The sequence below is a fragment of the Achromobacter insuavis genome, assembly GCF_902859645.1.
Lineage (GTDB): Bacteria > Pseudomonadota > Gammaproteobacteria > Burkholderiales > Burkholderiaceae_B > Achromobacter > Achromobacter insuavis.
Genome location: NZ_CADIJR010000026.1, coordinates 1 through 56,689 on the forward strand (window position 1 = coordinate 1; position 56,689 = coordinate 56,689).

General features: G+C 68.4%; 51 protein-coding genes and 2 tRNA genes (1 of these 53 cut by a window edge). 27 read left to right on the forward strand and 26 right to left on the reverse strand.

Features of this window, described 5'->3' with window-relative positions; genetic code table 11:
• The 9 genes from H0523_RS14960 to H0523_RS15000 all read left to right on the forward strand — a co-directional run.
• Positions 1-923: FAD-dependent oxidoreductase (locus H0523_RS14960; protein ID WP_180180085.1), on the forward strand; the 923-nt coding region annotated here is incomplete at its 5' end.
• A gap of 272 nt (positions 924-1,195) precedes the next feature.
• Positions 1,196-3,421: a glycoside hydrolase family 31 protein gene (locus tag H0523_RS14965; protein ID WP_054433523.1), complete on the forward strand. Its 2,226-nt coding sequence runs from the start codon at positions 1,196-1,198 to the stop codon at positions 3,419-3,421.
• Between the two features lie 173 nt (positions 3,422-3,594).
• Positions 3,595-4,683: a methionine ABC transporter ATP-binding protein gene (locus tag H0523_RS14970; RefSeq protein WP_054433524.1), complete on the forward strand. Its 1,089-nt coding sequence runs from the start codon at positions 3,595-3,597 to the stop codon at positions 4,681-4,683.
• Positions 4,640-5,293, forward strand: a complete 654-nt coding sequence (locus tag H0523_RS14975) for a methionine ABC transporter permease (protein WP_006388812.1) — start codon at positions 4,640-4,642, stop codon at positions 5,291-5,293. Before H0523_RS14970 ends, H0523_RS14975 begins: the two co-directional genes overlap by 44 nt.
• Before the next feature lie 53 nt (positions 5,294-5,346).
• Positions 5,347-6,144, forward strand: a complete 798-nt coding sequence (locus H0523_RS14980; RefSeq protein ID WP_006392982.1) for a MetQ/NlpA family ABC transporter substrate-binding protein — start codon at positions 5,347-5,349, stop codon at positions 6,142-6,144.
• Positions 6,145-6,361: 217 nt separating this feature from the next.
• Positions 6,362-6,437 (forward strand) — tRNA-Lys (locus tag H0523_RS14985).
• Between the two features lie 233 nt (positions 6,438-6,670).
• On the forward strand, positions 6,671-7,177 hold the full coding sequence (locus H0523_RS14990; RefSeq protein WP_054433576.1) for a sigma-70 family RNA polymerase sigma factor: 507 nt from the start codon (positions 6,671-6,673) through the stop codon (positions 7,175-7,177).
• A complete protein-coding gene (locus H0523_RS14995; protein ID WP_054433525.1) occupies positions 7,174-8,163 on the forward strand; it encodes a FecR family protein in 990 nt (329 codons plus the stop codon). The genes H0523_RS14990 and H0523_RS14995 overlap by 4 nt, the downstream gene beginning before the upstream one ends.
• Positions 8,164-8,266: 103 nt before the next feature.
• Positions 8,267-10,657: a TonB-dependent siderophore receptor gene (locus tag H0523_RS15000; RefSeq protein WP_054433526.1), complete on the forward strand. Its 2,391-nt coding sequence runs from the start codon at positions 8,267-8,269 to the stop codon at positions 10,655-10,657.
• Between the two features lie 10 nt (positions 10,658-10,667).
• Here H0523_RS15000 and H0523_RS15005 read toward each other — a convergent pair whose 3' ends face one another.
• The 6 genes from H0523_RS15005 to H0523_RS15030 all read right to left on the reverse strand — a co-directional run bounded on the left by H0523_RS15005 (position 10,668) and on the right by H0523_RS15030 (position 15,592).
• Positions 10,668-11,099, reverse strand: coding sequence for a RidA family protein (locus H0523_RS15005; RefSeq protein ID WP_054433527.1), 432 nt, complete (start codon positions 11,097-11,099; stop codon positions 10,668-10,670).
• A 119-nt stretch (positions 11,100-11,218) separates the two neighbouring features.
• Entirely contained in the window at positions 11,219-11,506 is a 288-nt protein-coding gene (locus tag H0523_RS15010) for a hypothetical protein (RefSeq protein WP_054433528.1), read from the reverse strand.
• A 106-nt stretch (positions 11,507-11,612) separates the two neighbouring features.
• The gene (locus H0523_RS15015; RefSeq protein ID WP_054433529.1) at positions 11,613-13,229 is read right to left on the reverse strand and encodes a methyl-accepting chemotaxis protein; all 1,617 of its coding nucleotides are present in this window, start codon (positions 13,227-13,229) and stop codon (positions 11,613-11,615) included.
• Positions 13,230-13,413: 184 nt separating this feature from the next.
• Entirely contained in the window at positions 13,414-14,325 is a 912-nt protein-coding gene (locus tag H0523_RS15020) for a LysR family transcriptional regulator (protein ID WP_054433530.1), read from the reverse strand.
• 410 nt (positions 14,326-14,735) lie between these two features.
• Positions 14,736-15,155: a hypothetical protein gene (locus H0523_RS15025; RefSeq protein ID WP_054433531.1), complete on the reverse strand. Its 420-nt coding sequence runs from the start codon at positions 15,153-15,155 to the stop codon at positions 14,736-14,738.
• On the reverse strand, positions 15,152-15,592 hold the full coding sequence (locus H0523_RS15030; RefSeq protein WP_054433532.1) for a Fur family transcriptional regulator: 441 nt from the start codon (positions 15,590-15,592) through the stop codon (positions 15,152-15,154). The genes H0523_RS15025 and H0523_RS15030 overlap by 4 nt, the downstream gene beginning before the upstream one ends.
• A gap of 107 nt (positions 15,593-15,699) precedes the next feature.
• On the opposite strand from H0523_RS15030, the gene H0523_RS15035 reads away from it, so the two are divergent.
• From H0523_RS15035 to H0523_RS15045, 3 genes are all read left to right on the forward strand, one after another.
• A complete protein-coding gene (locus tag H0523_RS15035) occupies positions 15,700-16,479 on the forward strand; it encodes a helix-turn-helix domain-containing protein (RefSeq protein ID WP_006392995.1) in 780 nt (259 codons plus the stop codon).
• Between the two features lie 210 nt (positions 16,480-16,689).
• On the forward strand, positions 16,690-16,848 hold the full coding sequence (locus H0523_RS15040; protein WP_156333492.1) for a hypothetical protein: 159 nt from the start codon (positions 16,690-16,692) through the stop codon (positions 16,846-16,848).
• Positions 16,845-17,708 (forward strand): alpha/beta hydrolase, encoded by an 864-nt coding sequence (locus tag H0523_RS15045; protein WP_054433533.1) that lies wholly within the window; start codon positions 16,845-16,847, stop codon positions 17,706-17,708. Before H0523_RS15040 ends, H0523_RS15045 begins: the two co-directional genes overlap by 4 nt.
• Positions 17,709-17,721: 13 nt before the next feature.
• On the opposite strand, the gene H0523_RS15050 is transcribed toward H0523_RS15045, so the two are convergent.
• Positions 17,722-18,195: a YkgJ family cysteine cluster protein gene (locus tag H0523_RS15050; RefSeq protein WP_054433534.1), complete on the reverse strand. Its 474-nt coding sequence runs from the start codon at positions 18,193-18,195 to the stop codon at positions 17,722-17,724.
• Positions 18,196-18,411: 216 nt separating this feature from the next.
• Here H0523_RS15050 and H0523_RS15055 point away from each other — a divergent pair, with 216 nt between their 5' ends.
• On the forward strand, positions 18,412-19,047 hold the full coding sequence (locus H0523_RS15055) for a DNA-3-methyladenine glycosylase I (protein WP_054433535.1): 636 nt from the start codon (positions 18,412-18,414) through the stop codon (positions 19,045-19,047).
• Between the two features lie 4 nt (positions 19,048-19,051).
• Here H0523_RS15055 and H0523_RS15060 read toward each other — a convergent pair whose 3' ends face one another.
• Positions 19,052-20,977, reverse strand: a complete 1,926-nt coding sequence (locus H0523_RS15060; protein WP_054433536.1) for an LTA synthase family protein — start codon at positions 20,975-20,977, stop codon at positions 19,052-19,054.
• Positions 20,978-21,273: 296 nt separating this feature from the next.
• Here H0523_RS15060 and H0523_RS15065 point away from each other — a divergent pair, with 296 nt between their 5' ends.
• Positions 21,274-23,346 carry an AsmA family protein gene (locus tag H0523_RS15065; protein ID WP_054433537.1) on the forward strand — a complete coding sequence of 691 codons (2,073 nt, stop codon included), beginning with the start codon at positions 21,274-21,276 and terminating at the stop codon, positions 23,344-23,346.
• Between the two features lie 6 nt (positions 23,347-23,352).
• Here the strand turns inward: H0523_RS15065 and H0523_RS15070 are convergent, their stop codons facing one another.
• Both H0523_RS15070 and H0523_RS15075 read right to left on the reverse strand, forming a co-directional pair.
• Positions 23,353-24,948 carry a sensor domain-containing diguanylate cyclase gene (locus H0523_RS15070; protein ID WP_054433538.1) on the reverse strand — a complete coding sequence of 532 codons (1,596 nt, stop codon included), beginning with the start codon at positions 24,946-24,948 and terminating at the stop codon, positions 23,353-23,355.
• Positions 24,949-24,959: 11 nt separating this feature from the next.
• Entirely contained in the window at positions 24,960-25,601 is a 642-nt protein-coding gene (locus H0523_RS15075) for a TetR/AcrR family transcriptional regulator (protein ID WP_054433539.1), read from the reverse strand.
• Between the two features lie 115 nt (positions 25,602-25,716).
• Here H0523_RS15075 and H0523_RS15080 point away from each other — a divergent pair, with 115 nt between their 5' ends.
• From H0523_RS15080 to H0523_RS15100, 5 genes are all read left to right on the forward strand, one after another.
• Positions 25,717-26,463 (forward strand): SDR family NAD(P)-dependent oxidoreductase, encoded by a 747-nt coding sequence (locus tag H0523_RS15080; protein WP_054433540.1) that lies wholly within the window; start codon positions 25,717-25,719, stop codon positions 26,461-26,463.
• 265 nt (positions 26,464-26,728) lie between these two features.
• A tRNA-Lys gene (locus H0523_RS15085) sits at positions 26,729-26,804 on the forward strand.
• A 363-nt stretch (positions 26,805-27,167) separates the two neighbouring features.
• A complete protein-coding gene (locus H0523_RS15090; protein WP_104021621.1) occupies positions 27,168-27,665 on the forward strand; it encodes a sigma-70 family RNA polymerase sigma factor in 498 nt (165 codons plus the stop codon).
• Positions 27,666-27,672: 7 nt separating this feature from the next.
• Entirely contained in the window at positions 27,673-28,668 is a 996-nt protein-coding gene (locus tag H0523_RS15095; RefSeq protein ID WP_054433542.1) for a DUF4880 domain-containing protein, read from the forward strand.
• 85 nt (positions 28,669-28,753) lie between these two features.
• Positions 28,754-31,240 carry a TonB-dependent siderophore receptor gene (locus tag H0523_RS15100; protein WP_231689936.1) on the forward strand — a complete coding sequence of 829 codons (2,487 nt, stop codon included), beginning with the start codon at positions 28,754-28,756 and terminating at the stop codon, positions 31,238-31,240.
• 44 nt (positions 31,241-31,284) lie between these two features.
• Here H0523_RS15100 and H0523_RS15105 read toward each other — a convergent pair whose 3' ends face one another.
• Complete coding sequence (locus H0523_RS15105) at positions 31,285-31,908, reverse strand: FMN-dependent NADH-azoreductase (RefSeq protein WP_054433544.1); 624 nt, start codon at positions 31,906-31,908, stop codon at positions 31,285-31,287.
• A 301-nt stretch (positions 31,909-32,209) separates the two neighbouring features.
• Between H0523_RS15105 and H0523_RS15110 the strand changes: the two genes are divergently transcribed.
• The 3 genes from H0523_RS15110 to H0523_RS15120 all read left to right on the forward strand — a co-directional run bounded on the left by H0523_RS15110 (position 32,210) and on the right by H0523_RS15120 (position 34,130).
• Entirely contained in the window at positions 32,210-32,869 is a 660-nt protein-coding gene (locus tag H0523_RS15110) for an HAD family hydrolase (RefSeq protein ID WP_054433545.1), read from the forward strand.
• Positions 32,870-33,035: 166 nt separating this feature from the next.
• Complete coding sequence (locus H0523_RS15115; RefSeq protein WP_054433546.1) at positions 33,036-33,683, forward strand: YiaD family glycine zipper/OmpA-like lipoprotein; 648 nt, start codon at positions 33,036-33,038, stop codon at positions 33,681-33,683.
• 120 nt (positions 33,684-33,803) lie between these two features.
• Complete coding sequence (locus tag H0523_RS15120) at positions 33,804-34,130, forward strand: 4a-hydroxytetrahydrobiopterin dehydratase (RefSeq protein ID WP_054433547.1); 327 nt, start codon at positions 33,804-33,806, stop codon at positions 34,128-34,130.
• 5 nt (positions 34,131-34,135) lie between these two features.
• On the opposite strand, the gene H0523_RS15125 is transcribed toward H0523_RS15120, so the two are convergent.
• The 6 genes from H0523_RS15125 to H0523_RS15150 all read right to left on the reverse strand — a co-directional run bounded on the left by H0523_RS15125 (position 34,136) and on the right by H0523_RS15150 (position 39,147).
• Positions 34,136-34,591, reverse strand: coding sequence for a MarR family winged helix-turn-helix transcriptional regulator (locus tag H0523_RS15125; RefSeq protein ID WP_054433548.1), 456 nt, complete (start codon positions 34,589-34,591; stop codon positions 34,136-34,138).
• Complete coding sequence (locus H0523_RS15130; protein ID WP_054433549.1) at positions 34,588-34,809, reverse strand: hypothetical protein; 222 nt, start codon at positions 34,807-34,809, stop codon at positions 34,588-34,590. The genes H0523_RS15125 and H0523_RS15130 overlap by 4 nt, the downstream gene beginning before the upstream one ends.
• Positions 34,806-36,440 carry an FAD-dependent monooxygenase gene (locus H0523_RS15135; RefSeq protein ID WP_054433550.1) on the reverse strand — a complete coding sequence of 545 codons (1,635 nt, stop codon included), beginning with the start codon at positions 36,438-36,440 and terminating at the stop codon, positions 34,806-34,808. The genes H0523_RS15130 and H0523_RS15135 overlap by 4 nt, the downstream gene beginning before the upstream one ends.
• 124 nt (positions 36,441-36,564) lie before the next feature.
• The gene (locus H0523_RS15140; RefSeq protein ID WP_054433551.1) at positions 36,565-37,263 is read right to left on the reverse strand and encodes a DUF6776 family protein; all 699 of its coding nucleotides are present in this window, start codon (positions 37,261-37,263) and stop codon (positions 36,565-36,567) included.
• A 157-nt stretch (positions 37,264-37,420) separates the two neighbouring features.
• Positions 37,421-38,107 carry an N-acetylmuramate alpha-1-phosphate uridylyltransferase MurU gene (murU, locus tag H0523_RS15145; protein WP_054433552.1) on the reverse strand — a complete coding sequence of 229 codons (687 nt, stop codon included), beginning with the start codon at positions 38,105-38,107 and terminating at the stop codon, positions 37,421-37,423.
• A complete protein-coding gene (locus tag H0523_RS15150; RefSeq protein WP_054433553.1) occupies positions 38,107-39,147 on the reverse strand; it encodes an aminoglycoside phosphotransferase family protein in 1,041 nt (346 codons plus the stop codon). The genes murU and H0523_RS15150 overlap by 1 nt, the downstream gene beginning before the upstream one ends.
• Positions 39,148-39,315: 168 nt before the next feature.
• Here H0523_RS15150 and H0523_RS15155 point away from each other — a divergent pair, with 168 nt between their 5' ends.
• Genes H0523_RS15155 through rsmA form a run of 3 tightly spaced genes read left to right on the forward strand, consistent with a single transcriptional unit; the run spans position 39,316 to position 44,090 of the window.
• Positions 39,316-41,709, forward strand: coding sequence for an LPS-assembly protein LptD (locus H0523_RS15155; protein ID WP_054433554.1), 2,394 nt, complete (start codon positions 39,316-39,318; stop codon positions 41,707-41,709).
• Complete coding sequence (locus H0523_RS15160) at positions 41,706-43,280, forward strand: peptidylprolyl isomerase (RefSeq protein ID WP_054433555.1); 1,575 nt, start codon at positions 41,706-41,708, stop codon at positions 43,278-43,280. The genes H0523_RS15155 and H0523_RS15160 overlap by 4 nt, the downstream gene beginning before the upstream one ends.
• Before the next feature lie 18 nt (positions 43,281-43,298).
• Positions 43,299-44,090 carry a 16S rRNA (adenine(1518)-N(6)/adenine(1519)-N(6))-dimethyltransferase RsmA gene (rsmA, locus tag H0523_RS15165; protein WP_054433556.1) on the forward strand — a complete coding sequence of 264 codons (792 nt, stop codon included), beginning with the start codon at positions 43,299-43,301 and terminating at the stop codon, positions 44,088-44,090.
• Positions 44,091-44,157: 67 nt separating this feature from the next.
• Here rsmA and H0523_RS15170 read toward each other — a convergent pair whose 3' ends face one another.
• Complete coding sequence (locus H0523_RS15170) at positions 44,158-45,300, reverse strand: glycerate kinase (RefSeq protein ID WP_054433557.1); 1,143 nt, start codon at positions 45,298-45,300, stop codon at positions 44,158-44,160.
• Positions 45,301-45,405: 105 nt separating this feature from the next.
• Between H0523_RS15170 and pyk the strand changes: the two genes are divergently transcribed.
• Entirely contained in the window at positions 45,406-46,848 is a 1,443-nt protein-coding gene (pyk, locus tag H0523_RS15175; protein ID WP_054433558.1) for a pyruvate kinase, read from the forward strand.
• A gap of 46 nt (positions 46,849-46,894) precedes the next feature.
• On the opposite strand, the gene H0523_RS15180 is transcribed toward pyk, so the two are convergent.
• On the reverse strand, positions 46,895-48,124 hold the full coding sequence (locus H0523_RS15180) for a spore maturation protein (RefSeq protein ID WP_054433559.1): 1,230 nt from the start codon (positions 48,122-48,124) through the stop codon (positions 46,895-46,897).
• Between the two features lie 148 nt (positions 48,125-48,272).
• Here H0523_RS15180 and H0523_RS15185 point away from each other — a divergent pair, with 148 nt between their 5' ends.
• The gene (locus tag H0523_RS15185) at positions 48,273-50,516 is read left to right on the forward strand and encodes an acyl-CoA dehydrogenase (RefSeq protein WP_054433560.1); all 2,244 of its coding nucleotides are present in this window, start codon (positions 48,273-48,275) and stop codon (positions 50,514-50,516) included.
• Here the strand turns inward: H0523_RS15185 and def are convergent.
• The 7 genes from def to glyS all read right to left on the reverse strand — a co-directional run.
• Entirely contained in the window at positions 50,504-51,037 is a 534-nt protein-coding gene (def, locus tag H0523_RS15190) for a peptide deformylase (protein ID WP_054433561.1), read from the reverse strand. The genes H0523_RS15185 and def overlap by 13 nt on opposite strands.
• A gap of 18 nt (positions 51,038-51,055) precedes the next feature.
• Positions 51,056-51,451 carry a lactoylglutathione lyase gene (gene gloA / locus H0523_RS15195; RefSeq protein WP_006388855.1) on the reverse strand — a complete coding sequence of 132 codons (396 nt, stop codon included), beginning with the start codon at positions 51,449-51,451 and terminating at the stop codon, positions 51,056-51,058.
• 11 nt (positions 51,452-51,462) lie between these two features.
• Positions 51,463-52,605 carry a 2-aminoethylphosphonate--pyruvate transaminase gene (locus tag H0523_RS15200; protein ID WP_054433562.1) on the reverse strand — a complete coding sequence of 381 codons (1,143 nt, stop codon included), beginning with the start codon at positions 52,603-52,605 and terminating at the stop codon, positions 51,463-51,465.
• Positions 52,606-52,689: 84 nt separating this feature from the next.
• Positions 52,690-53,673 carry a M48 family metallopeptidase gene (locus tag H0523_RS15205; RefSeq protein WP_156333493.1) on the reverse strand — a complete coding sequence of 328 codons (984 nt, stop codon included), beginning with the start codon at positions 53,671-53,673 and terminating at the stop codon, positions 52,690-52,692.
• Positions 53,660-54,388: a lysophospholipid acyltransferase family protein gene (locus tag H0523_RS15210; RefSeq protein ID WP_054433563.1), complete on the reverse strand. Its 729-nt coding sequence runs from the start codon at positions 54,386-54,388 to the stop codon at positions 53,660-53,662. Before H0523_RS15210 ends, H0523_RS15205 begins: the two co-directional genes overlap by 14 nt.
• Positions 54,388-54,927, reverse strand: a complete 540-nt coding sequence (gene gmhB, locus H0523_RS15215) for a D-glycero-beta-D-manno-heptose 1,7-bisphosphate 7-phosphatase (protein WP_054433564.1) — start codon at positions 54,925-54,927, stop codon at positions 54,388-54,390. The genes H0523_RS15210 and gmhB overlap by 1 nt, the downstream gene beginning before the upstream one ends.
• A protein-coding gene (glyS, locus tag H0523_RS15220; protein WP_054433565.1) for a glycine--tRNA ligase subunit beta crosses the window boundary here: on the reverse strand, positions 54,924-56,689 show its 3' portion. 373 nt of this gene lie beyond the right edge of the window; 1,766 of the gene's 2,139 nt are visible here — the last part of the coding sequence; its start codon lies off the right edge, out of view; its stop codon occupies positions 54,924-54,926. Before glyS ends, gmhB begins: the two co-directional genes overlap by 4 nt.

Sequence of the window (56,689 nt, forward strand, 5' to 3'; positions counted from 1 at the left end):
CCGGCAGCGGACGCGCCCAGGCTCGGTGGGCCGGGCTGGCCGGCGGCGCCGCGCCGACCGTGTGCGGCACCGTGCAGCTGGAGCGAGATGCGGGCCGCGCCGCGGCGCTGGAAGAAACATTGTCGGTGCTGGCGTTTCCGCGCGACTGGGTGCGCGCGGTCAGCCGCGACGAGGCCAGCGCGCTGGCCGGATTGCCGCTGGCGCGCGGCGGCATCTTCTTCGGTCGGGGCATGCTGGTGCAGCCCGGCCAATTGATCCCGGCCTTGCTGGCGACGCCCGGCGTGCGCGTGGCGGCGGGGACGGTGGCGCGGGTGGTGGCCGAGGGCGCGGGCTGGCGCGCGTTCGACGCCGCGGACACGGAGCTGGCGCGGGCCGATGTCGTGATCCTGGCCAACGCCTTCGGCGCGCAGGGCGTGCTGGCGGCCAGCGGCCTGCTGGCGCCGCTGCCGCGGGTGGCGCAGATGCATGCGCTGGCGGGCGAGGTCACGCTGGTGCCGGCGGCGGCGCTGGGCGGCGGTCCGCGCTGCGTGGTGGGCGGCGAAGGCTACCTGCTGCCCGATACCGGCGCCGGTTGCGTGGCGGGCAGCACCTATGTGCACGGCGCCACCGAGGCGCGTATCGGCGCCGAAGGCCAGCGCGTCACGTTGGACAAGGCGGCGGGACTGCTGGGCGGCGGTTTTCCGGCTTTCGACGCCCTGGCGCCGGGCAGCTTGCCGGGCTGGGCGGGATGGCGGGCGGTCTTGCCGGGACGCCTGCCCGCCGTGGGCGAGCTGACCCATGCGCCGGGGCTGTGGCTGGCGGCCGGTTACGCGTCGCGCGGGCTGTCCTGGTCGGCGCTGATGGGGGACCTGATCGCGGCCCGGCTATGCGGCGAGCCGTCACCGCTTGAAACCGATCTGTCCCGGTTGATCGCGCCACGCTGAAAAAAACTTCTGCGGGGCTGCCGGGCGCGGAATGGGGTGGCGTAGAATTGGGGCAAATGCCAGGATTTGGCGCCAAATGGGCCCGCGTTGGGCGCAGGTTTGGTGTTCCGGAGGCGCTCTGGCGACGACGCGCGGGAGGCCGGCCGGGGGCTTTGTGACCCCTTTTTTTGGATGATATCGCCATCCAAAAGAGGGACCGAGTTTATTTCAAAGCTCAAATCCGTCAAAATAGCGTCTTTTGATGGTTTTTGGCTTAAGCCGGGGGATGCTCTGTGCCGCCCAAGTTCGACTTTGCCCATACTACCCAGCTCGACACCATCGAGCTGCTGACGTCCCGCCCCAGTCGCATCGATTTCGACGCGGGCGATGGGTTGCACCTGGTAGTCGAGGCGCATGCGCCTGGTGTGTTTCGCCTGCGCTGCGGCGAGGCGAACCACCTTACCGATGACAAGCCCGGCGCGCGCGCGCGCGCCGTGGCCGAGATGCTGCTCGCGCGCCAGGAGGCGGTGGGCGAGGCCGCCATCGCCCCGCGCGAAGGCGGGGACGGTTGGCGCATCACCCAGGGCGATGTGGCCCTGGAGCTCCAATCCAACCCGGTGCGCTTTGCGCTCTATCGCAATGAAGAGCGGGTGTTCGAGTCCGAGGTTTCCGCGCATACGCCCGCATTCGGGCACAACGCGCTGGACCAGGCCGACGACGCGGTCTGGACGGCGGGCTTCACCCTGCTGCCGGACGAGCGCGTGTACGGCCTGGGCGAAACCCCGGGCGACCTGAACCGCCGCGAAGAATCCGTGGTCTCCGACGATCCCGAGCATCGCGCCCTGCCGCTGGCATGGAGCCCGCGCGGCTGGGGTCTGTACGTCAACACCATGCGCCGCGTCGAGCACGCGGTGGGCACGGCGCCGGCCGATTCGGCCTACGTCGTCAGTGTCGACGACGTGGTGCTGGACGTGTTCCTGTTCGCCGGCGAGCCCGCTGAAATCCTCAACCAGTACACCGCGTTGACCGGCCGCGCCGGCCAGCCCGTGCTGTGGGCGATGGGCGCGTGGCTGCAGCAGGCCAGCGGCGAAATGCCGACGCAGACCGTGGCCCTGCTGGGCCGCATGCGCGAGAACCAGATCCCGGTCGACGCCGTGACGCTGGCGCAGCCGGCGGCGTGGGGCTTCCAGGCCGACAAGACCGTGTTCGAATGGGATGCCCAGCGCTTCCCCGACGCCAAGCAGATGCTGGCGCTGTTCCACAAGCACAACGTGCACGTGGCCGCGTCCGGTTTTCCCGGCGTCATCAAGACCAGCCCGTTGTTCGAGGAACTCGAAGACCGCGGCTGGCTGCTCACGCGTGAAGACGGCTCGGCGCAGGTGTTCGACGGCATCGCCGCCACCTCCGGCCAGCCCTACGGCCTGCTGGACCTGACCTATCGCGACATCTACAACCTGTGGGTCGAGCGCCATCGCCAACTGGTCGAGGACGGCCTGGACGCGCCGGCCTGCGACGCCCAGATCGCCATCCCCGACGGTGTCACCGCCCGCAATGGCGAGACCGGCCCGGCGCTGCGCAGCATGTATCCGCTGCTGGTGCGCCGCGCGCTGTTCGACGCCGTCGCCGGCCTGAAGGTGCCGCCCGAAGGCGTGGTGCCCAGCACCGACCTGTTCCCCGCCGCGCAGCGCCTGCCGTGGCAGGTGGGGCCGCAGGTCGACAACACCTGGGAAGGCCTGCGCCATACCCTGCGCACCGCGCTGTCGATCGGCGCCTCGGGCCTGCCGGTCCAGGTGCACGGTATCGGCACCGGGTCGCGCGGCACGGCCGACATGACGCCCGAGCTGTACCTGCGCTGGCTGACCGCCGGCGTGTTCTCGGCGAACTTCTCGTTCCAGGGCGTGAATGGCCTGCTGCCGTGGGACTTCGGCGACGAGACGCTGGCCCAGGTCAAGACCTGGATGCAGTGGCGCTATCGCCTGGTGCCCTATGTGCTGGGCGCCATCGAGGATGCCGCGCGCACCGGCCTGCCGGTGCAGCGTTCCATGGCGCTGTCGTTCCCGAACGATCCGCACGCCCACGAATGGGATCTGCAATACCTGCTGGGCCCGGCCCTGCTGGTGGCGCCGATCACCGCGCCGGGCAAGCAGGTGCGGGTGTATCTGCCCAAGGGCGAAGCCTGGTGGGACCTGAACACCGGCCATCGCTACGAAGGCGGCACCACCTGGACCATCGATTGCGATCATGGCCAGTTCCCGGTGTTCGGGCGCGAAGGGCACATGCTCTGTCTGGGTCCGGCGGCGCAGCACACGGGCGAATTCAATTCGGCCCGCATCCTCGACGAAGTCTGGATGTTCGGCATGCCTGTGCACAACCCGGTGGTCATGCGCAACAAGATCCGCGTCATGCAGATGCAGGGCTCCAGCTACATCAAGGGGCTGGAAGGCCTGCGCATTTCGCCGTCGGAAGGCCTGGAGGTCAAGCGCCGCGGCGCCGAGGTCCGTATCTCCCGCGCTCGTTGAGCCAGGCGGGGCTGGTCCGCCGGCCTCCGATGCAAAAAGGGCAGTCAGGAAGGCTTTCCTTCCCGACTGCCCTTTACGTCTTTTTGTGGACGTATTCTATATTACTGTCAGTTATTAAAAATGGAAAAAACGGTCGTTCTCTTTAGAAGAGAAAAGATACAAAATCGCTTGCCATGATTCAGATCGAGAACCTATCCAAGACCTACGCCACGCCGCACGGCCAGTTCCAGGCGCTGCGTGGCATCAACCTGCACATCCAGCAGGGCGAGGTCTTCGGCATCATCGGCCCCAGCGGGGCCGGTAAAAGCACGCTGGTCCAGTGCATCAATTTGCTGGAGCGTCCCAACGAGGGCTCCATCGCCATTGGCGGCCAGGCGCTGACCGGCTTGAGCGAGGCGCAACTGCGCGCCCAGCGCCGCCGCATCGGCATGGTGTTCCAGGGCTTCAACCTGCTGTCGCGCCGCACGGTGTACGGCAACGTGGCGCTGCCACTGGAAATCGCCGGCGTCGCCAAGAGCGAGATCCCGGCCCGCGTCGAGCGCCTGCTGGCGCTGGTGGGCCTTGAGCACCTGCGCGACCGATATCCCAGCCAGATCAGCGGCGGCCAGAAGCAGCGCGTCGGCATCGCGCGCGCCCTGGCCAACAATCCGGACGTGCTGCTCAGCGACGAAGCCACGTCCGCGCTCGATCCCGAGACCACCCACAACATCCTGGCGCTGTTGCGCGACATCAATCGCAAGACTGGCGTCACCGTGGTCATGATCACGCACCAGATGGAAGTGGTGCGCGAAGTCTGCGACCGCGTGGCCGTGCTGTCGCAGGGCGAAGTGGTCGAGATGGGCAGCACCCGCGAAGTGTTCGCGCAGCCGCGCCACGAAGTGACCCGCGCCATGGTGTCGGCCGCGACCGCCTCGGACCTGACCGACGCCACGCTGGCCGCCGTCAAGCAGCGCATCGAGACGCTGGCCGCCGCCAAGCCGGGCCAGGCCGTGCGCCTGCTGCGCCTGTCGCTGACCGGCACCGACGCGTCGGGCTCGTTCCTGTCCGACCTGTCGACGCAGTATTCGCTGGACGTGGGCCTGGTGCAGGCGCGCGTCGAAGACATCCAGGGCGTGGCCGTCGGCACGATGTTCGTGCTGGCCCAAGGCGCGCCCGCCGCGGTCAAGGACGCCATCGCCGCGTTGACCGCCCGTGACATCACCGTTGAAGAAATTGCTCATGAGTCCGCAACTGATCGACCTGCTTATTACGTCGCTGCTTGACACCCTGCTGATGGTGGGCGTGGCCAGCGCCATCGCGGTGCTGGTCGGCATTCCGCTGGGCGTGATCCTGACCGTCACCGCGCGCGGCAACATGCTCGAGAACCAGGCCGTCAACCACGCGCTGGGCGCGGTCATCAACGCCACCCGCTCGGTGCCGTTCGTGATCCTGATGGTCGCCATCATTCCGTTCACGCGCCTGGTGGCGCAGACCTCGATCGGCACCACGGCCGCCATCGTGCCGCTGTCGGTGGCCGCGATTCCGTTCATGGCGCGCATCGCCGAGAACGCCATGCGCGAAGTCGATCCGGGCCTGATCACCGCCGCGCGCGCCATGGGCGCGTCGCCGATGCAGATCATCATGAAGGTGCTGCTGCCCGAGGCGCTGCCCGGCCTGATCGCCGCCACCATCGTCACCGTGGTCAGCCTGATCGGTTATTCGGCCATGGCCGGTGCCATCGGCGGCGGCGGCCTGGGCGACCTGGCGATCCGCTATGGCTACCAACGCTTCCAGTCCGACGTGATGGCCGCCGTGGTCATCGTGCTGATCGTGCTGGTGCAGCTGATCCAGAGCCTGGGCGACCGCTACGTGCGCCGCATCTCGCACCGTTGAACGCAGGCTTTCCTCATCCTTTTCCTCCTTCCGACATTCGGGAAATTCGCAACATGAGCATCAAGGTTTTGAAGTCGCTGGCCGCGTTCGCCCTCGGCGCCGCCGTATTCGCCCAGCCCGCGCTGGCCCAGGACAAGCCGCTGAAGGTCGGCGTCACGGCCGGCCCGCACGCCCAGATCTTCGACGTGGTCAAGCAAGAAGCCGCCAAGCAGGGCCTGAACATCCAGGTGATCGAGTTCACCGACTACGTGCAGCCCAACGTCGCGCTGGCCTCGGGCGACCTGGACGTCAACAGCTATCAGCACCAGCCCTACCTGGACAACGCCAACGCCGACCGCGGCTACAAGCTGGTCAGCATCGCCAAGACCGTGATCTTCCCGATCGGCATCTACAGCAAGAAGATCAAGTCGCTGGCCGAGCTGAAGGAAGGCGCCCGCATCGCGCTGCCGAACGATCCCACCAACGGCGGCCGCGCCCTGTTGCTGCTGCAGGCCAACGGCCTGATCAAGCTGCGTCCGGAAGCCGGCCTGAAGGCCACCCCGATCGACGTCATCGAGAACCCGAAGAAGCTGCGCTTCATCGAACTGGACGCCGCCCAGCTGCCGCGTTCGCTGGACGACACCGACGCCTCGGCCGTGAACACCAACTTCGCGCTGGAAGCGGGCCTGAACCCGGCCACCGACGCCATCGCCCAGGAATCGCCCAACTCGCCGTACGCCAACGTGCTGGTGGTGCGTGAAAAGGACAAGGACCGTCCCGAGTTCGCCAAGCTGGTCAGCATCTATCACAGCCCGGCCGTGAAGCAGTTCATCGAGACCAAGTTCAAGGGCGCGGTGGTGGCTGCCTGGTAAGCCAGGATCGCCTCTCCGATGCAGAACGGCCGCGCAAGCGGCCGTTTTTCGTTGACGCGCGCGGGGCGGCCATTTTCCATTGTCCCGCCGGGCCGACCGGAGGGGCGTGTGCACTGGCGCGTCGGGCGGGTCGCGAACGGATGTTGCGTCGTTGAGGCGCCTCGTCTCTATTTTTTGACAAGGTCTGCGAAATCAGCCATAATTTCTGGCTTCGGTCGGGCTGATAGCTCAGTCGGTAGAGCAGCGGACTTTTAATCCGTTGGTCGCGAGTTCGAGTCTCGCTCAGCCCACCACCCCAATTTGCCGGAGCAAATGCCCGCGAGGTTGTTCAGGTCTTTGTTCCAGGCGGCCAGATTGCCTCTTGCGCCGCCGCATCGAAAAGACGCCGCTTTCAAAGCGGCGTTTTTTTTTGCGACGCAGGTCTTGCCGCGGTTTTCTTCTGGCAGGGGGCAGGGCCAGCATCGCATCCCGGCGGGGGAATCGTGTCATAATCAATAACGATTCCCATTTCCCTATTTTGTGCGCCGTGGACTCCCATCTGGCCAGAAACGCCCGCTTCGCCAGCATCTACAAAGACGATCATCCGTGGCTCGAGCGGCGCTTGCGCGATGGCCTGCGCAATCGGGAAGATGCGCAGGACGTCGCCAGCGAGACCTTCACGCAACTGCTGCAGGCGCCGGCGCTGCATCAGTTGCTCGAGCCGCGCGCGATGCTGGTCACGATCGCGCGACGCATCACCTGGCGGCTCTGGCGCAGGCGTGAACTGGAGCGGGCCTGGCTCGACATGCTGCGCATCCAGCCCGAACTGGTGGAACCTTCGGCGGAGAGCCGCTACCAGACCTTGCAGGCATTGCAGGCCCTGGACGCCGTCCTCGATGGCTTGTCCTCCAAGGCCCGCATGGCGTTTCTCTACAGCCAGCTCGACGGCATGACGCATGTCGATATCGCCGGCCGCCTCGATGTGTCTCCCACGATGGTGCGCAAGTACATCGCCCAGGCCTTGCAGCGCTGCTGCGCAGCGTTCGACGCATGAGCGCCACGCCCGCCACCGAGGCGCGCGAGGCCGCCATTGCCTGGCGGCTCTGTCTGTCGGGGGGCGCGGCCACCGAAGCCGACCAGCGCGCATTCGAGGCCTGGTTGGCCGCCAGTCCGTCGCATCAGGCGGCCTGGCACCACCTGGAGGCCGCGCTCGGCAGCGCGCTGCACGCCATCGATCCCCGTCTGTTGAGCGCTTCCGGCGCGTTGCGGCGCTCCCTGCTGCGGCCGCAGGAGGCCCAGCGGCGTCGATTGAACAAGCTGCTCCTGACCGCCGGCGGGCTGTTCGGCGGCGCCGTCTGCCTGGACCGGTTCCTGCCGCTGACCCACGTGGCGGCGGACTATCTGACCGGCACCGGACAGCGCCGCACCGTGGCCTTGCCCGATGGCGCCATCATGGAACTGGACGCGCGCACCGCGGCCAGCATCGATTTTTCGGGCGGGCGGCGGCGGGTGCGACTGGAAGCGGGCGCCATTGTCGTGAGGCTGGCCGACGGCGCCGACGCGGTTGGCGCAGCGTCACCGTTGCGCATCCAGACCGCGCAAGGCGCGGTGCTGCCGCGCAGCGGCAGCGTCCTGGTGCGATGCGCCGAGAATCGCAGCCAGTGCGTGGCGCTGACCGGACAGGCCGGGATCGTCACCGTGGGCGGCCAGCAGCGCTTGCTGGCCGAGGGGGAGGGCGCGTGGTTCGACGCGCACAGGATCGACCCGGTCCAGGCGGCGCAGACCCATGCGGCCGCCTGGCAGGAAGGGCGGATCGAGGTCCACGACGAACCGCTGCAACGGGTGATCGACGCGCTGGCGCGCTATCGCCCCGGCTGGATCCGGGTGTCTGCCGCCGCCAGCCGCCTGCGGGTATCCGGCCTGTTCCCGCTGGACGACACCGAGCGCGCCCTCGAAGCCCTGCGCCACACGCAGCCGATCACCCTGCGCCGCTTCGGCGCCTGGCTGGTGATGATCGACGTCGCGACGCGGCAGGCCTGAGGCGCGCTTGCCGCGCCACGGAAAATTTTCCGCACTGGGTGTTTTTTTGGCGACGCCATTGCACATACATGGAACGCGTCTTCACGCAATCACGGAGTGTTCCATGTTCTGCTTCAGGTTCCCGGCTTCCCGCGCGCTGGCCGCGCTCGCCTTCGCCGCCGCCGTCCCGGTCCAGGCGCAAGTCGCCCGGGAGGTCCGGTCGTACCGCATCGCGGCCGGCCCGCTCGACGTCGCGCTGACCCAGATCGCGCGGACCGCGGGCGCGGTGATCTCGTATTCGCCCGAACTGGTGGCCGGCAAGATGGCGCCGGCGGTCTCCGGCGACCTGACGCTGCGGCAGGCCGCCGGGCGCGCGCTGGCCGACTCGGGCCTGGAGCTGTCCACGGCGGCGGACGGCACCCTGACGCTGCGCCGAAGCGCGACGGGCGTTGCCACGCTGGCGCCGGTGAGTGTCGAGGGCGCCACGCTGGGGCCGGTCACCGAGGGCTCGGGCGCGTACACGATCGGTTCGATGAGCACGGCGACCAAGTTCCAGCTGTCCCAACGCGAGACGCCGCAGTCGATCAGCGTGGTGACGCGGCAGCAGATGGATGACCGGGGTTTCCAGTCATTGGACGAGGTGGCGCACGATACCACCGGGCTGACCACGCGCCAGATCGGCGGCGGCGAGCGGACCCAGTTCTTCTCGCGCGGGTTCGAGATCAGTTCCTTCCTGGCCGACGGGGTGCCGCTGGGCTACGACTACGACACGCAGGGCGTCGCCACCCTGGCGATGTATGACCACGTGGAGGTGTTGCGAGGCGCCTCCGGGCTGATGACCGGCGTGGGCAATCCGTCGGGCACGATCAATCTGGTGCGCAAGCGGCCGACCGCCACGCCGCAGTTCTCGGTGACGACCAGCGCGGGCAGCTGGGACAACTACCGTGGCGAGGTCGATGGGTCGGGTCCCCTGAACGCCAGCGGCAGCGTGCGCGCGCGTGGCGTGGTCGCCTACCAGGATTCGCGCACCTTCAAGAAGGCGTACGAGCATCAGCGGCAGCTGTACTACGGCACGATCGAGGCCGACCTGGGCGCGAACACCACGCTGAGCGTGGGCGGCTACTACAACCGCGAGGACAACCCGGGCGCCGACTGGAACGGCCTGCCGACGCGGCGTGATGGCTCGTTCTACGACTTCAAGCGGTCGACCCGCCTGACCCCCGACTGGGCCTACTGGAACAAGGAGAACTCCAGCCTGTTCGCCGAACTGGACCACCGCTTCGCGAACGGCTGGAAAGGCCGGGTGACGGCCCGCGTGCTGCGCTCGAAGCTGGACATGCTGGGCACCTATCTCTATCCCCTGGAGGATTCCGAGGACTTTGGCCAGGGCGCGGGCCAATACGCCTACGACAAGACGCAGCACAGCATCGACGGCTACCTGAGCGGTCCGTTCCAGTTGTTGGGCCGCACCCATGAACTGGTGCTGGGCGGCAGCTTTCGCCGCAACAAGGACGATGACGGCCCGGGCGGCTGGCCCACGGATTACAACGTGATCGTCGATCCGATGAACTGGGATTCCAGCGCGGTGCCCAAGCCCGCGTTCACCTACCCGTGGTCGCGCAAGGGCCACCAGCGCCTGTCCAGCGCGTACGCCACCACCCGGCTCAGCCTGGCCGATCCCCTGACGCTGATGGTGGGGGCGCGCGTCGATTCGTATGAATACCGCATGACGCTGAAGTCCGGCGACTACGTCGATCCGGCCGGCTACAAGGTGAGCAACGAGATCACGCCCTACGCCGGGCTGGTCTACGACCTGGATGCCCACCACTCGGTCTATGCCAGCTGGACCTCGATTTTCCAGCCGCAGAACTACCAGACGGCGACGGGCGCATTGCTGGATCCGGTGACGGGCACCAATCTGGAGGCCGGGATCAAGGGCGAGTACTTCGACGGCAGGCTCAACGCCAGCGCCGCGATTTTCCAGATCAACCAGCGCAACCTGCCGGTCACGCAGTTGCAGTCCACTTGCGCGAACCCGACCCAGTCGTGCTATTCGCAGTCCGGCGAGGTGCAGAGCCGGGGGGTGGAGCTGGAACTGGCCGGCACGCTGACGCCGGGTTGGCAGGTCATGGCCGGCTACACCTACAACCAGTCCAAGTACCTCAAGGATTCGGAGAACGGTCCGGCCGGCACGCGCTATGACACGCAGACGCCGCGCCACCTGTTCAAGCTGTCCACCATGGTCACGCTGCCCGGCGCGCTGAACGCATGGCGCGTGGGCGGCGCGGTCCGTCTGCAAAGCCCGATCAGCCTGCCGCGCTACAACGTGCGGCAGGCGGGCTACGGCATTGTCGATACGGTCGTGTCGTACCAGGCGAGCCGCGACCTGGACCTGCGCCTGAACGTGTACAACGTCTTCGACAAGTATTACTACCAGGCGATCGGCAGCACCCAGGACAACAACCATTTCGGCGCGCCGCGGTCGTTCCTGCTGACCGCCAAATACACCTTCTGAGGCAGGGGGATCAAAGCGGCAGCAGCGCCGTCGCCTCGATCTCCACCAGCATCCCGTCCAGCGCCAGGCGCGGCACCGGGATCAGGGTGCAGGCCGGCGCCAGGTGGATGCCCCAGCGCGCCTTGATCTCGTGGGTGAACAGCGCCAGGCGTTCCTGGCTGTGATCGACCACCAGCACGGTCAGCTTGGCGACATCGAACAGCGTGGCGCCGGCGCCTGCCAGTGCGGTCTGGACGTTGTCGAGCGCCTGGCGCACCTGCAGCACGAAGTCGGGGTGCAGCTCGCCCCGGGTGTTTTCGCCGCCCTGGCCGGCGGCGAACACCAGGCGCGCGGGCGTGTCGGCGACGGCCACGTGCGAGTAGCCGTTGGGACGGGGGTCGTACAGGCCGGGCGGATTGATGAAGGCGAGCGAGGGCAGGGCGGGGGTGATGCGGGACGACATGCTGGACTCCGGGAACGAATCGTTTTGTTGGAGCGCCAGTATCAGACCTCAACCACGGTTGAGGTCAAGGCAGGCCGCCAGGCATCACTTGTCGGCCGGGGCGACGGATCCGCGCCGGATCAGGACAGCGTGCGGGGAGGCATGGCCGACAGGTCGGCCAGGCTCAGGCCGCAGCCGCGGGCGCGTTCGGCCAGGATGGCGCTGTGCTGCAGCGCCCGCTGGCTTTCGGCCAACAGCACGTCCAGCTGTTCGTCGAGGGACGACGCCATGGCCCAGGCGCGCTCGGTGAACTCGGCCGAAAAGGCGTCGGCACAGGATTTGCAGATGGCGGCCCCGTTTCTTTCCAGCAGGGGCGCGCCTTGCGCCAGCGTCGATAGGCAAAAATGGCAGGCGAGGGCGCGGCTCATGCGTCGTGGGCTCGTGGTCGATTGAAGGCCGTCGCGAGGCGTGTCGCGAGGCCTGACCTACAGGACAACGGCCGATCGGGCGGAGTCTTAAATCGGCGGGCCGCCGTCAGGCGACGTAAGCCGGGCGCAGCGGGGCGGCGATGGCCTGCGGCGTGACGTCGATCACGGTCTCGGCGGGCAGCTTGAAGAACGCGGCGGTGGCCGCCAGGCGCTTGGCCTGTTCCTCCAGCGAGGAGGCGGCGGCCGCCGCTTGCTCGACCAGCGCGGCGTTCTGCTGGGTGACGTCGTCCATCTGCGTGACCGCGCCGTTGATCTGGTCGATGCCGATGGACTGCTCGGTCGAGGCTTCGGTGATCTCGGCCATGATCAGGGTGACGCGCTGCACCGAGTCGACGATTTCCTGCATGGTGTCGCCGGCCGCGCGGACCTGCTCGGCGCCGCTGTCGACATTGCTGGAGGATTGCTCGATCAGGTCCTTCACTTCGCGCGCCGCCTGGGCGCTGCGCTGGGCCAGGGTGCGCACTTCGCCGGCGACCACCGCGAAGCCCTTGCCCTGCTCGCCGGCGCGGGCGGCCTCGACCGCGGCGTTCAGGGCCAGGATATTGGTCTGGAAGGCGATGCCATCGATCACCGAGACGATCTCGGAGATGCGGCGCGAGCTTTCCGAGATGCGGGCCATGGTTTCCACCACCTGGCCGACGGCCTGACCGCCGCGCAGGGCGACGCCACGGCTTTCGGCGGCCAGGCTGTTGGCCTGGTGTGCGTGCTCGGTGTTCTGCTTGACCGCGGTGGCCAGTTCTTCCATCGACGCGGCGGTTTCTTCCAGCGAGGCGGCCTGTTCCTCGGTGCGCGCCGACAGGTTGGTGTTGCCCGACGAGATCTCGGCGGCGCCGGTGTTGATCTCGGTGACGCTGCGGCGCACTTCGCCCACCGTGCGGGTGAGGCTTTCCTGCATGCGCTTGAGGGCGGTGAACAGCACGCCGATTTCATTGCTGGAATTGACCGCGACGCGCTGCGTCAGGTCGCCGGAGGCGATGCGGTCGAAGTGCGTGGCGGCGTCCTTGAGGGGCTGCAGCACCTGGCGGCTGATGAAGCGCCAGCAACCCAGCGCCAGCGCGGCCGCCAGGACCAGCATGATGATGGTGGACAACTCGGCGCGTTTATAGCGCAGGTCGGATTCGGCGTTGATGGTGGCGCTGCGGCGTTCGGTGTGCTCGAGGAAGCTGTTTACACGTTCGGCGAAGCGGGCGTCGGCGCTGCGGGTGTCGACCACGGCGGCGGCGTAGCCCTCGGCCGACTGCTTTTGCAAGGAGGCTTCCAGGGCCTCGATGCTGCGCACGTAGGCGGTGAAAACGCTTTCCAGCTGGCCGGCCAGCTTCAGGCCGGCCTCGGTGTTCTTGCGCACGCGCTGGTACACCGCGAATTGCTTGCGCGCATCCTGCAGGTATTGGGTGGCCTGGTCGATGCTGCCTTGCGCCTGGCTGCCCTTGCCGGACACGATGTCCAGGTAGGCGGCCACCAGCGTCAGCCGGCTGCGCAGCAGCAGCGTCTGCGTTTCGTACAGGGGGCGGGTCTGCTCGGTGGCGACCGAGTTCAGGTCGTCCACCGCGGCATCGGCATCGCGGGCGTAGATCCAGCCCATGCTCGTGGCGGTTGCCAGCGCCAGGACGAAGATGGCCATCACGGCCAGCAGGCCGGTGCGTATCTTCAGGTTCTTAAGCATGGTGGGGAGGCTCCTGTGTGTGTCTTGGGGCTGACCCGTCAAAGCGTGGTCTCGGAAAATCCGGCTGACTGTAAATTTGAATTACAAATTTAACAATTGATCATTTTTCATCGAGGCATTCTGCTTTCGGCAATGCTGCCGCCGCGCCTGGCTTTCCTGCGCGTTGGCGGGCCCGGCCGCGGGGTCAGAACAGTTGGGGAGCGTCGCTGCGGATGAAGCGCAGGAAGCGGTGCGCGGCGTCCGACAGGGGGCGCGAGGCGTGCGTCTGGAACTGGAGCTGGCCGGCGTTGAGCAGCGCGTCATTGATCGGGCGGCAGATCAGCCGCCCGCTTTCGAGGTGTTCGGTGGCGGTCAGGCGGGCGCAGAGGGTGACCGCGTCGCTGGCCTGGACATAGTGATAGGCCGCGCCCGGCAGGTTCGAGGTGAAGGCCGGCGACAACGTGATGTTGTAGAGGCTGCAGGCCATGTCCAGCACCTGCCGCAGGGCGCTGCCGCCGTCCGGCAGCGCCAGCGGATAGGCCGACAGCTGCGTGATGTGCAGCGATTCGCTGGCGGCCAGCGGGTGGCCGGGGCGCATCACCGCGACGATCTCGGCGGGATGCGAATAGATCACGGCGATGTCCTTTTCCGCCGTGTGGCTGTAGGTGACGCCGATGTCGGCCTGCGCCGAACGGACCCGTTCGGCCACCAGGCCGGCATCCAGGATGTGCAACTTGAAGCGGATGGTCGGGTGTTCGGCCTGGAAGGCGGCGAATTTGCGCGGCAGGGCGTAGGCGGCGAAGCCGGGCGCGCCGGCGATCTTCACGGTCTGGGTGTAGCGGCCGTTCTGGCCGTCGATTTCGGCATAGGTGCGGGCGGCGTCGGCCTCGACGCGGCGCGCATGGTCGGCCAGGATGCGGCCGACTTCCGTCACCCGCATGCCCTTGGGGTGGCGTTCGAACAATTGGTTGTGCAGGCGTTGCTCCAGGCCGGCGATCTGGCGGCTGACGGCCGAGCTGACGACGTTGAGCCGCGCGGCGGCGCCATTGACGGACCCTGTGTCGACGACAGTGAGAAAGTAACGAAGCGCGGTGCTGTCGAATTGGAATCGCTTCATTGATGTGCGTGCCGTAAATCTCAATGTCGAGTCCGGGCGGCTGGCAACCGCTATGAACAGCGCGGGAGGCGGCGGTCCTTGGGGTGGCCGCGCGCCGTGCCGTCTTGTGAACGCCACGGCCAACGGCGTCGGACCACGCAAGCGAGGGTGGGTTGCGCCGCGGGATGAGCGCTTTCCGGGAGCCCGGCGCGCTGCAATGCCAGCCCCGGGAGCCTGCGGGACAGGCGATTGGGCCAGTGGTGGAATTTATTCCAGCAACACCTTTTGCCACAATCGCAAATTTATCAATATTGCATTCTAATTTCGGCAATAAGCCCTGGCGCCGGGATTTACGGCCGTGCGCGGGCCGGATACGCAAAAAAAGCGCGCCCGAAGGCGCGCTTGAAAGCAGAGTGCAAGCGTGGTGCGCGTCAGTCGATCACGAAGCCGCCGGGGCCGGCCTGGCCGAGCAGTTCGCGCGCGCACTGCACCGCTTCATGCGGCGTGGCCACGGCCAGGAACGGCATGCCGAAGGCCCGCGCCATCTTCTCGCCGCGCTTGCGGATCTTGTCGAGCGCGCCGGCGTCGCGTTCGACGGCGATGAACGCGCGGCAACGCGCCTTCAGCCGCGGCATGTTGGTGGTCTGCCAGTCGATCATGGCCTTGCGGTCGTCGTGGCTGGCCTCGGTGCGCATGTCCGGCACCACCATGACGAAGGTCTGGGGGTTGTCGACCAGCATCTCCATCTCGCGGATCCAGCTGGCGGAATAGCCGGCCGGCGCGCTGCCGTGCCTGGCGGTGACGATGGGGAAGTGGGATAGATCGTGGAAGAAAAACTGGTCGCGGTTCATTCGAATTCTCCGATGGAAGGGGCGGGCGCGGCCTTGCGGCAGCCGCAGCCGCCGTAAAGCACCAGGCTGTAGGAATCCAGCGCGAAGCCGCGTTGCCTGGCGATATCGCGCACCAGCTGCGCCATCGCGGGGTCGCTGGATTCCTGGATCCGGCCGCAATGGCGGCAGACCAGGTGGTCGTGGTGTCCCTTGTCATTCAACTCGTACACGGTGGAGTGCGAGTCGAGCTGAGTACGTTTGAGCAGTCCGGCGTCCTCAAGTTGCGTGATGACGCGATAAACCGTGGCCAGGCCGATGCTGCTGCGTTCCGAGATGAGGTTGCGGTAGATGTCCGCCGCGCTCATGTGCTGGTCGGCGTGCTGGTGGAAGATGTCCAGGATCTTCAGGCGCGGGAAGGTGGCTTTGATGCCGGCCACGCGCAGGCGGGTATGGTCCATGTCGATTCTCCATTCGGGGGGCGATGCCCGATTGATGAGAATGATGTACATTTTCAAATGACCCCGCTAACGGGAATCCGTCAACCTGTAGCTCAAACCTGCCAACCATGCGCGTGACCGTGGTCCACAACGCCTTGCCCGATGTCCTGCTGACGCCGTTCAGCATGCGGCATCCGCGCGCGTCCAAGGGGCTGTCCGTGCCTGACCACGTGCACAACGAGGGCATGCTGGTGCTGGTGCACGAGGGCCTGGTGCTGGTGCAGTCGGGCGCCGAGGTCTGGACCGTGCTGCCGGGCAGCCTGGGCTGGATTCCGCCCGGCGTGACGCACGCCGCGCGCTGGTTCGGGGAGGCGCGCGGGTCGTTCCTGTACGTGCGGCCCGACGCCTGCGCCCGGCTGCCGGATCATTGCCGCTCGTGGCCGTCGTCGCGCCTGATCGACGCGCTGATGGAACGCTTCACCACCAGCCCGCCCGGCGAGCTGTCCGAGGCCTACCTCGAGCAGCTGTTCGAGGTGCTGCTGGTCGAGGTCAAGCAGCGCGAGCACGCGCCGGTGCTGCTGCCGATGCCGGACGATCCGCGCCTGCAGGACCTGGCCAACACACTGCTGGGCACGCCCGACGACCCCTCCGGCATCGACGAATGGGCGCAGCGGCTGAACATGTCGACGCGTACCCTGATGCGCCGTTTCCGCCAGGAGACCGGCGTCACGCTGGGCCAGTGGCGCCAGCAGGCGCGGCTGCTGCGCGGCCTGGAAATGCTGTGCCGCGGCGGTTCGGTCACGGAAGCCGCGCTGTCGGTCGGCTACGAAAGCACCAGCGCCTTCATCGGCAACTTCCGCGCCGCCTTCGGCATGACGCCCACGCGCTATCTGGCGGGCCGGGAATAAGTCTTCGACGGGCCGCCGGCCGGTCCGGGGCCGCGTGGCGGCAGGCCGCCAACACCCGTCGCCGGCCGCGCCGTCCAGCCCTGGCCAGCCTTTACGGATCTTCACTTTTTCCCGACAGATTTGCGGATCTTCGCGGATGCCCTTTGCCTACCATGGCGGCAGGGTAGGACAGGTCTTCTCGTCCTGCCCTCCATGCATCAAGGGTGTTCCATGACTTGCCAACCTTTCCTCGCTTTCTCGCCGGCCGGGAGCGCCGGCGCCGCCGCGGCTCCGACCCCGGTCCTCGCCTTCGCCCACGTCCTGGCGCGCCTGCTGGCGGCCACGCGCGCCGCCTGGCAGCTCGATGCCCCGGCCGGGAGCACGCCGTGACCACCCCGCGCACCGGCGCGTTGCTGATCCATGGCCTGGGCGGCACGGAATTCGACATGGGCTCGCTGCACAAGGTGCTGGCCCGCGCCGGGGTGGAAACCCATGGCGTGACCCTGCCCGGCCACGCGGGGCGGCCCGAGGACCTGCTGGACGTGCGGGTCGAGGACTGGATGGACGTCGTCACCCGGCGCTACCGCGAGCTGTGCGAACAGTACGAGGTGGTGCACGTCATCGGCATGTGCCTGGGCGCCTTGCTGGCGGTCGAACTCTGCAAGCGCGAGTCGCACACCCGCGGCGCGCTGGTGTCGCTGTCGGCGCCGGTGTTCCTGGATGGCTGGAGTACGCCCTGGTACCGGGGCCTGCGCTATCTGCTGTATCACGTGCCGGGCGTGCCGCGCCGCATCCGGGTCGAGGAAGAAGACCCGTATGGCGTCAAGAGCGAGCTGGTGCGGGCCTTCATCAAGGCGGGCTTCGCGCGCGGCGACGGCTTTCACTACCAATGGGTGCCGCTGGCGTGCGTGCGGCAGGTCGATCGCCTGCGCGGCATGGTCAAGCGCGGGCTGGAGCGGATGCGCTGTCCGACGCTGGTGATGCACGCGGTCGAGGATGAGCTGACCAGCCCGCGTTCGGCGCGGCTGTTGGGGGCGCGGATTCCCGGCGCGTCGGTGGTGCTGCTGCAGGACAGCTATCACATGATCTGTGTCGACCACGAGCGCGAGCGCGTGATGCAGAACGTGCTGAGCTTCCTGGGCAAGGATCCGGGCATCGTGCGCGTGCGGCGTCGCGACAATGCGCCGCGGGCCGCGCGTGGGCAGGAGGCGCAGGCGGGCGCCGAGGGCATGCTGGTCGCCGCCCGCTAGGACGACAGGCGTTTCAGGCCGCGGCCGGCTGGTCGGGCTGGTTGGGGTGCGACGGGCCTTGCGGATCGTTTTCCGCGTCGGGCCGCGGCGGCACCGCCGGCAGGCCCAGCGCCAGCCGCAGGCGCTGGCAATCGGGATTGGGCGAACCGTCGGGCATCCAGATGTCGAACTCGCGGCAGGGCGTGGGGCGGTTCTCGTAGATCGCGCAGTGGATGCCGGGCTGGCCCAGTTCGCCGCGCAGCGAGACGCAGCGGCCGCCGCCCATTTCGGTGCCCTTCATGCAGGCCCGCAGCGGGCTCATCTGCGTCACGAGATCCAGCGGCACCTGGCCGCCATTTTCGCCGGCCAGTTCACCGATATAGAACGACACCCGGAAATGCGAACAACAGGCGCCGCAGTCCAGACAGGGATTGGTGGCGGGGTTGTTGTCGCCGGCCAGCAGGGCGGGCGATACCAGGGTCAGGGCGGCTGTCTCGAGCAGGGACATGGCGGTGGATCCGAAAGCCTGTCCGGCCCCGGCATGACGCAAAACGGGCTTGCATGCCGCAAGCCCGCCTGGCCGATCCGGGGCGCGCTCGGGCACGGCCGGCGCGGGATCAGGGCGGGAAATAGTAGCTGGATTCGGCTTGCGGCCGCTACGACTTTTTTCGGGGACGTTGCTGCGGTAGCATCGGAAACCCGATAGCCGCCAGGACGCTTTTCCATGACCGCAAACTCCGCCTTTTCCGACGGCCTCGCCCGTTGCGCCTGGGTCGACACGTCCGCCGAATACATGGCGTACCACGACAACGAATGGGGCCGTCCGCAAGGCGACGACCGCGCCCTGTTCGAGCAACTGTGCCTGGAAGGATTCCAGTCCGGCCTGAGCTGGCGCACCATCCTGAACAAGCGCGAGGCCTTTCGCCGCGGCTTCGCCGCGTTCGATCCGGCCAAGGTCGCGCGCTTCGGCGAAAAGCAGGTGCTGGCGCTGCTGGCCGACGCCGGCATCGTGCGCCATCGCGGCAAGATCGAAGCCGTCATCAACAACGCTCGGCGGGCGCTGGAAATGATCGAGCGCGAAGGGTCGCTGGGGGCGTTCTTCTGGCGTTTCGAGGCGCCGCCGGGATCGCCGTCCACGCGCGGCGCGTCGACCTCGGCGCAATCCGAGGCCCTGTCCAAGGCCCTCAAGAAGCTGGGCTGGAAATTCGTCGGCCCGACCACGGTGTATGCCTTCATGCAGTCGGTCGGCATGGTCAACGACCACCATCCCGATTGCCACTGCCACGGTCCCAGCGAGCAGGCGCGCAAGGCATTCCGGCGGCCGGCGATCCGGCGGCCGGCGAACCGGCGGCCGGCGTAAGCGCCTATCCGGCGGCAGCCGGCGTCTTCGCGTCCTGCGCCACGGCGGCCGCGCCCGGGATGCAGTAGCGCCCTTCGCGGTAGGCCCAGCTCGGCCACAGCGCGTGCGCCAGCGCCTCTTCGGCCAGCGCGGGATCCAGCGGCGCCGGGGCATAGTCTTCCGGCGCGGTGTAGCGGTACTGCACCGGCGTCTTGTTCGGCGCCAGCACCAGCAGGTCGTTTTCCTTCAGATAGCCGTAGGTGTTGTCGTACTGCATGATGGCGCGGCCCGGCGTGCTGCGCGTCAGGTCATGGCCGAGCATCGGGTGCTCGGTATCGACGCCGATCAGCGACAGCAACGTCGGCGCCAGGTCGATCTGGCTGATCAGGCGGTCGTCGCGCCGCGGTTCGACGCCGGCGCCCAGGATCACGGCGGGAATATGGAAGTGGCGCACCGGCACCAGGCTGGCGCCGAACACCCGCGAGTCGTGGTCGGCGGCAATCAGGAAGACGGTGTTCTCCCAGTAGGGCGCGGCCTTGGCGCGCTCGAAGAAGCGGCCCAGGGCCCAGTCGGCGTAGCGCACGGTGTTCTCCACCGTGGCCGGGTTGCCCTCGGTCTGGATGCGGCCCGCCGGGTATTCCCAGGGCGAGTGGTTCGAGACGCTGAAGGCCAGCGTGAAGGTGGGCTGGTCGCCGTCCTCGCGCAGCAGCCGGTCGAGCTGGTTGAACATGTCCTCGTCCGACGCGCCCCACGTGCCGACGAAGGCCGGATCGACGAAGTCCTCGCGGTCGACGATCTGGCGAAAGCCGTTGCCCAGGAAAAAGCCCTTCATGTTGTCGAAGTGCGATTCGCCGCCGTAGATGAAGCGCGAGTGGTAGCCATGGCGGCCCAGCAGGTCGGCCAGCGAGAAGAAGCCGCGCTGCGAGCGCGGCAGCTTGAGCACGGCCTGCGCCGGGGTCGGCAGGAAGCCGGTCACCACCGCTTCCAGGCCGCGCACCGAGCGCGTGCCGGTGGCGTAGGCGCGGGTGAAGGTCCAGGCGTCGCGCGCCAGCGCGTCCAGTTCGGGCGTCAGATCCATGCCGCCCAGGCCGGCGCTGTACTGCGCGCCCAGGCTTTCTTCCAGGATGATGACCAGGTTGAGCGGCCGCGCGGTCTTGCGGCTGGCGGGCTGGCGATGCAGGCTGGGATAGTCCGCGTTGGCCGGCGGATAGGGCAGGCCGGCCTGCGCCAGCACACGACGCTGCATGTCGTCGTCGTCCATGCCGCCGTACACGGCGGAGGCCGACTTCTCGTTCTTCATGCTGTAGACGGCGTAGAACACGTTGTAGAGCGAGTTCAGCGCCAGGGTGTTGAGCATGCCGTCGGAGCTGTAGGCCACTGACGACGGGTTGATGGGCCGGTGGCCGAGGGTGCCGCGGATCGCCAGGATCACCACCGCCAGGATCGCCAGGCTGGCCAGCGGCATCTGCCACCAGGCCAGGGGCGCGTCGGGCACGGCGTGGCCGAACAGCGCATAGCCGCCCCAGCCGATCAGCCCGAGGGCGCCGAAGCCGCCCAGCAGCGCGCCCTTGTAGCCGCGCCACAACATGCCGGAGACCTCGCGCGGGTGCTTCAGGTATTCGACGAACAGGCGGTTGGGGCGGGTGTCGTATTCGAGGATGAAGGGCGGGGTGGCGACTTCCAGGAAGGCCAGCAGGATGAACGCGACCAGATACCAGATGCCGGCGGCGGTGGCGGCGAACGGCAGGTGGCCGAGCCAGGGCGACAGCACGATCGGCAGCGCGGCCAGCACGCCGATCTGGTGGGCGTCGATGCGCAGTCCGCCCAGCAGCAGGGGGGCCAGGCCGCCGGCGTTGCGCACCCGCTGCCATTGCCATGCGGCCAGGGCCAGGCGGCTGAGGGTCAGCAGCGCAAAGGCCGCCACCACGAAAATCAAGCTCGAATGCCGCATCGGGCCTCCAGGTAGTACTGCTGCTCCGTCCCCGGGGACGGTTGCGGGTCGATCGCCGCGCATTTGAACAGGGCGGGCGTCAAAAAATCGGTAGGAATTATTCCGTCCACGGCGGGCGAACGGCCGGTTCCCGCCCGGTCGCTTTGTAACTTTTGCCGACCGCGCTCTATGACACGGAAAAATCCGTACACATTATGGGGCCGGCAAGCTTAACCCGCCGGGCGCGGCGCGCTACCCTTGAGGGTAAATAGGGCCGGGGCATCGGCGCTCCGGCGGCAACGGCAAGGATGATAACGATGACGCGCAAAACAAAAATAGCGGTCGGGATTGTGGGCACCCTCGTCGTCCTGGTGGCGGTGCTGGTCGTGCTGGTTGCCACCTTCGACTGGAATCGCGCCCGGCCGATGATCAACGAACGCGTCACCGCGGCCATCGGACGGCCCTTCGCGATCAACGGCGACCTGACCGTGGAGTGGTCGCGCGAATCGGACGAGGGCGGGTGGCGCGGCTGGGTGCCATGGCCGCACATCGTGGCCAATGACATCAGCGTCGCCAACACCGAATGGGCCCGCGTGCCGGAATTCGCCACCCTCAAGCGCGGTGAGTTCAGCCTGTCGCCCCTGCCGCTGCTGGCCCATCGGGTCGTGATCCGGCGCATCCAGCTGACCGAGCCCGCCGCCGACCTCGAACGCCTGGCCGACGGCCGCGCCAACTGGGTCTTCACCCTGCCCGAGACCGGCGAGCCGTCGCCGTGGGTGCTGGACATCAATGAAATCGGCTTCGACAAGGGCAGTGTCGGCCTGTCCGATGCGATCCTGCAGGCCGACCTGACCGTGCTGGTCGATCCGCTGGGCAAGCCGGTGCCGTTCGCCGACGTGGCCGGCGCCGCCTTCGTGCCGGAAGACGCCGCCGCGGCGGCGCCGCGCGACTATGTCTTCGGCTGGAAGGTCGACGGCAAATTCAAGAACCTGCCCACCAAGGGCGAGGGCAAGGTCGGCGGCATGCTGGCGTTGCAGGACCCGAAACAGCCCTTTCCGGTGCAGGCCGACGTGTCGATCGGCGGCACCAAGGCGGCCATCACCGGCACCCTGACCGACCCCGCCAACCTGGGCGCGCTGGACCTGCGCCTGAAGCTGTCGGGCGGCTCGATGGCGCAGCTGTATCCGCTGACCGGCGTGACGCTGCCCGACACGCCGCCGTATTCGACCGACGGCCACCTGGTGGCCAGGCTGCGCAACGCCGGCGGCGCGGTGTTCGAGTACCGCGACTTCAACGGCCGCGTCGGCAACAGCGACCTGCATGGCGATGTGACGTTCTCGCTGGCCGCGCCGCGCCCGAAGCTGACCGGCAAGCTGTCGTCCAAGCAGTTGCGCATGGCCGACCTGGGGCCGCTGATCGGCGTGCAGTCCGGCAGGCCCGCCCCGGCCCAGGACAAGCCCAAGGACGCGCCGGCCAAGCCGCCCGACGGCAAGGTGCTGCCGACGCAGGCGTTCCGCACCGACCGTTGGCGCGACATGGACGCCGACGTGGCGCTGGAGGCCGGTCGCATCGTGCACGACGCCAAGCTGCCGCTGTCGGACCTGACGGTGCACGTGATCCTGCAAGACGGCCAGTTGACGCTCGATCCGCTGCGCTTCGGCATGGCCGGCGGCAGCATGGCCGCCATCGTGCGGCTGGACGGCTCCAAGGCGCCCCTGACGGGCCGCGTCGAGATGCACGCGCGGCGGCTGCGGCTCAAGCAGCTGTTCCCGGCGACGGCGTCGATGCAGAGCGCGCTGGGTGAATTGAATGGCGACCTGGCGCTGTCGGGCACGGGCAATTCCGTGGCCGCGCTGCTCGGCTCGGCCAATGGCGACGTGAAGATGCTGGTCAACGACGGCGTCATCAGCCGCAGCCTGATGGAGATCGCCGGCCTGAACGTCGGCAACTACGTCGTCTCGAAGCTGTTCGGCGACGACGAGGTCAAGATCAATTGCGGCGCGGCCGACCTGGAGATGAAGAGCGGCGTGATGACGCCGCGCGTCTTCGTGTTCGATACCGAGAACGCGTTGATCAACATCACCGGCACCACGGACTTCAAGAACGAGAAGCTCGACCTGGACATCACGCCCGACAGCAAGGGCTTCCGCATCTTCTCGCTGCGCTCGCCGCTGTACGTGCGCGGCACCTTCGGCAAGCCGGACGTGGGCGTGCACGTGGGGCCGCTGGCCGCGCGCGGCGCGGGCATGGTGGCGCTGGGCGTGATCCTGACGCCGGCGGCGGGTCTGCTGGCGCTGATCGCGCCCAGCACCACCGACGACAATTCTTGCGGCGCGCTGCTCAAGCAGATGCGCACCCCGCCCAAGGCGCCGGCGCCCAAGGGCAAGTAGGCGGCGTCAGCGCGGCAGCGCCAGGCGGGCGCCGTCGCGCGCCTGGTTGTCGGCGACGCAGACCGCGTTGCGGCCGTGGTTCTTGGCGTAGTAGAGGGCGCGGTCGGCGCGTTGGATCACTTCGTCCAGCGTGGCGCCGTGTTGCGGATAGCAGGCCACGCCGGCCGACAGCGTGATCGGCGCGGGCAGGCCGGTCTCGGTGCCGAGCGCTTCCAGCTTCTGACGCAGGCGCTCGGCCGTGGCCACCGCGGCGGCCAGCGGCGACCCCGGCATCAGCATCACGAATTCCTCGCCGCCGCTGCGCGCGACCGTGTCGCCGCTGCGCGAGCCTTCGGTCAGCAGCGCCGCCAGCACCTGCAGCGCGCGGTCGCCGGCGGCGTGGCCGTAAAGATCATTGACGTTCTTGAAGTGGTCGATGTCCAGCGCCACGATGGCCAGCGGCGTATCGGCCGCCTGCAGCAGCGCCATGGCCTCGTTCAGGCCGCGCCGGTTCAGCAGCGACGTCAGGGTGTCGGTGGTGGATGCGCGGCGCAGGTCGCGGATTTTGTGCTGGATCGACGTCAGCCCCATCAGCAGCGCGCGCTTGAGTTGCGAGGCCTCGAAATACCACGAACGCACTTTGCGGATGCGTTCGGCCGAATCGGGATCCTGCATGTGCTTGGCGATGCTGGCCAGTTCCCCGAGCGGGCGGGCGATCCAGCGCGACAGCAGCCAGATCAGCAGGATCGAAATCAGCAGCAGCGGCAGGGTGTTGCGCGCGGTCGCCATCAGCAGGTCGTTCAGGGGCAGCAGGGTGCTGGCCACCGGCCGCTGCGCGATGATGGTCCAGCCGGTGCTCGGCACCGGCGCGTAGCCGGCCAGGATCTCGGCGCCCGTTGCGTCGGTGAAGCGCGCCTCGCCGGTCTCGCCGCGCAGCGCCGCGGCCAACGCCGTCTTGTTCGCGGACATGCTGCCCAGGCGGCTGCGGTCGGGGTGATAGATCAGCGTGCCGTCGCGCGCCAGCACGTACAGCAGCGAGTCGTCGCGGTTGAAGTGCTGGCCCAGCAGGCGGTCCAGCACGTTGTCCTCGTGCAGGTAGAGCGTGCCGGCGATATAGCCGAGATAGCGGTAGTCGCGCGAAAAGATCGGATGCGTGTACAGGATCAGCCAGCGGCCGGTGCTGGCGCGGAAGGGTTCGCTGATGAACGGCCGGCGCGTGGTCAAGGCGGTCCGGGCGGCGTCGCTGGTCATCTGCTGGCCCATCAGCTGCGGGTAGGAGGTCGACACCGCTAGCACCTTGCCCTGCGCCGACACCACGAAGCTGGAATTGAAGTGGCCCAGCTGTTCTTCCTGGCGCCGTGTTTCCGACGTCATGAGTTCCGGATGGGTCTCCATGTCGGCCAGCATGTCGGCGCTGTAGGCCAGATGGCGTCGCAGGTCGCCGAGGAAGTATTCCGTGGTGGCCGCGAGCTTGGCGGCATAGACGCGGTTGCTCTCGAGCGCGTTGTGCAGCAGCAGGTCGCGTTGCACCAGGTAGCTGGCATGCAGACCCGCGGCCAGCACCAGGAAGATCGACAGCAGGCTGATCCAGAGGATGAGGCGCCGGAGGTCGATGCGGAGCATGGGAGGGCCCGTCAGGCGTGGGCGCGGCCTGGGGGCAGGCCGGAAGGGGGCATGCCGGCGAGCGCGTCCCAGGCGCACATCGCCTGGCGCGCGACCGCTTGCAAGGTCTTGCGGCTGGCGCCGTCGCGCGCCTGGATCGACATTCCGTGCAGGATGGTGGTGTAGAACGCCGCCAACCCTTTCAGGTCGGTGCCGGCGGGCAATTCGCCGGCGGCGGCGCCGGCGGTCAGGCGGGCCAGGATGCGGCCTTGCATTTCGCGGCGGTTGTCGCCCAGGAACACGCCCACGCCGGCATCGGTGTCGGCGCCGGACGGCGCGCCCAGCACGATCAGGCAGCCCGGCGGCGCGCCGGGCGTGGTGAAGCGTTCGGCCGCCGCCAGCAGCATGCCGCAGATGCCCGCGCGGGCGGTGGCGGCGTCGGTCAGGGCGCGGCGCGAGGCGGCGCCATCGGTGTCGCGGTAAAGCTGTACCGCTTCCCGAAATAGTCCTTCTTTTGAGCCGAATGCGCCGTAGAGGCTGGGCGAGTTGATGCCCATCGCGGCCGTCAGATCGGTTAGCGATGCTCCTTCATATCCCTTCGACCAGAAGACTTCCATGGCCTTGCGCAAGGCCTGGGCTCGGTCGAAGTTCCGGGGGCGCCCACGTTCTGCCATGAATCCGATTTTACCCGCGAGAGCTATTTTGTGTTGATTGATAAAAAAATCATTGACGCCTGGCCGCCGTCGGTTGATGATATTTGTACTGAACACTACAAATTAAGGTAGACCCATGCAGAACCTGAACGGAAAAGTGGCTTTCGTGACCGGCGGCAGCCGCGGCATCGGCGCGGCGATCGTGCGCCGCCTGGCGGCCGAAGGCGCGGACGTGGCCTTCACGTACGTCAGCGCCGCGTCGCGCGACACGGCGCAGGCATTGGCACGCGAACTCGAAGCGGACGGCCGGCGCGCGCGCGCCATCCAGGCCGACTCGGCCGATCCGGCGCAAGTGCGGCGGGCGGTGGAGCAGGCCATCGGCGAACTGGGGCCGGTGGACGTGCTGGTGAACAACGCCGGCATCTTCCTGGCCGGCCCGCTGGACGAGGTCACGCTGGAGGACTACGACCGCACGATGAACATCAATGTGCGCGCGCCTTTCGTCGCGATCCAGGCGGCGCAGGCCGCGATGCCGGATGGCGGCCGCATCATCAACATCGGCAGCTGCCTGGCCGAGCGCTCGGGCCGCGCCGGCGTGACGCTGTACTCGGCCAGCAAGTCGGCGTTGCTGGGCATGACCCGCGGCGTGGCGCGCGACCTGGGCGCGCGCGGCATCACCGCCAACGTGGTGCATCCGGGCCCGATCGACACCGACATGAACCCGGCTGCCGGCGAGCACGCGGGCGACCTGGTGGCGGTGCTGTCGTTGCCGCACTACGGCGAAGTGCGCGACATTGCCGGCATGGTGGCGTTCCTGGCCGGTCCCGACGGACGCTACGTGACGGGCGCGAGCCTGGCGGTGGATGGCGGGTACGCGGCTTGATCCGCGGCGCGATCCCCAGCCCCGTCTAAGCGGCCTGATGCCGCGGCGCGCCGCGCGTGACAGGCGGCCCGTTTCGGCGGAAGGCCGGGCGTGATCGGCGGCTCGGCTGCGAGAGGCCTGCGACTTTTTTTGCGGCCGATCGGCAATCGACTTGCACAAATAAAAAAAGGTCCCTATAATCTCGCTTCTTCGCTGGTCAAACACAACAACGCAGCGGCAACAACGCGAAAGCGGCGTTACCCAAGCAGTTGTGAATGAACATGCAGGGCTGTTAGCTCAGTTGGTAGAGCAGCGGACTCTTAATCCGTAGGTCGAGTGTTCGAGCCACTCACAGCCCACCAGAATTTCAAAGGCCGTCGACGTTCAACGTCGACGGCCTTTTTCATGTTCCGCGCGATCCCGTGTCGTCCCGTCGCTCGTCGCTCGTCGCTCGTCGGGCGCCAAAGCCAGGCCTTCAACGCCAATCCCCCACGCGATACACCACAACAGCCGGACACCAACGACGGCCGGACACCAACCAGCACGGCACGCTCATCGATCGTTGCATGCGAACGCAGGCCATCAATGCGGCGTACATGCCACAACACACATCAGATTTCGTCTTCCGGCTTGGAGGATTCGAAACAATGCGAATAAGATTGATTATTGATTGTGAATAGTGCCGTCTTCCTCGCATGTCCCCGCCTCCAAGCACAGAGGGGGCTCTGTGCCCTGATTCCCAGCAGACCGTCTCCGACCTGTACCGCGCCCATCACTCGTGGTTGACCGGTTGGCTGCGCGTGCGCGTGGACGACCGGCATGACGCCGCCGACCTGGCGCAGGACACCTTCATCCGCGTACTGCAATCGAACGTGGCCGCCACGCTGCGCGAGCCGCGTTCCTATCTGGCGACCATCGCGCGCGGCCTGCTGATCGATCTGTGGCGCCGCCGCGCGCTCGAGCAGGCCTACCTGCAGGTGCTCGAAAGCCTGCCCGAGACGCATCACCCGTCGCTGGAGGAGCAGGCGCTGGTCATGGAGCGGCTGGTCCGCCTGGACCGCATGCTCGACGGCCTGGGCCGCAAGGTCAAGGCGGCCTTCCTGATGGCGATGATCGAGGGCGCCTCCTATCCCGTGATCGCCGCGAGCCTGGGCGTGTCCGTGCGCACCGTGGGCGACTACATGGCGCGCGCCATGGCGCGCTGCTGCGACATGCTGGATTGACCGCGCCATGATCCGGACTGCGAAAGCGCGTGAGCGCGAAGCGGCGCGGCAGGCCGCGCAATGGTTTGCCCGCCTGATGGCGCCGCAGCATGACGAACAGATGCGCGCCGCCTGGCAGCAATGGCTGGAGGCCTGTCCGGAGAATCGCCAGGCCTGGACCAAGGTCGAGGCGGTGCAGCGCTGCTTTTCGGATGTGGCGTGCAAGCAGGTCGCGATGGCGACCCTGCAGGGCACCGACAGCGGGCGCAGGCAGATTTTGCGCCTGGCCGTGGCGGGCGCCGCCTGCCTGCCCCTGGGCATGCTGGCAATGCAGGCGCCGCAGGCCTGGCGTCGTTGGAATGCCGAATTCAGCACCGCGGTCGGGCAGATCTCGCGGTTGCCCTTGCGGGACGGCACGGTGGCCGTGCTGGATACGGACAGCGCCGCCGACGTGGTCTACGACGAGGGCGCAAGCCGGATCCTGCTGCGCAACGGCCGCGTGTATGTCAATGCGGCGGGCGAGCGCGGCGACGCCTCGTTGGCGGTGGTGGTGCAGACCGAATTCGGCGACGTGCATGCCGCGGGCGCTGAATTTGTCGTGTGTGTCGGTGACGGCCATGGCCAGGTGCGGGTCAACGCGCAGGCCGTGCGCGTCGTGCCGCGCGACGGCCGGGCGGGCGCGCGCCAGGTGGACGCGCACCAGTGGGCGGACTTCTCCGCCACCGAGGTCGCGCCGCCGCGTCATGTGCGCAGCGAGTGGTTCGCGGTGTGGCGCACGGGATCGCTGGTGGCGGTCAAGATGCCGCTGGGCCAGTTCGTCGCGCGCCTGCGCGCCTATCGGCCGGGCTGGCTGCTGCTGGATGACAGCCTGGCGGAACTGCCGGTGTCGGGCACATTTCCGCTGGCGAACGCCGATCTTGCCCTGGATGCGCTGGAGAACAGCTACCCGGTCGAGATCCGGCGCATGACGCGCTACGTCACGTGGATCGTTCCCCGCGCCAGGGGGCCGATCCGTTCGGTCTGATACATCTTGTTTCCAATCGAGGTTCCGGTTGGCGAGTCCTGGATCGGCCTACCAGGAAGCCATTCACTCAGCCGGATTTTCCTCGATGCCCCTCTTCACTTCGCCTGTCCAAGCCGCTTCCCCGTCCCGCGCCGTGTTGACGCCCAGGCGGCTGGTCCTGATCCTTGCCGCCGCCTGGTCGTTGCAGACGTCCGTGGCGCACGCGCAGGCCGCGCCGGCCGCCGCCGGCGCTTCGCAGCAGCATTACAGCCTGTCCGCCGGCCCGCTGGTCGACGTCGTCAACCGGTTCGCGAGCCAGGCGGGCATTGCGCTGACGTTCGATGCCGACGCGCTGCGCAATGAGTCATCGTCCGGCGTGCAGGGCAGCTATGGCGTGGAGGACGGACTGCGGCAGGTGCTGGCCGGCACGCGCTGGCAGGCCCGCCGCATGGCCAATGGCGCCTACATCCTGGAGGCGCGCCCGCTGGCCAGCGGCGACGCGACCGTGCTGGCGCCGGTCAGGATCACCGCCCAGGGCTTCAATCCGGCCTCGACCGAAGGCTCGGGCGCCTATGGCGGCTCGGCCACCACGATCTTCAAGGGCGCCCAGTCGGTGCGCGACACGCCGCAGCCGGTGACCATCGTGTCGCGCCAGTTGCTCGACGACCGCAAGCTGCCGGATCTGCACGACGTGCTGCAGAACGTGCCCGGCGTCACCGTCGACTACACCGACAGCGAGCGGGTGAGCTACTACTCGCGCGGCTTCGCCATCGATTCGCTGCAGGTCGACGGCATGAACATGTACCAGGCCGGTTCGAACTTCATCCAGCCCGACACGGCGGTGCTCGACCGGGTCGAGATCCTGCGCGGGTCGGCCGGCATCCTGCGCGGCTCGGGCAATCCGTCGGCGACGGTGAACCTGGTGCGCAAGCGTCCGACGCGCGAGTTCCAGGCCAGCGCCGACGTGACGGTGGGCTCGTGGGACCGCCGCCGCGCCGAGGCCGACATCTCGGGGGCCTTCAACGACAGCGGCACGCTGCGCGGCCGGGTGGTCGCGGTCGCCGACAACAAGGACTTCTTCCAGGATGCCCGCTACGAGCACCGCAAGGTGTTCTACGGCGTGCTGCAGGCAGACCTGACCGACCGCACCACGCTGACCGGGTCGTTCCAGCACACCGAGCTCAAGGCCACCGGCGCCTGGGGCGGGCTGCCGCGCGGTTTCGACGGCTCGGACCTGAAGCTGGGCCGCAGCACCTACCTGGGCGCGGACTGGAACCACTGGAACCGCTACAACGACCAGGCCATGCTCGAACTGGAGCACCGCTTCGACGGCGGCTGGGAAGTGAAGGCGACCGCGATGAACACGCGCTTTCGCTATTTCGACGGCGGCTTCAAGCAGTCGTACATCACCCGCGCCAGCACGACCAATCCCTATCTGTACAACGTCACCACCTCGATCTATCCGAGCAGCGCCAGCGACCAGAACGGCGTTTCGCTGACCGCCAATGGTCCGGTCGAACTGTTCGGGCGCACGCACCACCTGACCCTGGGGGCCGAGAGCAGCTACGTGCGGCAGACCAACTCCAGCGGTTATTTCAATGTGGGGCCGAAGAACAACATCGACATCCGCGACTGGGATCCGTCGAGCACGTATCCGGAGCCGCAGGGCACGACCGGCGGTTCGTTCTACGAAGCCAGCAACAATCGCACCAAGCAGCAGGCGCTGTACGCATTGGGCCGCATCTCGCTGGCCGATCCGCTGACGTTGCTGGTGGGCGCGCGCGCCACGTGGTGGGACTATGAAGTGCTGCAGGGCACGACCCAGTACAGCATCGACCGCGAGATCACGCCGTATGCCGGCCTGGTCTACGACCTCAACGAGAATTTCAGCGTGTACGGCAGCTACAGCGAGATCTTTACGCCGCAGCAAGCCTATGACAGCGGCGGCAATCTGCTGGAGCCGATCCGCGGCGAGGACTACGAGGCCGGCATCAAGGGCGCCTTCTACGATGGCCGCCTGAATGCCGCGCTGTCGGTGTTCCGCATCAACAATGTGGGCCGGGCCATGGACGACGCGGGCAGCGCCAATCCTTGCCTGCCCAATTACCCCACGGGCTATTGCAAGGTCGCCGGCGGCAAGACCCGCAGCGAGGGGTGGGAACTGGAAGTGAGCGGCGAGGTCACGCCCGACTGGCAGATCATGGCCGGGTATACCAACACCCGCACCAAGTACCTGAGCGATTCGACCGCCAGCAACGTCGGCCAGCCGATCCGCACGCTCGACCCGCGCCACCTGCTGCGCGTGTTCACCACCTATCGCCTGCCGGGCCAATTGCGCGGGTTGACGCTTGGCGCCGGGGTGCAGGCCCAGAGCGACACCTACGCCAGCGCGCGCGGCATCACGGCGCGCCAGGCCGGGTTCGCGATCTACAACGCGATGGCGAGTTACGACTTCAACAAGAACCTGCGCCTGCAGCTGAACGTCAACAACATCTTCGACAAGGTCTACTACAAGAAGGTCGACGCCACCGGCATCAGCAACTACTACGGCGACCCGCGCAACGTGATGCTGACGCTGAGCGCGCGCATGTGATGCGGGCGGCCGGCGGCCGGCGGCCGCTGGCTGCCGGCGCGGCGCTAGAACTCGCGCGCGATTGCGGCCGCCCGGACCTTGGCCTGCGCGATGGTGTCCGCGCCCAGGGCGTCCCAGGTGTGCTCGACCATCAGGCGCCGGACGTCCTTGACGCCGATGAACTTCAGCCAGAAGTCGAGGTAGTCGGCCTGGTGCGCGAAGCCGGGGCTGGCCGGGTAGGCGGCGGGATCGTGGCTCTGGCCGCGCACGTGGATCACCAGGGCGCGCGGGATGCTGAGCAGCGGGCTGTAGGCCTGGCCGTCGAAGCCGAACAGCATGCCGCGCTGGCTGACCAGGTCGATGAGCTGCTTGAGCTTGTAGGGATAGTCGAAATTCCACATCGGCACGCCGAGCACGATCCGGTCCGCCTGCTGGAAACGGCCGGCGAGCTCGGTGATGCGGGCCCAGATCGTGGTCTCGGCGTCGTCCAGCGGGGTTTTCGAGACGCCCTTGTACTTGGCGCCGATCGCCCGGCTGTCGAAATCGGGCAAGTCTTCTTCCCACACATTCAAGGTGTCGACCTCGAGACCGGGGTGGGCCTGGCCGCAGGCGGCCAGGAACGACTGGGCGATGGCGATCGACGCCGAGCGGGCGCCGCGAGGCGAAGACACGATGTTCAAGAGACGCATGCTGCGAGGTCCGGAGGTGGGCGGCGCGGGGCAGTCCGCTGCCGACGCGCCCGATGGTTGAATAATTGCAATTGCAATCGTTTGACGGACGATTGTATCGTTGCCCGATGGAATTGCAAATGCAATTGCCGGGACTCCGATGGGACCGTCGTCGCGCGGCGGGCGTGTCCCGACGTCCGGGCCGCATGGCTGGCGGGCGCGGCCGGATTAAGCCTGGACTGAATGGTGATTGCATCCAGGCTAAATCACGGCGAGCGATGCCGTCTCTATAGTGACGGCATCGAATCCAAGGAGTGCCGCCATGCCCGTAGTTGCCCCGTCCGCCGCCTATCCCCGCGCGGTGCTGTTCGACCTGTTGACCGCGCTGCTGGATTCCTGGACGGTATGGAATGCCGCGGCCGGCTCGGAGGCGCGTGGCCGCGCCTGGCGCGCCGAGTATCTGCGCCTGACCTACGGCTGCGGCGCGTACCAGCCCTATGAGCAACTGGTCGAGGCCGCCGCCTCGGCCGTGGGGCTGCCGGCCAGCGCGCCGGCGGCGCTGGAGGCGGGATGGGAGCGGCTGCCGGCCTGGGACGGCGCGCGCGAGTTGTTGCAGGCGCTGCGGCCGCATTGCCGGCTGGGGGTGGTCACCAACTGTTCGCGGCGCCTGGGCCATCGCGCGGCCGCCCTGCTGGGGGTGGACTGGGACGTGGTGGTGACCTCGGAAGAGGCGGGCTACTACAAGCCGGATCCCCGGCCCTACCAACTGGCGCTGGCGCGGCTGGAGATCCCGCCCGCGCAGGCGGCGTTCGTGGCGGGCTCGGGCTACGACCTGTTCGGCACCAGCAAGGTTGGGCTGCGCACCTATTGGCACAACCGTGTGGGCCTGGCCCTGCCTGAAGGCGCGCCGGCGCCGGAGGCGCAGTCGCCGCGATTGGATGACGCGCTGCCGTGGCTGGCCGGGTTCGGGAGCGGGCACTGAGGGCGTATCGGGATTGAACGGAGCCCTGGCCGGGCCGGCAACGGGGCGTCCGGCCTGGCGCGGTACAAAATGTTGCGTACCTTTGGGTCACGCAGGGGGCGGGACTGGCCTTAACATGATTCAGCCGGCATCGTGCCGGCGCACCGACAGGATCGTGGAGGTTGTCATGCAATCAAGAACAATGCTCAAGCGTATCGCTGTAGTCGCGGCAACGGGTGTGCTGGTGGCGGGGTGCGCCACGCAGCAGCAGACCAACACCGCGGTGGGAACCGGGGCGGGCGCGGCCGTGGGGGCCGGCATCGGCGCCCTGATCGGCCATGGCACCGGCGCGGCGGTCGGCGCCGGCATCGGCGCCGTGGCCGGCGGCCTGATTGGCTACAACTGGAAGGTGGTGAAGGAAGACGTGCAGCAGTCGGGGGCGACCTCGCTGGGCATCGACGTGGTCGAGATGCCGGATGGCAGCCTGAAGGTCAACATTCCGAGCAACGTGTCGTTCGATACCGACAAGACCGCCCTCAAGCCGGCGCTGCTGCCGGTGCTGGACAGCGTGGCGCGCTCGCTCAACCAGCATCCCGAGCTGCGCGCCAAGGTGGTGGGCCACACGGACAGCACGGGCTCGCTGGCGCACAACCAGACTTTGTCGGTGAACCGGGCGCGCAGCGTCACGGACTATCTGTCGCGGCAGGGCGTGGCGGCGACGCGGCTGACGATCGAAGGGCGCGGGCCCAACGACCCGATCGGCGACAACGCCACCGCCGACGGCCGGGCGCTGAACCGCCGGGTCGAGATCTACCTGTACGCGGTCAAGCAGTAGTAGCATGCGGGCGCCGCGCCCGCCGTGCGCCGGCGGCATGCCGCCGGCCGCGATGGCGCGCCGGGCCGTTGCCGGCGCGAACGGCGCGGCGCTCTTTCCTGGCCTTTCCTGGAGTTCGCCATGAGCATGTTTCCCCCTGCCCGTATCGGCACCGACATCGCGGTCGCGGCCCTGTCCGGTTGGCAGGCCGTCGCGATGCGCGACGCGATCGAAAAGCGCTTCCGCTTCGCCAATTTCAACGCCGCCTTCGGGTTCATGGCGCGGGTGGCGATGTTCGCCGAGAAGCTGAACCATCATCCCGAATGGACCAACGTCTACAACCGGGTCGACGTGATGCTGACCACGCACGATGCCGGCGGCGTGACCGAGCTGGACGTGCGCATGGCGCAGTTCATGGACGAGGCCGCCGCGCAGATGGGCGCCACCACGCCGAAAGCGGCGGCGTAGACGGATCAGTCCTCGCGCGCGCCGGATGGGTCGCGCTGGTGCGCGATCAGGCGGTCGAGCATGTCGCCCAGCTGGCGCTGCTCGTCGGCGCTGAGGCAGCCGAAGATTTCCTGGTTGCGGCGCGCGATCAGGTCGATGATGCGCCGGTAGTGGGTATCGCCGGCCGTTGTCAGCGACAGCACTACGCCGCGGCCGTCGGCCGCCGAATCCTTTTTCTCGATCAGGCCGCGTTCGACCAGGGCCTGCGCCGAACGGCTCGCCTGCCCCTTGTTCAGGTTGGCGGCCAGCGCCAGGTCGTTGACCGATAGCGGCGCGTAGCGGCCGATCGCGGCCAGGCAACGCGCTTCGCCCAGCGGGATGCCGCAGTCTTCCAGGTAGGCACGATTCGTGTCGCGGTCGGTGATCTTGTTGATCACGTGCAGGCGGTAGGTCAGGAATCGTTCGAGGGCGGGCGTGGTCACGTCGGGTGGTCGGCGGTGGCGGCGGGATAGTGTGCCACAGGGGCGGCGCAGGCCGCCTCGGCCTGCGCCAGCAGGGCCGTGGCGGCCTGGGCATCGGGCAGGCGCGCCAGCGCCGACAGTCCCAGGATCGACAGGAACAGCGGCGCCTGCGCGGGGCCGACGCGGGTCAGGGTCTGCGCCATCAGGGTGTAGACCTGGTCCAGTTCATCGTTGCTCATGCTTGCGGCTCCTGCGGCGCGGGTTCGATCATCGGGTAGTAAGGCGCCAACGCGGCGCGCAGGACGCGCTCGTCCGCCGTGGCCCAGCGGCCGAGCACGTAGCCGTCCGGCCGCAGCAGCCAGACCGTGCCGGGCTGGGCGCCGAAGCGCTCGCGCAGGTGGCGGTGCGGGTCGCGCCAGGCGCCGGGCGCCGGTCCGTCCACGGCGATGGCCTGCAACGGCCGCGGGCTTTGCCGGGTGGCGGCCGCGAGCGCCTGCAGGTTCCGGGCCGCGGCGGCATCGGGGGCGCAGGCCAGCAGCACGAAGCCCTGGCCGAAGCAGGCGCTGAGGTAGCGCGGCGCCGCGTCGGCATCGGCCAGCAGCAGGTCGGGCGCGGGCTGTCCGGGGGCGGCGGCAGGATGTTGGTCCTGTGCGCCGTCGGCCAGGTTCAGCGGCGAGCCGTCATACGAGATGGGCGCGGACTGGCGCGGGTTGATCAGCGGGCGCGCGCGCTCGTCGGTCAGCGCCAGCCGCAGCGCGGCTTCGCGCATCAGGCGGAAGCCGAAATCCGGCGGCGCCATGAATTCGGTGCTCTTGGCGCCGTAGGCCAGGTTCTGGCGGGTGGCGTGGACGCGCTCGCCGCTGTAGCTGTCGAGCAAGTGTTCGGACGCCTGGCCGCGCAGCACCCAGGCCAGTTTCCAGGCGAGGTTGCCGGCGTCGTCCAGTCCGGAGTTCAGGCCCCGCACGCCGAAGATCGGCACCAGGTGGGCGGCGTCGCCCGCGAACAGCACGCGGCCGTGGCGGTAGCGCTCCAGCGTCAGGCATTTGGCGTTGTAGAGGGAGATCCAGAGCGGCTTCCACGGCGCCGTCTCGCCAATCATGTCGAGGTGGCTCTGCACCCGCGGCAGCACGTTCTCGGGCTTGACCGCCTCGGCGGCATCCTCGTCGTCGCGGATCTGGTAGTCGACGCGCCAGACGTTGCCGGGCTGGCGGTGCATCAGCAGGGTGGAGCCGGGATTGGAGGGCGGATCGAACCAGGCCAGCCGTTCGACGGGGCGGTCGGACGCCTGTTCGATATCGACGATCACGTAGCGGCCTTCGTACTGCATGCCTTCCAGCTTCAGGCCCAGCGCGTCGCGCACGCTGCTGCGGCCGCCATCGCAGGCCACCAGCCAGTCGGCGCGCACGGCGTGGCGCTGGCCGTCGATCTCGGCCTCGACGTCCACGCCGTCGGGGCCCGGCCGCACCGCGATGGCGCGGGCGGACCATTGCAGTGTTGCGTGGCCGGGCTGACGCAGCATGGCCTGGTGCGCGTATTCCTCGACGAAGTACTGCTGGATGTTGACCATGGGCGCGAAGCGCTGCGTCGGGTCGTGCGGCATTTCGAAGTGCAGCACTTCGCGGTCGCGGTAGTAGCTGCGGCCGCCGCTCCAGGGCAGGCCGGTGGCGGTCAGCGCCGCGTCGGCGCCGGCCCAGCCCAGGATTTCCTGCGAGCGGCGCGAGATGCAGATGGCGCGGCTGCCGCTGCAATAGCCGTCGTCGGCCTCGAGCGTGAGCGAGGCAATGCCGTAATGCGCCAGCAGCGTGGCCAGGGTGAGCCCGACCGGACCGCCGCCGACGATCAGGACGGGCACGCGGGCGGGTGGCGTCATGGTGTCTCCGGGATATTGGTTGTTTACGCAACTATATCGCCGAGTTAGTTGTGTGCGCAACTATTTCGTCGGATCAAAAAAAACCCGCCGGGGCGGGCGGGTTCTTCTGACGGGGCGGTGAAGCTCAGTTGCGCACGTAGTAGATGCGCATGGCCTGCTGCTTCTGGCCGCCGTCCATGACGCGCAGCACCACGACCTTGGGGCTGAAGCCGTCGGGCAGCTTCAGCTGGCCCAGCGCGTAGTCGTAGCGGTCGACGTTGAGGGTCGGGCCTTCCGGGGTGATGGTGGCGGCGCGGCCGTTGGGGTAGCTGCCGTCGATGGAGAAGGTGAGCGTGCCCTTGAACGGCGCGCCATTGCGCTCTTCGCGCATCACCAGCACCTGGTAGTCGAGCAGGCCGGGCTGGCGCTTGAAGGTGGCCGAGCGGATGCCCAGGTTGCCGCCGCGGGGATCGGGCGGCATGGCGTCCTGGAACAGGACCAGTTCCTTGTTCAGGGTTTCCAGCTTGGCGCGAGTGTCGGCCAGGTCGGTGGTGAGTTTTTCGTGGCCGGACTTGTTGGCGTCGCGCTGCTGCGTGGCTTCTTCGAGCTGGCTTTGCAGGCGCTGGTTCTCGAGCTTGGAGGCGCTCAGTTCGCTGTGCAACTGCTCGGATTGTTCCACGGTCAGCCGTTGCGGGCCGTAGTTGGTCTGCAGGAAGAGCACGCCGCCCGCGCCCAGGGCGATGCCCACCAGCAGCAGGACCAGCCAGCGCGGCATGCGGCGCGTGCGTTGGCCGGGTTGGTATACGGAGGGCTTGAATACGGCCCGTTGCGATCTTCCAAACATCCCCATTCCTAGAAAACGTCCTGTGTGTTGCCTGGCCGGGCGCCGCGCGCACTGGCCAAAGCGTCAGAGAATACCCGGTTAACCCGGGGCGATGGGCGCGCGGACAAGCCTCGTTGCGCACCTTGATATTGTGAAATATGTGGGCATTGGCCGGGCCTCACCGCGTGCCGGCACGGAGTTCGGCGTCGAGGTCGGCCAGCCGCTGGGGGGTGCCGATGTCGGCCCATCGGCCGGCGTGGCGGGCGCCGCGGACGCGGTCCTGTTCCATGGCTTGCCGGAGCAGGGGCGCGAGCCGCGCGGCGGTGCCGTGGGCAATGTCCGCGAACAGCATGGGATGGTAGACGCCGATGCCGGAAAAGGTCAAACGGGCCTCGCCGCCGTCCTCGACCCGGCCGTCGGCCGTGAGGGTGAAATCGCCATCCGGGTGCTGCGGCGGGTTGTCGGCCATCAGCAGCCAGGCGCCGGCGGGCGGCAGCGCGGCCGCCAGGGCCGGCGCGGCGGCGGGATCCCAGTCGCACCAGATGTCGCCGTTGATCACCAGGAACGGGTCAGGCCCCAGCAGCGGCAGCGCCTGGGCGATGCCGCCGGCGGTTTCCAGGGCGGTGGCCTCGGGCGAGTAGCGGATCCGCAGGCCGAAGGCCGCGCCGTCGCCCAGCGCGCGCTCGATCTCGTGGCCGAGCCAGGCGTGGTTGATGACCACGTCCTGGAAGCCGGCCGCGGCCAGCCGATCCAGGTGCCAGGCGATCAGGGGCTTGCCGCCCACCGGCAGCAGCGGCTTGGGCAGGCGGTCGGTCAGCGGGCGCATGCGTTCGCCGCGGCCCGCGGCAAGGATCATGGCCCGCATCAGAAGGTGTATCCGACGCTGACCTGCCGGTCGTCGAGCTGGTCCAGCAGGCGCAGCAGGGGCGTGAAGACGCCATAGCGCTGCGCCACCTGGCGCACGTAGCCGTTCACGCGGGGCATGTGGGCCAGGTAGTGGGCCTTGCCGTCGCGGTGGTTCAGACGGGCGAAGACGCCCAGGATCCGCAGGTTGCGCTGCAGGCCCATCCATTCATAGGCGCGATGGAATTCGGCGAAGTCGGCGTCGACCGGCAGGCCGGCGGCGCGCGCCATTTCCCAGTAGCGGATGGCCCAGTCGAGCTGTTGCGGCTCTTCCCAGGTGGTGCGGGCGTCCGTCACCAGCGACGCCAGGTCATAGGTGATGGGGCCGGCCAGGGCGTCCTGGAAGTCGATGACGCCGGGATTGGGGCCGTATTGCGGCTGGTCGCAGACCATCAGGTTGGGCGAGTGGTAATCGCGGTGCACCAGCACGGTGGGCTGGTTGCCGTTGCTGGCCGAGAGCAGCGCGAAGATTTTTTCCAGGGCCTGCGCGGTCTTGTCGTCGAGCGTGGCGCCATGGTGCTTCTGCACGTACCACTCGGGGAACAGCTTGAGTTCGTCGGCCAGCCGCCCGGTGTCGTACCGGGCCAGGCCGGTGGTCCGGGCCTGCTGCAGGCGCACCAGCGCCGCCAGGGCGTCGCGGTACATCGATTGCAGGCGGGCGTCGTCCACGCCGTCCTGGATGCGCTGGTAATAGGTCTGCTCGCCCAGGTCGGACAGCAGCAGCAGGCCCTGGTCGAGGTCCTGCGCGATCACGTCGGGCACGTTCAGGCCGGCGTCGCGCAGCAACTGGTCCACGTGCAGGAACGGGCGGCAGTCCTCATGCTGGGGCGGCGCGTCCATCACGATCAGGGTGCGGCCGGCGGCGTCCAGGCGGAAATAGCGGCGGAAACTGGCGTCGGCGGAAGCGGGGCGCAGGCTGTCCACCGCCAGTCCCAGGGCGGCGGGCAGGCCTTGCAGCCAGGCGCGGATCTGCTCCAGGCGGGGGTCATGATCGTTTTTCAAGGAAGATCCGTGTCAGAAGGGCAATATTGCGGAAAATTGGGTTGCGCGCACATAAGGCTGGGCGTCTGGCGCGGCTTCTCTATAATACCGGCTCGTTTCCGTTAGCATGGGCCCTTGCCGGGCGCCCTTGCCTGGTTCCCCCATCGTCAAAAAGGGCTGTTTTCACTCGTGCGCAAGGTTCGGTGGTTGATCCTATCTGCTATCAGCGTCGCCGGGGCCGTTCAGGCCCAGGGCAGCCAAGGTTCGGCTCCCTCGTCGACGTCGATCACCGCGGCCCCTGAGCTGCGCACATCCCCCGGGCTGCGGGTGCACCGCCTGCCCGACGGGAACATTCCCGCCTATATGGAAGCGGACTCCATCGAGGGGGATCCGGATTCCGACCTGACCCTGACCGGCGCGGCCCAGGTGCGCCGCATCGACGGCGTCATCAAGGGCGACCGGATCAATTACCGCAAGGACACCGGCGAGGTGGACGTGCAGGGCAACGCGCGCATGATGCGCGACGGCACTCTGGTCACCGGCCCCAACGCCAAGTTCAACGTCGACAAGTATTCCGGCGAAGTCGAGAAACCGAATTTCTGGCTGGGCGCCACCGGCGGTTTCGCCGTGGCCGAACACGCCGACATCTTCAGCAAGTCGCAGATGCGGCTGCATACGGTCACCTACAGCGGCTGCTCGTGCGAGACGCCGTCGTGGTACATCAAGGCCAAGACGGTCGACATCGACTTCGACGAAAACGAAGGCGTGGCCCGCAACGGCGTGCTGTATTTCAAGGACGTGCCGATCCTGGCATCGCCCTACATGACCTTCCCGGTCAAGAAGGAACGCAAGTCGGGTTTCCTGATGCCGACGTACGGCACCACCAGCAAGGGCGGTTTCGACTTCTCGCTGCCGTACTACCTGAACCTGGCGCCGAACTACGATGCCACGATCCAGCCGCGTTACTTCTCCAAGCGGGGGCTGCAGATGGGGGGCGAATTCCGCTATCTCCTGCCGAACTCCACCGGCAGTCTGTACGGTGCCTTTCTGCCCAACGACACCATTACCGGTGAGAACCGCTGGATGTACTGGTGGCGTCATCAGCAGTTACTCTCGAATGGGTTCTACGCCGATTGGGATGTCGCCAAGGTCTCGGACGACAACTATTTCCGGGATATTTCCCAATTGGGTCTGAATCAGGCCTCCACAACCTATCTGCCTCAGCGTGCGCGGGTGGGCTGGGGGTCGACCTACTGGAGCGCGTACGCTCAAGTCTACAAATATCAGACCTTGCAAGATCCGGATGCACTGCTGACGCCGCCTTACGACAAAGAACCGGAAATTTATCTGCGCGGCGCGCGCTACGACTGGGGTGGTTTCGACGTGGATTGGACGTCCACGGCGGTGCGCTTTAGCAAGCCTTTGCTGCTAGGCCGGCGCAATGGTCCCAACGGGGACCGTCTGCAGAGCTATCCCTCGGTGTCGTATCCGATCGTTCGCCCAGGTTGGTTTGTTGTGCCTAAGGTCGGGGTGAACTACACCCAATATCAAACCAATTGGTACAGCGGTGATTGGCTTGGCCTGAACTCGGGGACGGCAAATGCAGGCACGGCTTTTGGCTACCCACGCTCTCAGTCGCGTACGGTGCCGATTATGTCGCTTGATACCGGGCTGATCTTCGAACGGGACACTACGCTGTTCGGCAAGGCATCGACGCAGACCCTGGAGCCGCGGTTGTACTACTTGCGAGTGCCGTACCGCGATCAGTCAAAAATCCCGGTTTACGACACCTCCCTGTCCGACTTCAGCTTCTCGCAGGCGTTCGACGAGAATATCTATACCGGTGGCTGGGACCGTATTTCCAACGCCAACCAGTTGACTGCCGCGCTGACGACGCGCTGGCTCGACGCCTCCACCGGCTTCGAGCGCGCGTCACTGGCGGTGGCGCAGCGGCTGTACTTCGCTGACCAGCAAGTGACGCTGCCGGGCGAGACGCCGCGCGAGAACGTGCGTTCCGATTTCCTGGTGGGCGCCAGCGCCGCGCTGACCGACACGTTCACGACTGACGTGGCGGCGCAGTACAACCCCTATGACAACCGCTGGTCGCGCACGTTGCTCAGCGGCCGCTGGTCGCCGCAGCGCCTGACCACGGTGGCGCTGGCCTATCGTTACCAGCGCGACCCGCAGACCGGCGTGGCCTACCAGCCGCAAGGCCAGAACCAGATCAGCCTGGCCGTGCAATGGCCGTTCACCAAGCGCTGGTATGGCGTGGGCCGCGTCGATTACTCGCTGCGCAATGGCCCGTCCAGCACGGTCAGCGGCACCACCGATTCCCCGCGTATCACGCAGGCCATCGCCGGCCTCGAATACAAGGGCGATTGCTGCTGGGTCGGCCGGATGGTGTTCCAGCGCTACGCTGTGTCCGCCACTGACGCCAACACGGCGCTGTTCTTCCAGCTGGAGCTGACCGGACTGGGTTCTCTGGGAACCGATCCGATGAACCTGCTGAACAGAAGTATCCCCGGTTACTCGCGCATCACCCCGCCTGTGCCTGCCGGGACCACATTTGAAAGGTATGAATGATGCGTAGGTTGCACTCTTTGCGTCGCTTCTCCGGCAACGCGCTGTTGCTGGCCGTTTGCGCCGCTTTCTCCGCCGCGCACGCGGCCGAGCCGAATGGCAAGGGCGCCAAGAATGCGCCGGCCGCGCAGAAAGCCGCGCCGCCCGTCGCCGGAGAGCAGTTCGTCGACGGCATTGCGGCCGTGGTCGACAAGGACGTGATCACCCTGCGCGAATTGCGCGACGCGTCGCTGCGTATTGCCGGTGAGCTGAAGACGCGCGGCATCCAGGTGCCCGACGACAAGACCCTGCAGCACCAGGTGCTGCAGCGGCTCATCATGGAGCGGGTGCAGCGTCACGAGGCCGATCGTCTCGGCATCCGCGTCGACGATGCCCAGGTCGATCAGGCCATCAAGACCATCGCCGAGCGCAACAAGATCAGTGCGGCGCAACTGCGCCAGGAAATCGAGAAGTCCGGCACGACCTGGGACAGCTACCGCAAGTCCCTGAAGGACGAGATCCGTTCCGATCGCCTGCGCCAGCGTGCGGTCGACTCCAACATCGTCATTTCCGACGCCGAGGTCGACGCCTTCCTGAAGGACCAGCGCCGCAATCCGGCGTTCGCCGCCGCGCCCCAGTCGGCGCAGCAGGCCCAGCCGCAACCGCAGCCGGAAGCCGCGCCCGAGCAGGCCGCCGCGCCGGCCGGCCCGATGCTTTACGCCGTGGCGCAGATCCTGGTGCGCGTGCCGGAAGGCTCGTCGCCCGACCAGCTGGCCGCGTTGCGCAAGAAGGCCGAGGACCTGCTGGCGCGCGCCAAGCGCGGCGATGATTTCGCCAGCCTGGCGGCCGCCAACTCGGACGGCCCCGAAGCCCTGCAGGGCGGCGTCATGGGCGTGCGTCCGCTGGACGGCTGGCCCGACCTGTTCGCCAAGGCCCTCGGCAACCTGCAGAAGGGCCAGGTCTCGACGCTGCTCCAGAGCGGCAACGGCTTCCACATCCTCAAGGTGATGGACCGCGGCACCGCGCAACCGGCGCCCAGCCGCACCGCCCGCGCGCCCGCACCGGCGCCCGCGCCGCAGCCGCGTCCGCAACCCCAGGCCCAGGCGCCGCAGGGTCCGGTCGAAGTGATGCAGACGCACGCGCGCCACATCCTGATCAAGACCTCGACGGTCATGAGCGATGAGCAGGCCCGCCAACGCCTCGAACAGGTGCGTCAGCGCCTGGTGGCCGGCGACGCCAAGTTCGCCGACATGGCGCGCCAGTACTCGCAGGACGCGACCGCGCCGCAGGGCGGCGATCTGGGTTGGCTCAACCCGGGCGAAACCGTGCCGACCTTCGAGGCCGCGATGAACGCGCTCAAGCCGGGCGAGATCAGCCAACCCATCCAGACGCCGTTCGGCTGGCACCTGATCCAGGTCGAAGAGCGCCGCCAGCACGACGCCACCGACGACCTGGCCCGCATGAAGGCCCGCCAGACCCTGTTCGAGCGCCGCGCCCAACCCGCTTTCGAAGATTGGCTGGACCAGCTGCGCGCCCAGGCGTACGTGGATAACCGTCTCGAGAAGCAGGACCGTATCAACCAGAACAACCGCTGATCACAGCCCGGGCTTTTCATGTCTCAACACCAGGCGCGCAAGCGCTTTGGCCAGAACTTCCTGACCGACGAGAGCGTGGTCGAGTCGATCGTGCGGGCGGTCAACCCCGCCCGCGGCGATACCGTGGTCGAGATCGGTCCGGGCCTGTCGGCGCTGACGCGGCCGCTGCTCGAGCGGCTCGATCACCTGACCGCGGTCGAGATCGACCGCGATCTGGCGGCGCGCCTGCGCAAGCAGTTCGAGGAAGGCCGCCTGACCGTGGTCGAGGCCGACGCGCTGACGGTGGACTTCTCGCAGTTCGGCGCCGGGCTGCGGGTGGTGGGCAACCTGCCCTACAACATCTCCAGTCCGCTGCTGTTTCACCTGATGACCTGGGCCGATCATGTCCGCGACCAGCATTTCATGCTGCAGCGGGAAGTGATCGACCGCATGGTGGCGCAACCCGGCAGCGGCGATTTCAGCCGCCTGTCCGTGATGCTGCAGTCGCGCTATCGCATGCACAAGCTGTTCGACGTGCCGCCCGAGGCGTTCGATCCGCCGCCCAAGGTGGTGTCGGCCATCGTGCGCATGGTGCCGCTGCCGGCCGAACGCCTGCGCCCGGTCAGCGCGCGCGCCTTCGAGACCGTGGTGGCCCGCGCCTTCTCGCAGCGCCGCAAGATGCTGCGTCGGGTGCTGGCCGACTGGGCGCCGCAGGTGCCCTGGGAAGCGCTGGACATCGCGCCCACCGCGCGCGCCGAGGATATCTCGGTGGACCGCTACATCCGTCTGTCGGACGCGCTGGTCGAGGCCGGCGTGCTGCAGCGCGGTTGATGCCGCAATCCCCAAAAAAAGCCCGCGTCGAGCGGGCTTTTTTTTGTGGCGCCGCGTTGTGCCGTGGCTACAGCATGCGCTTCTGCGCCGCCATCCACAGTTGCATCACGTCGCGGGCGCGATCGTGCAGCAGCCGCTCGGCATCGGCCAGGGCCTGTTGCAACGTGATGGGACCCGGCGCCAGGCTGAAGGCGGCGCTGATGCCGCCCGCGTGGAGCGCTTCGTAGCCTTCGCCCAGCGAGCCGGCCAGCGCCACCACCGGCACGCCGGCCTGGTGCGCGATGCGGGCCACGCCCGCGGGCGTCTTGCCGCGCAGGGTCTGCGCGTCCATGCGGCCTTCGCCGGTGAAGGCGAGCGTGGCGCCCTCCATGGCCTGCGCCAGGCCGCCGAGTTCGGCGACGATCTCGACGCCGGGGCGGAAGTGCGCGTTCAGGAAGGTCTTGGCGGCGAAGCCGAGACCGCCGGCCGCGCCCGCGCCAGCGTCATCGCGGCGATCGCTGCCCAGCTGGCGCGCACAGACGTCGGCGAAGTGGCCGAGCATGGCGTCCAGCGCCAGCACCTGTTCGGGCGTGGCGCCTTTCTGCGGACCGAAGATGTGGGAGGCGCCCTGCGGTCCGCACAGCGGGTTGTCGACGTCGGAGGCGATGACGATGCGCGTCTTCGCCAGCCGCGGATCGAGGCCGCGCGGGTCGATGCTGGCCAACTGCCCCAGCGCGCCGCCGCCCGGCGGCAGGCTGCGGCCGTCCTGGTCGAGCAGGCGCAGGCCCAGCGCGGTCAACATGCCGGCGCCGCCGTCATTGGTGGCGGAGCCGCCCAGGCCCAGGATGATGCGTTCGGCGCCGGCGTCCAGCGCCGCCAGGATCAGCTCGCCCACGCCATGGCTGCTGGCGCGCATCGGGTCGCGCTTGGCCGGCGCGATCAGTTCCAGCCCGGCGGCCGCGGCCATCTCGATGATGGCAGTGCCGTCTTCGAGCAGGCCCCACACGGCGTCGACCTTGTGGCCCAGCGCGTCGTTGACGGTGCGCTCGCGCGCCTGGCCGCCGGCGGCCGCCAGCACCGCCTCGACCGTGCCTTCGCCGCCGTCGGCCATCGGGATGCAGACGGTCTGCGCCCCGGGGCAGGCGGCCTTGACGCCGCGGGCGATGGCCGCGGCCGCGTCCGGCGCGGAAACGCTTTCCTTGAAAGAGTCGGGTGCGATGACAATTTTCACGAGGCCTGCCACGGTTCGTTGGGGACGGGATGTCGATCATGATACCCGCGTGTCCGCCGCCGTCGTACCATAGCGCTTTCGTTGTTCATGTGAGAGTGGATCGCCATGCCTGTATTGCGCCGCACCAAAATTGTCGCCACCCTGGGGCCCTCGACGTCGACGCCGGAACGCATCGACGCCATGATCAAGGCCGGCCTGGACGTGGCGCGGCTGAACTTCTCGCACGGCAGCGCCGACGACCATCGCGAGCGCGCCCGCCTGGTGCGCGAGAGCGCCGCGCGGCAGGGCCGCTTCGTCGCCATCATGGGCGACCTGCAGGGCCCCAAGATCCGCATCGCGCGCTTCACCGACAAGCTGGTGCAGCTGCAGGTGGGCCAGCCGTTCACGCTGTCGCGCGTGCATCCGAAAGAGGCCGGCACGGCCAGCATCGTCGGCATCGACTATCCCGAGCTGGTGACGGACTGCCGCGTCGGCGACGAGCTGCTGCTCGACGACGGCCGCGTGGTGCTGGTGGTTGACCGCGTCGAGGGCGACGAGGTCCACACCACCGTCACGGTCGGCGGCCCGCTGTCCAACAACAAGGGCATCAACCGCCGCGGCGGCGGCCTGTCGGCGCCGAGCCTGACCGACAAAGACCGCGTCGACATCAAGCTGGCCGCTGAAATGCAGCTGGACTTCGTGGCGGTGTCGTTCCCGCGCTATGGCAGCGACATCGACGAGGCGCGCGAACTGCTGCGCGCCGCCGGCAGCGAAGCCTGGATCATCGCCAAGATCGAACGCGCCGAAGCGGTGGCCGACGACGAAGCGCTGGACGCGCTGATCCGCGCCAGCGACGGCGTGATGGTGGCGCGCGGCGACCTGGGCGTGGAAGTGGGCGACGCAGAATTGGTCGGCATCCAGAAGCGCATCATCCAGCACGCCCGTACCCTGAACAAGGTGGTGATCACCGCGACCCAGATGATGGAGTCGATGATCTCCAGCCCGATCCCGACGCGCGCCGAAGTGTCGGACGTGGCCAACGCGGTGCTGGACTACACCGACGCGGTGATGCTGTCGGCGGAAAGCGCGTCGGGCGCCTATCCGGTCGAGACGGTGCAGGCCATGGCTCGCGTCTGCCTGGGCGCGGAAAAGCATCCCACCAGCACGCAGTCGCATCACCGCCTGGGCGAGACCTTCACGCGCTGCGACGAAACCATCGCGCTGGCGGCCATGTACGCGGCCAACCATTTCCCGGGCGTCAAGGCCATCATCGCGCTGACCGAAAGCGGCCATACGCCGCTGATCATGTCGCGCATCCGCTCGGGCGTGCCGATCTACTGCTACAGCCCGCACAGCATCACGCAGAACCGCGTGACGATGTTCCGCGGCGTCTACACCATTCCGTTCGCGCCGTCGGACTACGAGCCGGCCGACCTCAGCAACGCCGCCATCGACGAACTGAAGAAGCGCAATCTGGTGAAAGAGGGCGACTGGGTCATCCTGACCAAGGGCGACTTCTACCGCGACAGCGGCGGCACCAACGGCATGAAGATCCTGCTGGTGGATTGAGCGGTCCCGTGGCGCGCCGGGCCTGCAAGCAGGCTTCGCGCGCCGTTCAACCGAAGAACCAGTAGCACACGCCGATGGCCGCCAGCACGCCGGCCAGGTCGGCCACCAGCGCGCAACCCACCGCATGGCGCGCGCGCAGGATGCCGACCGAGCCGAAATACACCGCCAGCACGTAGAAGGTGGTTTCGGTGCTGCCTTGCACCACCGCGGCCAGCAGCGCGGGGAAACTGTCCACGCCGAAGTGTGTCATGGTCTCGAGCATCATGGCGCGCGCCGCGCTGCCCGAGAACGGCTTGACCAGCGCGGTCGGCAGCGCGTCGACGAAGCGCGTGTCCCAGCCGGCATTGGCGGCCAGCCAGCGGATGCCGTCGAGCAGGAAATCCAGCGCGCCCGAGGCCCGCAGCACGCCGACCGCGCACAGCATCGCCACCAGATAGGGCAGCAGGCTCTTGGCGATGTCGAAGCCTTCCTTGGCGCCTTCGATGAAGGCCTCGTAGACCGGCACCTTCTTCCAGGCGCCGACGATGAGGAAGGCCAGCAGGATGCCGAACAGGGCCAGGTTGCCCATCAGCGACGACAGCGCGGCGATGGCGCTGGCCGACATGCTGGCCAGCAGCGCCATGAAGCCGCCCATGACCAGCGCCGCGCCGCCCAGCCACAGCATCACGACGGGATCGATCAGGCGCAGGCGCTGGCATGCCGCCACCGCCAGGAAACCGGCCAGCGTCGACGCGCTGGTGGCCAGCAGGATCGGCAGGAACACCAGGGTGGGGTCGGGCGCGCCCTGCTGCGCGCGGAACATGAACAGCGTCACCGGCAGCAGCGTCAGCGACGAGGCGTTGAGCACCAGGAACAGGATCTGGGCGTTGCTGGCGGTGTCGGGCCTGGGGTTGAGCGATTGCAGTTCGCGCATGGCGCGCAGGCCGATGGGCGTGGCGGCATTGTCCAGGCCCAGGCCGTTGGCGGCGAAGTTGAGCGTGATCAAGCCGATCGCGGGGTGGTTGCGCGGCACCTCGGGCATCAAGCGCGCGAACAGCGGCCCCAGCAGCCGCGCCAGCCGTTCCACCAGCCCGGCGCCCTCGGCGATGCGCAGGAACCCCAGCCACAGCGTCAGCGTGCCGAACAACAGCACCATCACCTCGACCGACACCCGCGCCATGTCGAACAGGCTGGCGACCATGGCGCGGAACACGTCCGGGTCGCCGATGGCCAGCCAGCGGTATAGCGCGGCCGCGGCGGCAGTCAGGAAGAAGCCCAGCCAGAGTTTGTTCAGCATGCGGTGTGTGCCCGGATAGCGATTGGATTGCGCACCAGCGCGGGGAGGCCCATTGTCGCAGAGTCGGACCGGTGGGGTTTGGCCCCGATGGCCCAATTCTGGTACTTTGCCCTGATATGCCCAGTGGCATCGAACGAGAGGGGAGCACATGGATTTCAACGCATGGCGCCGGCGCCGCATCTCCGAACCCGCGTACCGCTGGGCGCGCAACGCGATGCCGCCGCTCTCGGCCACCGAGCGCGAGGCCATCGAGGCCGGCGACACCTGGTGGGAAGCCGATCTGTTCACCGGCAATCCCGACTGGCGCAAGCTGCTGGACGTGCCCGCCGCCGCCCTGACGCCGGATGAGCAACGCTTCATCGACGGCCCGGTGGCGCAGCTGTGCGCCATGCTGGACGAATGGGACATCACCTGGCATCGGCGCGACCTGCCGCCCGAGGTCTGGGCCTTCCTGAAGGCGCAGCGCTTCTTCGGCATGATCATTCCCAAGCGCCACGGCGGCCTGGGGTTCTCGCCCTACGCGCATTCCGAGGTGGTGCGGCGTATCTCGGCCTATTCGATCACCGCCGGCGTCACGGTCATGGTGCCCAACTCGCTGGGGCCGGGCGAGCTGCTGATGCAGTTCGGCACCCAGGCCCAGCGCGACTACTGGCTGCCGCGCCTGGCCGACGGCCGCGAGGTGCCGTGCTTCGGCCTGACCAGTCCCGAGGCCGGCTCGGATGCCGCCTCCATGGTCGATACCGGCGTGGTCTGCCGCCAGGTGGTGGACGGCCGCGAGCTGATCGGCGTGCGCCTGAACTGGCACAAGCGCTACATCACGCTGGGGCCGGTGGCCACGGTGCTGGGGCTGGCGTTCAAGATGTCGGACCCCGACGGCATCCTGGGCGAGGCGCGCGACATCGGCATTTCCGTGGCGCTGGTGCCGACCGACGCGCCGGGCGTCGAAATCGGCCGCCGCCACCTGCCGGCGATGCAGGTGTTCCAGAACGGGCCCAATCGCGGCCGCGACGTGTTCGTGCCGCTGGACGCGCTGATCGGCGGCGTCGAGCGCGCCGGCCATGGCTGGCAGATGCTGATGAGCGCGCTGGCGGCGGGCCGCGGCATTTCATTGCCGTCGCTGTCGGCCGCGGCGTGCGTGATGAGCGCGCACGCCACCGGCATGTACGCGCGGGTGCGCGAGCAGTTCGGCATCCCCGTCGGCAAATTCGAAGGCGTGCAGGAAAAGCTCGCCAGCCTGGCGGGCAATGCCTACCTGGTGGAAGCGGCCCGGCGCCTGACCTGCGCGGCGCTGAACCAGGGCGTGAAGCCGGCGGTGGTGTCGGGCATCATGAAATACCACGCCACCGAGCGCATGCGGGTGTCGGTCAACGACGCCATGGACGTGCATGCCGGCCGCGCGGTGATCGACGGACCCAGCAACTACCTGGGCGCGCTGTACCGGGCGGTGCCCATCGCCATCACGGTCGAGGGCGCCAACATCCTGACGCGCAACCTGATCATCTTCGGCCAGGGCGCGATCCGCGCCCATCCCTACCTGATGCCGGAGATCCTGGCGCTGGGCAATCCCGATGAAGAGCGCGGCATGGAAGTGTTCCATGACGTGTTCTGGCGCCACCTGCGCCATACCGGCATGAACACGCTGCGCGCCATCGGCCGCGCCTGGACCGGCGGCGTGCTGGCGCCGTCGCCGGTGTCCGGTCCCACCGCCGGCCATTACCGCCGGCTGGGCCGCTATGCGGCCGGCTTCGCGCTGCTGGCCGACGCCACGCTGGCGCGGCTGGGCGGCGGCCTCAAGCGCCGCGAGATGATCTCGGCGCGGCTGGGCGACATCCTGGCCGAGCTGTACCTGCTGTCGGCCGTGCTCAAGCGCTGGGAGGACGAAGGGCGCAAGCACGACGACCTGCCGCTGGTGCGCTGGTGCATGGAACAGGGCTATGCCGAGATCGAGAAGCGCATGGACCAGGTGCTGTCGAACCTGCCGGGCCGGCCGCTGGCCTGGGCGCTGCGCGCGGCCATCCTGCCGTTGCGGCTGGCCAAGGGGCCGGGCGATGCGCTCAGCCGCGAATGCGCGGAACTGCTGCTCAAGCCGTCGCCGACCCATGTGCGGCTGGCGGCCGACCTGCAGCGCGTGTCAGGCAGCGGCGGCCAGGGCGATGCCGATCCGCTGGCGCTGCTGACCCGCGCCTTCGCCCTGGTGGACGCGGTGCAGCCGATCCGCGACCGGCTGCGCCAGTCGGGCGTGCGCGATTGGCGCGAGGCGCACCGGCACGGCGCCATCACGGCGACGCAGGCCGCGCAACTCGAAGAGGCCGAGGCGATCGTGTCGCGCGTGCTGCAGGTAGACGATTTCGCGCCCGAGGAATTGTCGCCGCGGGACGATCAGTCGTCCTGATTCGGGTCCATGCCCGGGAACAGGATTTCGGTGAAGCCGAACTTCGAGAAATCCTGGATCCGGGAAGGATAGAGTCGGCCGATCAGGTGGTCGCATTCATGCTGCACCACGCGGGCGTGGAAGCCCTCGGCCTCGCGGTCGATGTCACGGCCGTAGGGATCCTTGCCCTGGTAGCGGATGTGGCGGTAGCGCGGCACCAGGCCGCGCAGCCCCGGCACCGACAGGCAGCCTTCCCAGCCGTCTTCCATGTCGTCGGACAGCGGCGTGATGACCGGATTGCACAGGATCGTCTGCGGCACCGCCGGCGCGTCGGGATAGCGCTCGTTGCGGTCGAAGCCGAAGATGACCAGCTGCAGGTCCACGCCGATCTGCGGCGCGGCCAGGCCCACCCCTTGCGCCGCCGCCATGGTCTCGAACATGTCTTCGATCAGGGCGTGCAGTTCGGGGGTATCGAAGCGCTCGACCGGCGGCGCGATGCGCAGCAGCCGGGGATCGCCCATTTTGAGGATGGAGTGGATCATGGCGATGGCGGGTGGGGTTCAGTCCACCCTTCCTTTCTTCTGGATGAACTCGATCTTGTAGCCGTCCGGGTCCTCGACGAAGGCGATCACGGTGGTGCCGTGCTTCATCGGGCCGGCCTCGCGGGTGACCTTGCCGCCGCGTTCCTTGACCTTGTCACAGGCTTCGTAGGCGTTGTCGACTTCCAGGGCGATGTGGCCGTAGCCGGTGCCCAGGTCGTACTTGTCGGTGTCCCAGTTGTGGGTCAGCTCGATCACGGCGCCTTCGGATTCATCCTGGTAGCCGACGAAGGCCAGCGTGAACTTGCCGTCGGGGTAGTCGTTGCGGCGCAGGACGCGCATGCCGAGCACGTTGGTGTAGAAGTCGATGGACTTGTCGAGGTTGCCGACTCGCAGCATGGTGTGGAGCATACGCATGGTGGAATTCCTTAAGCGATGAGGGGTGGCGGGAAGCCGTGGACGTGTCCGGCGGACTCCCTGGTTATGCCGAGGTCTTGCAGCGCGCCGCCCATGGCGTCGACCGCAAGCCGCATCTGGTCGGGCCCGAAGGCGCCGATGCAACCCACCCGGAAAGTGGGCAGTTCGGTGTTGGTGAAATTGCTGAGCACGAAGCCGCGCTGCTTGAGCGCGTCCACGAACAGCTGCAGGTTCCAGGTCGGCGCGTCGGGCGCATGCACGTTGACGACGATCGGGCCTTGCAGCGCGGGCGGCAGGTAGGGGCTGAGCCCCAGGCCGGCCACGCCGTCGTAGAGGGCGCGCATGTTGGCGGTGTAGCGCGCCAGCCGGGCTTCGCGGCCTTCCTGATGATACAGCTCCAGCGCCACGGCCAGCGCCGCCAGCGTCGGCGCCGGCGGCGTGAAGCGCGGGCCGGCGTTGGGCGCCAGGGTGTGCTGGTAGATGTCGGCCAGGTCCAGCGACCAGCTGCCGGCGTTGCCGCGCGCGGCCTCCAGGCTGTCGCGGCGGCCCACCACGAAGGCGGCGCCGGGCAGGCCTTCCAGGCACTTGTTGGCGGTCAGCACCACGGCGTCCACGGCCGGCAGGGCGCGCATTTCCAGCGGCAGCGCGCCGAAGGCCGAGACCGCGTCGACGATGACGCGGCGTCCCAGCGCGTGGGCGATGCGGGCCAGTTCCGGCACGTCGTGGCAGATGCCGCTGCCGGTCTCGCTGTAGACCAGCGCCACGTGCGTCAGGCTCGGGTCCTGCTCCAGCGCCCGCGCCACGGCCTGGGGATCGACGCGGTCGCGCACGCCCACGTACAGCGGCACGGCGACGCGGCCGGCCTCGGCGGCCAGCTTCTGCAGGCGGCCGGCGTAGGCGCCGGTGGACGGCACCAGCAGGCGGCCGCCGGGCGGCACCAGAGTGCGGATCGCGGCTTCCACCGCGAAATGGCCGCAGCCCGGCAGCGCCAGCGCCACGTGCTCGTCCGCGTCGGCCTCGGCCACGCGCAGCACGCTGGCGCAGACCTGGCGGTACAGTTCGCGGAATTCGTTGTCCCAGGGCGCATAGTCCTGCGCCATGGCGGCCTTCACCCGCGCATCGGTCGTGACCGGGCCGGGAATCAGCAGAAGCATGGTGTGTCTCCGTGGGTACTCATGCGAGGCTTCTTTTAGTGTGAACAGGCCCTGGGCCGGTTGCGGGGGCGTCGCGCACCGACCCTAGAATTGGGGCAGCGAGGCCGGGTCGTGGCGCCGCAGCACGTTCTTCGCTTCCTCGAAATCGGGCAGGATCTGGCCGACTTCGCGCCAGAAGTCCTGGCTGTGGTTCATTTCGCGCAGGTGCGCCAGTTCGTGCGCGATGACGTAGTCGATGATGGCGGGCGCGAAATGGATCAGGCGCCAGTTCAGCATGATGTTGCCGTCGCTGGTGCACGAGCCCCAGCGCGTGGCCGCCGACGACAGACGCCAGCGGCGGATCTTCAGGCCGCTGATCTGCAGGAAGTGCGCCAGCCGGGCGCCGAACCAGGCGCCGGCGCGCTGCTGCAGCCAGGCCTGGGCGGCGTCGCGGATGCGGCCCTGGTCGGCATCGGCCGGCAGGGCCAGCCACAGCGTGTCGCCATCGGCCGGCGCTTCGGCATCGCCCGACAGGCGGGTCTGGCGGCTGTCGCCGCCCACGCCCAGCACGATGCGCTTGCCCAGGTAGGGCAGTTCGCCGCCGGCCTGCCAGCGCGTGTGCGCCATGGCCAGCTGCTGCTTGCGGGTGTGCCATTCGCGCAGCTTGGCGACGATCCAGCGGGATTTCTCGCGCACCGCGTCGTCGATCTGCGCCAGCGTGACCCAGTTGGGCGCCGTGACGCGCAGGCCGTCGTCGGTGATGACGAAGCCGATGCTGCGGCGGCGCGAGCGCAGCAGCACGAAGCCGATGGGTTGCGGGTCGGTGTCCACCTCGCGCCAGCGCGCGCCGGGCGGCAGCGGATCGGGGCAGGGGGTGGGCACGCGCGCGGCGGCGTTGGGCGACAGCGTCAGCAGCGGTTCGCCGGCCGGCTTGGGCGCGGAGGAGGCAGGGGGAGGGAACAGCGGCGCGGGCGGCGTGGCCGCCGGCGCCTTGCGTGGCGCGGGAGACGCGCTCAAGGGCGACGCGTCGGCAGACGCGTCGGAGTCTTGCACGTCGAACAGGAGTTCGAGCTGGTCAGTGCTGGGCATACCTTTCTGGATTGAGACGCCGCATTTCCCCTTCGATCCAGTCCTGGACTTTCTGGTTCAGTTCCTCGGGGGAGATTCCCTTCGATTCTATCGCGGGACCGATGGACAGCGTAACCATGCCCGGATATTTGACGAAGGCGTTGCGGCGCCAGCATTCGCCGGCATTGTGCGCCACCGGGATGACCACCGCGCCGGTGCGCGAGGCCAGCAGCGCGCCGCCCATCTTGAAGCGCGCGGTCTTGCCCGGCGGCACGCGCGTGCCTTCCGGGAACAGCAGCGGCCAGCGGCCTTCGTCCAGCCGGACCTGTCCCTGCTTGACCACCTGGTCGAAGGCGTCGCGGCCCTTGGCGCGGTCGATGGCGATCATGCGCAGCAGCGCCAGGCCCCAGCCGAAGAACGGCACCATGTGCAGTTCCTTCTTGTAGACGAAGCACACCTCGCGCGGCATGTAGGCCGGGAAGAACAGGGTCTCCCAGGCCGACTGGTGCTTGGACAGCAGCACCGCCGGGCCGTCGGGCAGGTTTTCCCAGCCCTTGACCTGCCAGCGGATGCCGCAGAACACCTTGGCGCCCCAGATGGCCAGGCGCGGCCAGCCCACCGTGAGCTTGTAGCGCAGGTGCAGCGGCAGCGGCGCCCACAGCACGCAGGCGAACGCGTACGGGATGACCGTGACGGTCAGGAACAGGAAATACAGGAACGAGCGCAGCCGGGCCATCAGTTGTCCTGCAGCAGCGCGTCGGCCACGGCCGACAGGTCGTCGCAGACCCGGGTGTTGTCGGGCAGGCCGCCCTTGGCCAGCGTCTTCTTGCCGTTGCCGGTCAGCACCAGCCAGGGCGAGCAGCCGGCGGCGGCGGAGGCCTGCAGGTCGCGCAGCGAGTCGCCCACGGCCGGCACGCCGGCCAGCTCGACGTCATAGCGGTGGCCGATCTGCTCGAACATGCCGGGACGCGGCTTGCGGCAGGTGCAGTCGTCGTCCGGGCCGTGCGGGCACATGAAGACGGCGTCGACGCTGCCGCCGGCCGCGGCCAGCTCGCGCCGCATCTTGGTGTGGATGGCGGTCAGCGTGTCCATGTCGAACAGGCCACGGGCCAGGCCCGACTGGTTGGTGGCGACCACCACCGTCCAGTCCGCCTGGGTCAGGCGGGCGATGGCCTGCAGGCTGCCGGGCAGGGCGATCCATTCGTCGGGACTTTTGACGAAGGCGTCGCTGTCCTGGTTGATGACGCCGTCGCGGTCGAGGATGATGAGCTTCACTGTGCCAGCCTGGAAATGTCAGCGACCTGGTTCATCAGGGTGTGCAGCTGGCCCAGCAGCGCCAGCCGGTTGGCGCGCACCGCCGGGTCTTCGGCCATGACCATGATGTCGGCGAAGAAGGCGTCCACCGGCTCGCGCGCCTGCGCCAGGGTGCGCAGGTTGGCGGCGAAGTCGCCGGCTGCCAGTTGCGCCTCGGCCTGCGGGCGCAGCGCGGCGATGGCGGCGGCCAGCGCCTTTTCGGCGGGCTCGACCAGGGCGGCGTCATTGACCGCGCCGATCTCGCCCTCGGCCTTCTTGAGCAGGTTGCCGATGCGCTTGTTGGCGGCCGCCAGGCTGGCGGCCTCGGGCATCTGCGCGAAGGCGGCGGCGGCGCGCACGCGCTCGGCCACCTGGTGCAGCGGCGGCGCCAGGGCGATGACGGCCTCGACCGCATTGCGGTCGTGGTCGTTGATCAGCTGGTTGCGGTAGCGCTCGTAGATGAAGGCGCGCACCTCGGCCAGCGTGTCGGCGGGGATCTTGCCGGCCGGGAAGGTGGCGGCGGTGGCGGCCAGCAGGCCGTCCAGCGACAGCGGACCGTCCTGGTTGAGCTTGAGCCAGCCGCCGGCGGCCAGCTGCTCGAAGGCGCTGATCAGGCCCAGCGCGGCGCGGCGCAGGCCGAACGGGTCGCGTTCGCCGGTGGGCGCCAGGCCGATGGCCCAGATGCCGACCAGGGTCTCGGCGCGTTCGGCGATGAACAGCGTGGCGGCGGTCAGGCCGTCCTGCGAGACCGGCGTGTCGTAACGGTTGCGGTACTGGGTGCGCAGCGCCTGCACGACGCTGTCCGGCTCGCCGTCGCCGGCGGCGTAGTAGGCGCCCATGATGCCTTGCAGCTCGGGGAACTCGCCCACCATGTTCGAGCCCAGGTCGGCCTTGGCCAGCAGCGCGGCGCGGTCGGCGGCGGCGACGTCGCCGCCCAGCTTGCCGGCCACATCGCGGGCGATGGCGCGCACGCGCTCGACGCGTTCGAGCTGGGTGCCCAGCTTGTTGTGGTAGACGATCGAGCCCAGTTGCTCGACGCGCGCGGCCAGCGGCGTCTTGCGGTCGGTCTCGAAGAAGAACTGGGCGTCGGCCAGGCGCGGGCGCACCACGCGCTGGTTGCCTTCGACGATGTTCACCGGGTTGTCCGTGTGCATATTGCTCACGATCAGGAAGCGGTGCGTCAGGCGGCCGCTGGCCGGGTCGAACAGCGGGAAGTACTTCTGGTTCAGGCGCATGGTCAGGATCAGGCATTCCTGCGGCACTTGCAGGAACTGTTCCTCGAACTCGCCCACGTAGACGGTGGGGTGTTCGACCAGGGCGGTGACTTCATCGAGCAGGGCGGCCACTTCGGGGTCGTCGCCCAGCGTGGCCGACAGGCGGCCGGCGTGGTCCAGCAGCTGGCGCTGGATCTCGTCGCGGCGGCCTTCGAACGAGGCCACCACGCGGCCCTTGTCGGCCAGGGTGGCGGCGTAGGCGTCGGCATCGGCGATGGCGATGGCGCCGTCGCTCATGTAGCGGTGGCCCAGCGTCTCGCGGCCGGCGGTCAGGCCGAGGGCGGCCACGGGCACGACGTCGGCGCCGAACAGCGCGATCAGGCCGTGCGCCGGGCGCACGAACTTGACGGTGGTTTCGCCGTCGGCCAGCTGGTAGCGCATGACCTTGGGGATCGGCAGGCCGTCGATGGCCGCGTCGATGCCTTCCTGCAGGCCGGCGGCCAGCGCGGCGCCGGGCGCGGTGCCGCGGG

Coding starts and splice junctions, on each gene's coding strand:
- H0523_RS14970 (WP_054433524.1), top strand. CDS start 3,595: ATGATTCAGATCGAGAACCTATCCAAGACCTACGCCACGCCGCACGGC.
- H0523_RS14975 (WP_006388812.1), top strand. CDS start 4,640: ATGAGTCCGCAACTGATCGACCTGCTTATTACGTCGCTGCTTGACACC.
- H0523_RS14980 (WP_006392982.1), top strand. CDS start 5,347: ATGAGCATCAAGGTTTTGAAGTCGCTGGCCGCGTTCGCCCTCGGCGCC.
- H0523_RS14995 (WP_054433525.1), top strand. CDS start 7,174: ATGAGCGCCACGCCCGCCACCGAGGCGCGCGAGGCCGCCATTGCCTGG.
- H0523_RS15000 (WP_054433526.1), top strand. CDS start 8,267: ATGTTCTGCTTCAGGTTCCCGGCTTCCCGCGCGCTGGCCGCGCTCGCC.
- H0523_RS15005 (WP_054433527.1), bottom strand. CDS start 11,099: ATGTCGTCCCGCATCACCCCCGCCCTGCCCTCGCTCGCCTTCATCAAT.
- H0523_RS15010 (WP_054433528.1), bottom strand. CDS start 11,506: ATGAGCCGCGCCCTCGCCTGCCATTTTTGCCTATCGACGCTGGCGCAA.
- H0523_RS15015 (WP_054433529.1), bottom strand. CDS start 13,229: ATGCTTAAGAACCTGAAGATACGCACCGGCCTGCTGGCCGTGATGGCC.
- H0523_RS15020 (WP_054433530.1), bottom strand. CDS start 14,325: ATGAAGCGATTCCAATTCGACAGCACCGCGCTTCGTTACTTTCTCACT.
- H0523_RS15025 (WP_054433531.1), bottom strand. CDS start 15,155: ATGAACCGCGACCAGTTTTTCTTCCACGATCTATCCCACTTCCCCATC.
- H0523_RS15030 (WP_054433532.1), bottom strand. CDS start 15,592: ATGGACCATACCCGCCTGCGCGTGGCCGGCATCAAAGCCACCTTCCCG.
- H0523_RS15035 (WP_006392995.1), top strand. CDS start 15,700: ATGCGCGTGACCGTGGTCCACAACGCCTTGCCCGATGTCCTGCTGACG.
- H0523_RS15040 (WP_156333492.1), top strand. CDS start 16,690: ATGACTTGCCAACCTTTCCTCGCTTTCTCGCCGGCCGGGAGCGCCGGC.
- H0523_RS15050 (WP_054433534.1), bottom strand. CDS start 18,195: ATGTCCCTGCTCGAGACAGCCGCCCTGACCCTGGTATCGCCCGCCCTG.
- H0523_RS15055 (WP_054433535.1), top strand. CDS start 18,412: ATGACCGCAAACTCCGCCTTTTCCGACGGCCTCGCCCGTTGCGCCTGG.
- H0523_RS15060 (WP_054433536.1), bottom strand. CDS start 20,977: ATGCGGCATTCGAGCTTGATTTTCGTGGTGGCGGCCTTTGCGCTGCTG.
- H0523_RS15065 (WP_054433537.1), top strand. CDS start 21,274: ATGACGCGCAAAACAAAAATAGCGGTCGGGATTGTGGGCACCCTCGTC.
- H0523_RS15070 (WP_054433538.1), bottom strand. CDS start 24,948: ATGCTCCGCATCGACCTCCGGCGCCTCATCCTCTGGATCAGCCTGCTG.
- H0523_RS15075 (WP_054433539.1), bottom strand. CDS start 25,601: ATGGCAGAACGTGGGCGCCCCCGGAACTTCGACCGAGCCCAGGCCTTG.
- H0523_RS15080 (WP_054433540.1), top strand. CDS start 25,717: ATGCAGAACCTGAACGGAAAAGTGGCTTTCGTGACCGGCGGCAGCCGC.
- H0523_RS15095 (WP_054433542.1), top strand. CDS start 27,673: ATGATCCGGACTGCGAAAGCGCGTGAGCGCGAAGCGGCGCGGCAGGCC.
- H0523_RS15100 (WP_231689936.1), top strand. CDS start 28,754: ATGCCCCTCTTCACTTCGCCTGTCCAAGCCGCTTCCCCGTCCCGCGCC.
- H0523_RS15105 (WP_054433544.1), bottom strand. CDS start 31,908: ATGCGTCTCTTGAACATCGTGTCTTCGCCTCGCGGCGCCCGCTCGGCG.
- H0523_RS15110 (WP_054433545.1), top strand. CDS start 32,210: ATGCCCGTAGTTGCCCCGTCCGCCGCCTATCCCCGCGCGGTGCTGTTC.
- H0523_RS15115 (WP_054433546.1), top strand. CDS start 33,036: ATGCAATCAAGAACAATGCTCAAGCGTATCGCTGTAGTCGCGGCAACG.
- H0523_RS15120 (WP_054433547.1), top strand. CDS start 33,804: ATGAGCATGTTTCCCCCTGCCCGTATCGGCACCGACATCGCGGTCGCG.
- H0523_RS15130 (WP_054433549.1), bottom strand. CDS start 34,809: ATGAGCAACGATGAACTGGACCAGGTCTACACCCTGATGGCGCAGACC.
- H0523_RS15135 (WP_054433550.1), bottom strand. CDS start 36,440: ATGACGCCACCCGCCCGCGTGCCCGTCCTGATCGTCGGCGGCGGTCCG.
- H0523_RS15140 (WP_054433551.1), bottom strand. CDS start 37,263: ATGTTTGGAAGATCGCAACGGGCCGTATTCAAGCCCTCCGTATACCAA.
- murU (WP_054433552.1), bottom strand. CDS start 38,107: ATGCGGGCCATGATCCTTGCCGCGGGCCGCGGCGAACGCATGCGCCCG.
- H0523_RS15160 (WP_054433555.1), top strand. CDS start 41,706: ATGATGCGTAGGTTGCACTCTTTGCGTCGCTTCTCCGGCAACGCGCTG.
- rsmA (WP_054433556.1), top strand. CDS start 43,299: ATGTCTCAACACCAGGCGCGCAAGCGCTTTGGCCAGAACTTCCTGACC.
- pyk (WP_054433558.1), top strand. CDS start 45,406: ATGCCTGTATTGCGCCGCACCAAAATTGTCGCCACCCTGGGGCCCTCG.
- H0523_RS15180 (WP_054433559.1), bottom strand. CDS start 48,124: ATGCTGAACAAACTCTGGCTGGGCTTCTTCCTGACTGCCGCCGCGGCC.
- H0523_RS15185 (WP_054433560.1), top strand. CDS start 48,273: ATGGATTTCAACGCATGGCGCCGGCGCCGCATCTCCGAACCCGCGTAC.
- def (WP_054433561.1), bottom strand. CDS start 51,037: ATGATCCACTCCATCCTCAAAATGGGCGATCCCCGGCTGCTGCGCATC.
- gloA (WP_006388855.1), bottom strand. CDS start 51,451: ATGCGTATGCTCCACACCATGCTGCGAGTCGGCAACCTCGACAAGTCC.
- H0523_RS15200 (WP_054433562.1), bottom strand. CDS start 52,605: ATGCTTCTGCTGATTCCCGGCCCGGTCACGACCGATGCGCGGGTGAAG.
- H0523_RS15205 (WP_156333493.1), bottom strand. CDS start 53,673: ATGCCCAGCACTGACCAGCTCGAACTCCTGTTCGACGTGCAAGACTCC.
- H0523_RS15210 (WP_054433563.1), bottom strand. CDS start 54,388: ATGGCCCGGCTGCGCTCGTTCCTGTATTTCCTGTTCCTGACCGTCACG.